General features: G+C 59.1%; 54 protein-coding genes, 4 tRNA genes and 2 pseudogenes (2 of these 60 running past the window's edge). 42 read left to right on the forward strand and 18 right to left on the reverse strand.

Going from position 1 to position 57,311, the window contains the following annotated elements; all coding sequences use genetic code 11:
- Positions 1-50, reverse strand: partial view of a DUF3579 domain-containing protein gene (locus tag ACNAZS_RS05000; RefSeq protein ID WP_415786740.1) — the 5' end (the start) only. Its footprint begins 241 nt before the window's first position; 50 of the gene's 291 nt are visible here — the first part of the coding sequence; the start codon lies at positions 48-50; the stop codon falls past the left edge of the window.
- A 113-nt stretch (positions 51-163) separates the two neighbouring features.
- Here ACNAZS_RS05000 and argF point away from each other — a divergent pair, with 113 nt between their 5' ends.
- Both argF and argG read left to right on the forward strand, forming a co-directional pair.
- Positions 164-1,105 carry an ornithine carbamoyltransferase gene (gene argF / locus ACNAZS_RS05005; protein ID WP_415787079.1) on the forward strand — a complete coding sequence of 314 codons (942 nt, stop codon included), beginning with the start codon at positions 164-166 and terminating at the stop codon, positions 1,103-1,105.
- A gap of 223 nt (positions 1,106-1,328) precedes the next feature.
- A complete protein-coding gene (gene argG / locus ACNAZS_RS05010) occupies positions 1,329-2,669 on the forward strand; it encodes an argininosuccinate synthase (protein WP_415786742.1) in 1,341 nt (446 codons plus the stop codon).
- A 441-nt stretch (positions 2,670-3,110) separates the two neighbouring features.
- On the opposite strand, the gene ACNAZS_RS05015 is transcribed toward argG, so the two are convergent.
- From ACNAZS_RS05015 to ACNAZS_RS05045, 7 genes are all read right to left on the reverse strand, one after another.
- Entirely contained in the window at positions 3,111-5,012 is a 1,902-nt protein-coding gene (locus ACNAZS_RS05015; protein ID WP_415786744.1) for a potassium transporter Kup, read from the reverse strand.
- Positions 5,009-6,133 (reverse strand): ATP-binding protein, encoded by a 1,125-nt coding sequence (locus ACNAZS_RS05020; RefSeq protein ID WP_415787081.1) that lies wholly within the window; start codon positions 6,131-6,133, stop codon positions 5,009-5,011. The genes ACNAZS_RS05015 and ACNAZS_RS05020 overlap by 4 nt, the downstream gene beginning before the upstream one ends.
- A 50-nt stretch (positions 6,134-6,183) precedes the next feature.
- Entirely contained in the window at positions 6,184-6,855 is a 672-nt protein-coding gene (locus tag ACNAZS_RS05025) for a response regulator (protein ID WP_415786746.1), read from the reverse strand.
- 39 nt (positions 6,856-6,894) lie between these two features.
- Positions 6,895-7,494 (reverse strand): ExbD/TolR family protein, encoded by a 600-nt coding sequence (locus tag ACNAZS_RS05030; RefSeq protein ID WP_415786748.1) that lies wholly within the window; start codon positions 7,492-7,494, stop codon positions 6,895-6,897.
- Positions 7,494-8,492 carry a MotA/TolQ/ExbB proton channel family protein gene (locus ACNAZS_RS05035; RefSeq protein ID WP_415786750.1) on the reverse strand — a complete coding sequence of 333 codons (999 nt, stop codon included), beginning with the start codon at positions 8,490-8,492 and terminating at the stop codon, positions 7,494-7,496. Before ACNAZS_RS05035 ends, ACNAZS_RS05030 begins: the two co-directional genes overlap by 1 nt.
- A 1-nt stretch (position 8,493) precedes the next feature.
- Complete coding sequence (locus tag ACNAZS_RS05040) at positions 8,494-9,327, reverse strand: energy transducer TonB (RefSeq protein WP_415786753.1); 834 nt, start codon at positions 9,325-9,327, stop codon at positions 8,494-8,496.
- A gap of 254 nt (positions 9,328-9,581) precedes the next feature.
- Positions 9,582-9,980, reverse strand: a complete 399-nt coding sequence (locus tag ACNAZS_RS05045) for an Rdx family protein (protein ID WP_415786755.1) — start codon at positions 9,978-9,980, stop codon at positions 9,582-9,584.
- A gap of 214 nt (positions 9,981-10,194) precedes the next feature.
- On the opposite strand from ACNAZS_RS05045, the gene ACNAZS_RS05050 reads away from it, so the two are divergent.
- The 7 genes from ACNAZS_RS05050 to ACNAZS_RS05080 all read left to right on the forward strand — a co-directional run bounded on the left by ACNAZS_RS05050 (position 10,195) and on the right by ACNAZS_RS05080 (position 16,287).
- Positions 10,195-11,421 (forward strand): ATP-binding protein, encoded by a 1,227-nt coding sequence (locus tag ACNAZS_RS05050; protein ID WP_415786757.1) that lies wholly within the window; start codon positions 10,195-10,197, stop codon positions 11,419-11,421.
- Positions 11,418-11,969, forward strand: coding sequence for a response regulator transcription factor (locus ACNAZS_RS05055; protein ID WP_415786759.1), 552 nt, complete (start codon positions 11,418-11,420; stop codon positions 11,967-11,969). Before ACNAZS_RS05050 ends, ACNAZS_RS05055 begins: the two co-directional genes overlap by 4 nt.
- A gap of 232 nt (positions 11,970-12,201) precedes the next feature.
- Entirely contained in the window at positions 12,202-13,110 is a 909-nt protein-coding gene (cyoA, locus tag ACNAZS_RS05060) for a ubiquinol oxidase subunit II (protein WP_415786761.1), read from the forward strand.
- Positions 13,110-15,086: a cytochrome o ubiquinol oxidase subunit I gene (cyoB, locus tag ACNAZS_RS05065; protein WP_415786764.1), complete on the forward strand. Its 1,977-nt coding sequence runs from the start codon at positions 13,110-13,112 to the stop codon at positions 15,084-15,086. Before cyoA ends, cyoB begins: the two co-directional genes overlap by 1 nt.
- A 3-nt stretch (positions 15,087-15,089) precedes the next feature.
- Positions 15,090-15,716, forward strand: a complete 627-nt coding sequence (gene cyoC, locus ACNAZS_RS05070; RefSeq protein ID WP_415786766.1) for a cytochrome o ubiquinol oxidase subunit III — start codon at positions 15,090-15,092, stop codon at positions 15,714-15,716.
- Complete coding sequence (cyoD, locus tag ACNAZS_RS05075; RefSeq protein ID WP_415786768.1) at positions 15,716-16,090, forward strand: cytochrome o ubiquinol oxidase subunit IV; 375 nt, start codon at positions 15,716-15,718, stop codon at positions 16,088-16,090. The genes cyoC and cyoD overlap by 1 nt, the downstream gene beginning before the upstream one ends.
- Positions 16,091-16,211: 121 nt before the next feature.
- Positions 16,212-16,287, forward strand: a tRNA-Val gene (locus ACNAZS_RS05080).
- A gap of 122 nt (positions 16,288-16,409) precedes the next feature.
- On the opposite strand, the gene ACNAZS_RS05085 is transcribed toward ACNAZS_RS05080, so the two are convergent.
- From ACNAZS_RS05085 to rnr, 4 genes are all read right to left on the reverse strand, one after another.
- The gene (locus ACNAZS_RS05085; RefSeq protein WP_003812968.1) at positions 16,410-16,682 is read right to left on the reverse strand and encodes an HU family DNA-binding protein; all 273 of its coding nucleotides are present in this window, start codon (positions 16,680-16,682) and stop codon (positions 16,410-16,412) included.
- A 406-nt stretch (positions 16,683-17,088) separates the two neighbouring features.
- Positions 17,089-18,330, reverse strand: coding sequence for a cystathionine gamma-synthase family protein (locus ACNAZS_RS05090; RefSeq protein WP_415786771.1), 1,242 nt, complete (start codon positions 18,328-18,330; stop codon positions 17,089-17,091).
- A 61-nt stretch (positions 18,331-18,391) separates the two neighbouring features.
- Entirely contained in the window at positions 18,392-19,129 is a 738-nt protein-coding gene (rlmB, locus tag ACNAZS_RS05095) for a 23S rRNA (guanosine(2251)-2'-O)-methyltransferase RlmB (protein WP_415786773.1), read from the reverse strand.
- A gap of 133 nt (positions 19,130-19,262) precedes the next feature.
- On the reverse strand, positions 19,263-21,740 hold the full coding sequence (gene rnr, locus ACNAZS_RS05100; protein WP_415786775.1) for a ribonuclease R: 2,478 nt from the start codon (positions 21,738-21,740) through the stop codon (positions 19,263-19,265).
- A gap of 196 nt (positions 21,741-21,936) precedes the next feature.
- Between rnr and ACNAZS_RS05105 the strand changes: the two genes are divergently transcribed.
- Positions 21,937-22,021: transfer RNA gene (locus ACNAZS_RS05105), tRNA-Leu, on the forward strand.
- Between the two features lie 178 nt (positions 22,022-22,199).
- Here the strand turns inward: ACNAZS_RS05105 and ACNAZS_RS05110 are convergent.
- Positions 22,200-22,922 (reverse strand): tRNA-uridine aminocarboxypropyltransferase, encoded by a 723-nt coding sequence (locus ACNAZS_RS05110; RefSeq protein WP_415786777.1) that lies wholly within the window; start codon positions 22,920-22,922, stop codon positions 22,200-22,202.
- Positions 22,923-23,038: 116 nt separating this feature from the next.
- Between ACNAZS_RS05110 and ACNAZS_RS05115 the strand changes: the two genes are divergently transcribed.
- The 3 genes from ACNAZS_RS05115 to egtB all read left to right on the forward strand — a co-directional run bounded on the left by ACNAZS_RS05115 (position 23,039) and on the right by egtB (position 25,662).
- Positions 23,039-23,123: transfer RNA gene (locus ACNAZS_RS05115), tRNA-Leu, on the forward strand.
- A 209-nt stretch (positions 23,124-23,332) separates the two neighbouring features.
- Positions 23,333-24,310, forward strand: coding sequence for an L-histidine N(alpha)-methyltransferase (gene egtD, locus ACNAZS_RS05120; RefSeq protein WP_415786779.1), 978 nt, complete (start codon positions 23,333-23,335; stop codon positions 24,308-24,310).
- A gap of 38 nt (positions 24,311-24,348) precedes the next feature.
- Positions 24,349-25,662 (forward strand): ergothioneine biosynthesis protein EgtB, encoded by a 1,314-nt coding sequence (egtB, locus tag ACNAZS_RS05125; protein WP_415786781.1) that lies wholly within the window; start codon positions 24,349-24,351, stop codon positions 25,660-25,662.
- 5 nt (positions 25,663-25,667) lie between these two features.
- Here egtB and ACNAZS_RS05130 read toward each other — a convergent pair whose 3' ends face one another.
- Entirely contained in the window at positions 25,668-26,111 is a 444-nt protein-coding gene (locus ACNAZS_RS05130) for a GNAT family N-acetyltransferase (protein ID WP_415786783.1), read from the reverse strand.
- Positions 26,112-26,303: 192 nt separating this feature from the next.
- On the opposite strand from ACNAZS_RS05130, the gene ACNAZS_RS05135 reads away from it, so the two are divergent.
- Positions 26,304-27,242 (forward strand): AEC family transporter, encoded by a 939-nt coding sequence (locus tag ACNAZS_RS05135; protein WP_415786785.1) that lies wholly within the window; start codon positions 26,304-26,306, stop codon positions 27,240-27,242.
- Here ACNAZS_RS05135 and ACNAZS_RS05140 read toward each other — a convergent pair.
- The 4 genes from ACNAZS_RS05140 to ACNAZS_RS05155 all read right to left on the reverse strand — a co-directional run bounded on the left by ACNAZS_RS05140 (position 27,233) and on the right by ACNAZS_RS05155 (position 32,511).
- Positions 27,233-28,111 (reverse strand): ABC transporter permease, encoded by an 879-nt coding sequence (locus ACNAZS_RS05140; RefSeq protein WP_415786787.1) that lies wholly within the window; start codon positions 28,109-28,111, stop codon positions 27,233-27,235. The genes ACNAZS_RS05135 and ACNAZS_RS05140 overlap by 10 nt on opposite strands.
- 24 nt (positions 28,112-28,135) lie before the next feature.
- Positions 28,136-29,086 carry an ABC transporter permease gene (locus ACNAZS_RS05145; RefSeq protein ID WP_415786789.1) on the reverse strand — a complete coding sequence of 317 codons (951 nt, stop codon included), beginning with the start codon at positions 29,084-29,086 and terminating at the stop codon, positions 28,136-28,138.
- A gap of 109 nt (positions 29,087-29,195) precedes the next feature.
- Complete coding sequence (locus tag ACNAZS_RS05150) at positions 29,196-30,857, reverse strand: peptide ABC transporter substrate-binding protein (RefSeq protein ID WP_415786791.1); 1,662 nt, start codon at positions 30,855-30,857, stop codon at positions 29,196-29,198.
- A gap of 58 nt (positions 30,858-30,915) precedes the next feature.
- On the reverse strand, positions 30,916-32,511 hold the full coding sequence (locus tag ACNAZS_RS05155) for an ABC transporter ATP-binding protein (protein WP_415787083.1): 1,596 nt from the start codon (positions 32,509-32,511) through the stop codon (positions 30,916-30,918).
- Between the two features lie 165 nt (positions 32,512-32,676).
- Between ACNAZS_RS05155 and ACNAZS_RS05160 the strand changes: the two genes are divergently transcribed.
- From ACNAZS_RS05160 to ACNAZS_RS05295, 28 genes and pseudogenes are all read left to right on the forward strand, one after another.
- A complete protein-coding gene (locus ACNAZS_RS05160; protein WP_415786793.1) occupies positions 32,677-33,309 on the forward strand; it encodes a cupin domain-containing protein in 633 nt (210 codons plus the stop codon).
- A 28-nt stretch (positions 33,310-33,337) separates the two neighbouring features.
- Positions 33,338-34,645: an NAD(P)/FAD-dependent oxidoreductase gene (locus ACNAZS_RS05165; protein ID WP_415786795.1), complete on the forward strand. Its 1,308-nt coding sequence runs from the start codon at positions 33,338-33,340 to the stop codon at positions 34,643-34,645.
- 60 nt (positions 34,646-34,705) lie between these two features.
- Complete coding sequence (locus ACNAZS_RS05170) at positions 34,706-35,632, forward strand: 2-hydroxyacid dehydrogenase (protein ID WP_415786797.1); 927 nt, start codon at positions 34,706-34,708, stop codon at positions 35,630-35,632.
- A 26-nt stretch (positions 35,633-35,658) separates the two neighbouring features.
- Positions 35,659-36,939 carry an arsenic transporter gene (locus ACNAZS_RS05175; protein WP_415786799.1) on the forward strand — a complete coding sequence of 427 codons (1,281 nt, stop codon included), beginning with the start codon at positions 35,659-35,661 and terminating at the stop codon, positions 36,937-36,939.
- 76 nt (positions 36,940-37,015) lie between these two features.
- Complete coding sequence (locus ACNAZS_RS05180; protein ID WP_415786801.1) at positions 37,016-38,743, forward strand: FMN-binding glutamate synthase family protein; 1,728 nt, start codon at positions 37,016-37,018, stop codon at positions 38,741-38,743.
- A gap of 126 nt (positions 38,744-38,869) precedes the next feature.
- Positions 38,870-38,946: transfer RNA gene (locus tag ACNAZS_RS05185), tRNA-Met, on the forward strand.
- 189 nt (positions 38,947-39,135) lie between these two features.
- On the forward strand, positions 39,136-39,666 hold the full coding sequence (locus tag ACNAZS_RS05190; RefSeq protein ID WP_415786803.1) for an alpha/beta hydrolase: 531 nt from the start codon (positions 39,136-39,138) through the stop codon (positions 39,664-39,666).
- 498 nt (positions 39,667-40,164) lie between these two features.
- Positions 40,165-40,542 (forward strand): hypothetical protein, encoded by a 378-nt coding sequence (locus tag ACNAZS_RS05195; protein ID WP_415786805.1) that lies wholly within the window; start codon positions 40,165-40,167, stop codon positions 40,540-40,542.
- 153 nt (positions 40,543-40,695) lie between these two features.
- On the forward strand, positions 40,696-42,042 hold the full coding sequence (gabT, locus tag ACNAZS_RS05200) for a 4-aminobutyrate--2-oxoglutarate transaminase (protein ID WP_415786807.1): 1,347 nt from the start codon (positions 40,696-40,698) through the stop codon (positions 42,040-42,042).
- A 7-nt stretch (positions 42,043-42,049) separates the two neighbouring features.
- Positions 42,050-43,024, forward strand: a complete 975-nt coding sequence (locus ACNAZS_RS05205; protein WP_415786809.1) for an aminopeptidase — start codon at positions 42,050-42,052, stop codon at positions 43,022-43,024.
- Between the two features lie 2 nt (positions 43,025-43,026).
- Positions 43,027-43,797 carry an enoyl-CoA hydratase/isomerase family protein gene (locus ACNAZS_RS05210; protein ID WP_415786811.1) on the forward strand — a complete coding sequence of 257 codons (771 nt, stop codon included), beginning with the start codon at positions 43,027-43,029 and terminating at the stop codon, positions 43,795-43,797.
- 18 nt (positions 43,798-43,815) lie between these two features.
- A complete protein-coding gene (locus tag ACNAZS_RS05215; RefSeq protein ID WP_415786813.1) occupies positions 43,816-45,015 on the forward strand; it encodes a CaiB/BaiF CoA transferase family protein in 1,200 nt (399 codons plus the stop codon).
- 59 nt (positions 45,016-45,074) lie between these two features.
- A complete protein-coding gene (locus tag ACNAZS_RS05220; protein ID WP_415786815.1) occupies positions 45,075-46,319 on the forward strand; it encodes an ABC transporter substrate-binding protein in 1,245 nt (414 codons plus the stop codon).
- A gap of 19 nt (positions 46,320-46,338) precedes the next feature.
- Positions 46,339-47,214: a branched-chain amino acid ABC transporter permease gene (locus tag ACNAZS_RS05225; protein ID WP_415786817.1), complete on the forward strand. Its 876-nt coding sequence runs from the start codon at positions 46,339-46,341 to the stop codon at positions 47,212-47,214.
- A gap of 2 nt (positions 47,215-47,216) precedes the next feature.
- A complete protein-coding gene (locus ACNAZS_RS05230; RefSeq protein ID WP_415787085.1) occupies positions 47,217-48,104 on the forward strand; it encodes a branched-chain amino acid ABC transporter permease in 888 nt (295 codons plus the stop codon).
- Positions 48,101-48,865: an ABC transporter ATP-binding protein gene (locus tag ACNAZS_RS05235; RefSeq protein WP_415786819.1), complete on the forward strand. Its 765-nt coding sequence runs from the start codon at positions 48,101-48,103 to the stop codon at positions 48,863-48,865. The genes ACNAZS_RS05230 and ACNAZS_RS05235 overlap by 4 nt, the downstream gene beginning before the upstream one ends.
- Entirely contained in the window at positions 48,862-49,599 is a 738-nt protein-coding gene (locus ACNAZS_RS05240) for an ABC transporter ATP-binding protein (protein ID WP_415786821.1), read from the forward strand. Before ACNAZS_RS05235 ends, ACNAZS_RS05240 begins: the two co-directional genes overlap by 4 nt.
- Entirely contained in the window at positions 49,596-50,939 is a 1,344-nt protein-coding gene (locus ACNAZS_RS05245; RefSeq protein ID WP_415786823.1) for an amidase, read from the forward strand. Before ACNAZS_RS05240 ends, ACNAZS_RS05245 begins: the two co-directional genes overlap by 4 nt.
- 86 nt (positions 50,940-51,025) lie before the next feature.
- Entirely contained in the window at positions 51,026-51,706 is a 681-nt protein-coding gene (locus ACNAZS_RS05250) for a GntR family transcriptional regulator (RefSeq protein ID WP_415786825.1), read from the forward strand.
- 48 nt (positions 51,707-51,754) lie between these two features.
- Positions 51,755-52,144, forward strand: a complete 390-nt coding sequence (locus tag ACNAZS_RS05255) for a YkvA family protein (RefSeq protein WP_415787087.1) — start codon at positions 51,755-51,757, stop codon at positions 52,142-52,144.
- A gap of 413 nt (positions 52,145-52,557) precedes the next feature.
- Positions 52,558-52,668, forward strand: a pseudogene (locus tag ACNAZS_RS05260) (MGMT family protein); the annotation flags it as partial.
- Positions 52,665-53,390: a 2OG-Fe(II) oxygenase gene (locus tag ACNAZS_RS05265; protein ID WP_415786827.1), complete on the forward strand. Its 726-nt coding sequence runs from the start codon at positions 52,665-52,667 to the stop codon at positions 53,388-53,390. The pseudogene ACNAZS_RS05260 and the gene ACNAZS_RS05265, both read left to right, overlap by 4 nt.
- A gap of 49 nt (positions 53,391-53,439) precedes the next feature.
- Positions 53,440-53,541, forward strand: a pseudogene (locus tag ACNAZS_RS05270) (alpha-ketoglutarate-dependent dioxygenase AlkB); the annotation flags it as partial.
- Between the two features lie 62 nt (positions 53,542-53,603).
- Positions 53,604-54,314, forward strand: coding sequence for a 2OG-Fe(II) oxygenase (locus tag ACNAZS_RS05275; RefSeq protein ID WP_415786829.1), 711 nt, complete (start codon positions 53,604-53,606; stop codon positions 54,312-54,314).
- A gap of 122 nt (positions 54,315-54,436) precedes the next feature.
- Positions 54,437-55,093, forward strand: a complete 657-nt coding sequence (locus ACNAZS_RS05280; RefSeq protein WP_415786831.1) for a GntR family transcriptional regulator — start codon at positions 54,437-54,439, stop codon at positions 55,091-55,093.
- Positions 55,090-55,596 (forward strand): ureidoglycolate lyase, encoded by a 507-nt coding sequence (locus ACNAZS_RS05285; protein ID WP_415786833.1) that lies wholly within the window; start codon positions 55,090-55,092, stop codon positions 55,594-55,596. The genes ACNAZS_RS05280 and ACNAZS_RS05285 overlap by 4 nt, the downstream gene beginning before the upstream one ends.
- A gap of 21 nt (positions 55,597-55,617) precedes the next feature.
- The gene (locus ACNAZS_RS05290; RefSeq protein WP_415786835.1) at positions 55,618-56,538 is read left to right on the forward strand and encodes an allantoinase PuuE; all 921 of its coding nucleotides are present in this window, start codon (positions 55,618-55,620) and stop codon (positions 56,536-56,538) included.
- Between the two features lie 26 nt (positions 56,539-56,564).
- Positions 56,565-57,311, forward strand: partial view of a Bug family tripartite tricarboxylate transporter substrate binding protein gene (locus ACNAZS_RS05295; RefSeq protein ID WP_415786837.1) — the 5' portion only. Its footprint extends 240 nt past the window's final position; 747 of the gene's 987 nt are visible here — the first part of the coding sequence; it begins with the start codon at positions 56,565-56,567; its stop codon lies off the right edge, out of view.

Genomic DNA, 57,311 nt, shown 5'->3' on the forward strand with positions numbered 1-57,311 from the left:
CCACTCTCGGTGACACCGTGAATAACGAATTGTTTAACGTGATCTACCATGAATTTTTCACCGCGAGCGACGTGCGGTCTGTCCGGATCAGACAAACGACAAAGATGCGACCCGCGCCGCGAATTGTATATGATTGATGTTTTATGGCTTCGCCCTCTTCATCATGACACCTCCTGCGCAACAGACCGGCCCCTTGCGGCACTTCCTGCAGTTTCGGGATTTTTCCTCTAGCGAAATCGCCTATGTCCTCGACCGCGCCCGCTTGATCAAAGACAAGTTCAAGCGCTACGAGCCCCATATGCCATTGCATGACCGCACCCTGGCCATGGTGTTCGAAAAAGCCAGCACCCGTACCCGCGTCTCGTTCGAGGCGGGCATGTACCAAATGGGCGGCTCCGTCATCAACCTGACCTCCAACGACTCCCAATTGGGCCGTTCCGAGCCCATCGAAGACACCGCCCGGGTGATTTCGCGCATGGTCGACATCGTGATGATCCGTACGTTCGAGCAAACCCGCATCGAGCGTTTTGCCTCGCATTCGCGCGTGCCCGTCATCAACGGACTGACCAACGAATACCACCCTTGCCAGATTCTCGCCGATATTTTTACGTATATCGAACATCGCGGCCCCATCGCCGGTAAAACCGTTGCCTGGATCGGTGACGCCAACAACATGTCCTACACCTGGCTACAGGCGGCCGAGATGCTGGACTTTACGCTGCACGTCTCCACGCCTGCAGGCTACGAACTCGATCCTGCCCGCATTGGCGCGCCGCCCGAGGGCGTGCTGCGCCAGTTTACCGATCCCATCGAAGCCTGCCGCGGGGCCCACCTCGTCACGACGGACGTCTGGACCAGCATGGGCTACGAAGCCGAAAACGACGCGCGCCGCGCCGCTTTCGCCGACTGGTGCGTCGATGCGGAAATGATGGCAGCCGCCGACCCCCAAGCGGTGTTCATGCACTGCCTGCCCGCCCACCGCGGTGAAGAAGTCACCGGCGACGTCATCGATGGCCCGCAAAGCGTCGTCTGGGACGAGGCCGAGAACCGCCTGCACCTCCAGAAAGCGCTGATGGAATTCCTGCTGCTGGGCAAAATCGACTGAGTCACCCGCCGGGCCACGGGCCCGGCTTTGGCCACCCAATTCGGTCGGCACCCGGCATCATTCAAACACCACACGCAAACGCGTTAAAATGGCGGATTGCGCATACCCGCAGCCAGATGCACGAGGGCCACCTGGCCTCGCCTAAGCACGCTGCCGCCATGACGCAATCCTTTTTCTCCGTTTCGTCCGTCCCGTCCGTCGCGTAGGCGCTTTAGATCACACCATGACCACTATTCTTCCCAATCTGCCCATCGGCCAGAAAGTCGGCATCGCCTTTTCGGGCGGCCTGGATACCAGCGCGGCCCTGCTGTGGATGCGCAATAACGGCGTTATTCCCTACGCCTACACGGCCAACCTCGGCCAACCCGACGAATCCGACTACGACGAAATTCCGCGCAAGGCGCTCGCCTACGGCGCCGAAAATGCCCGCCTGATCGACTGCCGCCCCCAACTGGTTGCCGAAGGCATCGCCGCCCTACAAGCCGGCGCCTTTCACATCTCGACCGGCGGCATCACCTACTTCAACACCACGCCCATCGGCCGCGCCGTCACCGGCACCATGCTCGTGGCTGCCATGAAAGAAGACAACGTCAACATCTGGGGCGACGGCAGCACCTTCAAGGGCAACGACATTGAGCGTTTTTATCGCTATGGCCTGCTGACCAATCCGGATCTCAAGATCTACAAGCCCTGGCTCGACCAGCGCTTCATCGACGAGTTGGGTGGCCGCTCGGAGATGTCCGAGTACATGCGCCAAGCCGGCTTCGACTACAAAATGTCCTCCGAAAAGGCCTATTCGACCGACTCCAACCTGCTGGGCGCCACGCACGAAGCCAAAGACCTCGAAAACCTGAATTCCGGCATCCGCATCGTCCAACCCATCATGGGTGTGGCGTTCTGGCGCGATGACGTCGCCGTCAAGGCCGAAGAAGTCACTGTGCGCTTCGACGAAGGCCAACCGGTCGCGCTCAACGGCGTCGAGTACGCTGACCCGGTCGAGCTGATGCTCGAGGCCAACCGTATTGGCGGCCGCCATGGCCTGGGCATGAGCGACCAGATCGAAAACCGCATCATCGAAGCCAAGAGCCGCGGCATCTACGAAGCCCCGGGCATGGCGCTCTTGTTCATCGCCTACGAGCGTCTGGTCACGAGCATTCATAACGAAGACACTATCGAGCAGTACCGCGAAAGCGGCCGCAAGCTCGGCCGTCTGCTGTATCAGGGCCGCTGGTTCGACCCCCAAGCGATCATGCTGCGCGAAGCCGCCCAACGCTGGGTCGCCCGCGCCGTCACGGGCGAAGTCACGCTGGAACTGCGTCGTGGCAATGACTACTCGCTGCTGAACACTGAATCACCCAACCTGACTTACGCACCCGAGCGCCTGTCGATGGAAAAGGTGGAAAACGCCCCGTTCTCGCCGGCAGATCGCATTGGCCAACTGACCATGCGCAACCTGGACATCACCGACACGCGCGACAAGCTCTTCACCTACGTGCAGGCCGGCTTGCTGGCCGCGTCGGGCACAGCGCTGCCTCAATTGAAAGACGACGGCAAGAAGAAGTAATCCTGCTGCGTAGGCTGTCTTGACTGGGATACGGCTGCACTTCGGTGTGGCCGTGTTTTTTTGCTTGCCGGGGGTTGGGTTCTTTTGGCGCAGGGGTCAGGCTTGCGTGGGTGGCGCCGGCCCCTCACCTCGGCTCGGACGCATCCAGGCGTCCTCGGACCCGCTGCGCGGGTCTGCCCTCGGATCGAAGGGCCGGCGTCACCCACGCAAGCCTGACCCCTGCTCGCAATGTCTCCAATTTCCGGATGCTGTGCATCGTTGCGCTCACCGGTGCATAACAGCGAGCGTGGCATCCTATTGACGTCAGTTCCTGGCGCGTGCCTGGGGGCCGAGCCGAAGCGAAGGGCCGGCGCGGCGCCCAGCCACGCGCCAGGAACGCCTCAATAGAACCACTCACCGCCAGCAAACACCCACAACGCAACTCAAGAACCCCACGGGGATCTACAACTCGACCTGCATTCCCATTTCCACGACGCGATTCGGCGGGATCTTGAAGAATTTGGTACTGCGCGTTGCATTGCGCGCCATAAAGGCAAACAGTGCCCGACGCCCTCTCCACATCGCTGGCTTGCGTGCCGCGACGACCGTTTGACGTGACAGGTAATACGACGTGCGCATCGGCTCGAGATCAATTTCGGGGTAAGCCTCTGCAATATGCTTCAGTACATCGGGCACATTGGGGTCTTCTTTGAAACCGTAGTGCACGACGATTTGCCAGCATGATGCAGTGACTTGTTCGACGGTAAAGCGCTCTTGGAGCGCCACATGCGGTACGTCGGCGACCTGTATGGTCAGAAACAGCACGTGATCATGAAGCACCTTGTTGTGCTTCAAGTTATGTAGCAACGAGGCGGGAACGATACCTGGATTCATGGTCATGAAAATGGCGGTGCCCGGTACCCGCGCAGGAGGAAACGCCTCCAGTTGCGTCATGAATTCCTTTAGTGGCTGATGATCGGCCTGCTGTCTTTGTGCCAGCAGATAGCGGCCACGACGCCATGTCATCATCAAGCTGAATACCGTCACGCCCACCAGCAGGGGCAGCCAGCCGCCTTCGTGGATTTTGAAAATATTGGCGCCGAACAACAGGATATCCACCACTAGCAGGACGCTCAATATGCCCAGCCAAACGACGCGCCTGCCGCCCGTTGTGCCACGAGGCAGTACGGCAAACGCCAATATCGTTGTCGTCAACATCGTGCCGGTCACAGCAAAGCCGTAAGCGGCGGCCAGGTTTTCGGAGCTTTGGAATGCCACCACGAGTATCAGGACCGACACCAGCAACCATGCATTGATCTGGGGCAGATAAATCTGCCCTTTCTCGGCGGCTGAAGTATGCAGAATCTGCATCCGCGGCCAAAAACCTAATTGCACAGCCTGACGTGTTACCGAATACGCGCCCGAGATGACGGCCTGCGCCGCGACGACGGTCGCGATGGTGGCCAATACGACCAGTGGGACCAGTCCCCAGTCAGGGGCCATCAAGAAAAAGGGATTACGAATCGCCTCGGGATCACGCAAGAGCAAGGCGCCTTGGCCAAAATAGCATAGCGTCAAGGCCGGCAGCACCATCGAAAACCAGGCACGCCGGATCGCCGGGCGACCGAAATGCCCCATATCGGCGTACAGCGCCTCTGCGCCCGTCAACGCCAATACCACGGCCCCCAGCAACAGAAAGCTGCCCGTCGGAAAATCCACAACAAAGCGCAGCCCCCATATGGGGTTCAGGGCTTGCAATATCTGCGGAGTCTGCCAGATCTGCCACCCGCCCAATATTGCCAGAGTGGTAAACCACACCGCCATCACCGGTCCGAACAGTTTGCCCACCACACTGGTGCCTTGGGACTGGATCAGGAACAACAACACGAGCACGACAATCGATATCGGCACGATCCAGTCGTCAAAAGTATGGGACACCACGCCAATACCTTCCAGTGCTGATAACACCGAAATGGCAGGCGTAATCATGCTATCGCCGTAGAACAGCGAAGCTCCGAAAATGCCCAGCACGATCAATAGCCAGCGCGATTTCCCGGCTCGTCCACGAATGGCCAACTCAAGCAGTGCCAGCGTCCCCCCCTCGCCCCGGTTGTCGGCACGCAGTATCAACAACACATACTTGAACGACACCACCAGCATCAACAGCCAGAACAAGATCGACAGCACGCCCAGGATATGAGCAGGATCCATATCCGCAAATCCGACCAGACAGGCGCGCAGCGTATACAAGGGGCTGGTCCCGATATCCCCGTAGACGACGCCCAATGCGCCCAACATCAGTGCGGCTTTCGGTGACGAGGCGTGCTCGTTGACTTGCACGCCATTCTGGGCAGAGGATGTCATAGAGTCCGATCTTGACGCGTCAGTTGCGCGCCTTTGCGAGGGCCGGGAAAAACGACCGATAAACGTGTTCCGGGATATTCGGGCCGGCTGGTAAGTTTCCACCAGGCGCCATGGGCATGCGCGATTTCACGAACGATGGCCAAGCCCAGGCCGGAGCCACCTGCGCTGGTGCCCGGGGCACGATAGAAGGCCTCGAATACGCGTTCACGCTCTTCCTCTTCGCCCGAGATACCGGGGCCGTCATCTTCGATGATCAAGGACGGCGGGTTTTCGCCGATAGTCAGCGTAATCCGTCCGCTGTCGTTGCCGTAGCGCACGGCATTATCGATCAAATTGCCCAGTAGCTCATCAAGCAGCAGCGGGTCGCCATCAATCCAGACGGGGTGATCGGGCGCCACCAGGTCGATTTCAAATTGCTCGGCGTGAGCATGGGGAATCCACTCGGCGCCACTGACTCGCACCCATTCGCATAAATCGATACGCACAAAACTATCTTGTGGACGTGCGTTGGGATCCGAGCGCGCCAGCACGAGTAGCTGTTGTCCCAGGCGGATCATTCGATCGCTAACGGCCTTGATGCGCTCGGCACGGGCCCGCACATCATCAGGCAAGGGGCGCGCCAGCATGAGTTCGGATTCCATGCGCAAGCCGCTTAGGGGGGTCCGCAGTTGGTGCGCCGCATGGCCGATAAAACGCCGTTGCGCGGCGAGCGAGGCGTTCAGGCGCAGCAGGAGATCGTTCGTGTGCGTCACCAGGGGTTCGATTTCGGCGGGGACGCCGGCGACCTCCAGAGGCTGCATGTCGTCGATGGAGCGCTGGCGAATCTCATCAGACAGATGATTGACGGAGCGCAAACCCGATTGCACGCCTTGGACGATCACCACGGCAAACACGCCGATCAACACGGCTTGCCCCAGGACCATGAGCCAGAAGAAATCTTCCAGCATCCAACCCGCCATATCCAGCTTGTGGCTGATAACCCAGGTCGCCAACAAATCCAGCACCACCAACACCAGAATGGGGGGCAGCAACCGTTTAATCAGGTAGCGTGCTAGCGAGCCACGCGGAAAAGACCAACGCGACGGCGGCGTGTCAGAGGAAAAGGAGGTGGCGTCCCACATGGTCGAAGGCGCCGGCCCGGCATCAATGCGCGAGGACCGGCGATGCGTATTCACGCCGGCTGCGTTTCCAGCATGTAACCAAAACCTCGAACGGTTTGAATGCTTGCGCCGGTGCCTTCCAGGCGCTTGCGCAGACGATACACATAGACCTCGACGGCATTCTCGCTAAAATCGGCATCCCAAGCTGACAGGGAGTTGACAATCTGTCGCTTGGTCACGACGCGACCCACGCGCGCCATCAACATTTCCAGCACGGAAAGTTCGCGTACCGACAGGGACAAGCGCTGCCCATTGGCGCGTACTTCGCGACCCACGGTATCAAACGTGAGTGCGCCGGCTTCGATCAGCGGCTGCGCCTGACCCGTGCGCCGGCGTCCAAATACCCGGACACGAGCAGCCAGCTCGGGCAAATCAAAGGGTTTGGTGACGTAATCGTCAGCGCCGGCATCCAGGCCGGCGACGCGGTCTTCCAAGCCATCTCGCGCAGTGACGATCAAGACCGGAACCTGATTGCCGTCTTGGCGCAGTTGTCGCAGCACATCCAATCCGCCGCGACCGGGCAGGTTCAGATCCAGCAGGAGCAGATCGTACGTCTGCCCTGCCAGTGCGCCCAGCACCCTGTCGCCATCAGTCAGCCAGTCGACGGCATAACCCTGATCGGCTAAAAATTCCTGGAGCGCGTGGCCCAAGGTCGTATCGTCTTCGATTACAAGTACTCGCATGGGTGGATTCTAGCGCGAACGTAATCGTGACGAAACTGACTATTGTGCGGAAGCGGGTGCAGCCCGCGCCGGCGCCGCAGCTGCGGCAGGTGCGCTGGAAGTCGTTGCACTGGAAGTGGCCGCCCCAGGAGTGGATGCCCCGATAGCGGGTGAGCCAGTCGCGGACGCCTCGTTAGCCGGCGTGCCACCGGCCGCTGCGGCCGGCGCGGTTGCCGCATCGTTCGGGGCGGGCGTCGTGATGAAACCGATACGCGACAGACCCGAGCGACGCGCAGCGGCCATGACTTTTGCCAGGGTTTCATAGCGCGTATTCAAATCGGCACGAATACGCAGCTCGGGCTGCGGCTTGGCCTGCGCCATCGTGAAGAAACGATTGGGCAAATCATCTATCGCCACGGGTTTGTCGTCCCAGAACAGCGCTCCGGCGGCATCAATCGCCAAATCGACTGTCTTGGGTTCTTGATCGATGGGTTCGGAGCTCACCTGCGGCATATTGATGCGTACCGAATGCGCCATCAAGGGTGCCGTGATGATGAAAATCACCAACAGCACCAGCATCACGTCGATCAGCGGCACCATATTGATTTCCGACACCGCGTGGCTGCCCGAACTTTTGTTGTCGAAGCTGCCAAAGGCCATTATTGTGCTCCTCGTCCATTCCCGGCCGCGTTATGACGACGCAATGCGCGCACTTTGCCGTCAGACAATTCGACCTGCTGGCCGGTGCTCAGGAACGCAAACAAATCATGCGCAAAGGCATCCAGGCGCGACAGGAATACGCGGTTGTTACGCACAAAGGTGTTGTACGCCAGCACCGCCGGAATCGCCACAGCCAAGCCCAGGCCCGTCATGATCAGCGCTTCGCCCACCGGGCCGGCAATTCGATTGATGGTCACGCCATCCGCCAGGCCGATACCAACCAGCGCGTGGTACACACCCCAGACCGTACCGAACAAGCCGACAAACGGCGCGGTAGAGCCTACCGATGCCAACACCGTCAAGCCATTCTCGAGTTTGGCGGTTTCTTCGTCAATGACCTTGCGCATGGTGCGTGTCACAAACTCACCGTTCGCGCCGGACTCTTCGAGCTTGGTCACGCCGAACTTACTGTGATGCGATTGCGCGTGCATGGCGTGGCTGGCCAAGTGCGAGAACGGGTCCCGCGCGCCGTGGGTCACGATCTCGTTTTCGACCTGCTCCAGCGAGCTGGAATTCCAGAACTTGTTCAAGAAATCCGCCGACCGACGACGCATGGTCAGATTGCTAAAGCACTTCACCACGATCAGATACCACGTCACCAGCGACATGATGATCAGGATGGCGAACAAGGTCTTGCCGACGAAATCACTCTGCGCCACAAAGTGCAGGAACCCCATGTCGGGCACCGGCAGAGGTGCCGGCGGTACGGCGGCAACCGCCTGTTGGGCCGTATCTGCAGCCTGCGACAAGGCAGGCGCTGCCTGTTGGATCGTATCGGCGGCCTGCGACAAAGCGGGCGCTACCGATTGAGCCGTATCGGCGGCTTGTTGCGCGACGGGCGCTACCCCACTGGCCGCGGACGCAGCGTCGGCGCCCGGCACGGTCGGCGTGGTGCTCGCCTGCGCCACTAGCGTGACGTTATGCATAGCGTTGGACATCTCAGTTCCTCATTACGAAATCGAATGGTAATTTGGCCTTGGCGGGGTACGCCACGCCGTTGCGAGTCAGGGGTTTAAAGCGCGCCTTACGGGCCGCCGTCAGCGCGGACTCATCCAACCGGGGAAAGCCCGAACTCTTGTCAACAGTTGCCTTCTCAACCACCCCAATTTTGTTGATTTCGACCAGGATAACGACCCGGCCTTCCTCACGGAAACGCTTGGACATCGTCGGGTAGGTGGGCAATGGCCGGCGCCCCACATACTCCACGCTGGACACCATGATGGGTTGATCCGGCGGCGGACCCTGTACAGGCGCCTGCGTCGTCTTCTCCCCTTCGAGGGCACCGGTCGGCGTAGCCGCGGGCGGTGGCGTAGGCTTGGGCCGCTCGACGGGCTTCTCAACCTTGGGTTTGGGCTTTGGTTTAGGTTTCGGCTTGGGTTTCGGCTTGGGTTTTGGTTTTGGCTCTGGCGGCTTCTCGATCACCGGCTCCGGCTCAGGCTCGGGGATGGGTTCAATAATCGGCTCCGGTTCCGGCTCAACAACCGGTTCCGGCTCAGGTTCAGGCTCGACCACTGGCTCTGGCTCTGGCTCAGGCGGAGGTTCCGGTTGCGGCTCAACCTCAGGCTCTGCCTTGGCAATCTGGGGAACAGGTGCTTCGATAACACTCACCATCACTGCTTCGGGCTCCAGCAATTGCGGTGGGGTTTCATTGGGCATCCAGTAAATCGCGCCAATCACCGCCAAGTGAGCTGCCAGCACCGTAAGACCGGCACCCACGCGCAAAGCAAGTAAAGGTTGCGAACTCGAAGACGAACCGTGTTGAAGACGAGGCATGAATCAGCCGAAAACTTCCAAGTGTCGACCGACCACGCAACCGGCACCACGCCGGAAACGCCGGGGCCGGCCCATTCCAAGCCCGACATCTTATCTTAAATGCGAATGATTCGCACAATCTTCTCGATCATGAACCACGAAATACTGTGCGTATTGATGTAAGAAAAAATTTCACCACAACCAGGAAAAGCCGCGTAAATCGTCCTATCTTCCGCACGTGTTCATGTTGTCCCGCCTCCGGCTACATCGTCCCCTCACTGGATGTCCTTACTCGATGCCCCCTCACTCGATGTCCCTGACCCGACGTCCCCCTGGGACGATGCTTGCGCGCCCGCTGTGTCCGCTGTGCCCGCCGCCCGATCGATATGCCCCAGATTTCGCTGCGGATCCAGTCGGTCGCGCACTCGCTGCTTCAATATCTTGGCGTCAGGGAACCCACCGTCCACCATCCGGTCCCATATCAGGTTGTCGTCGTAATGAATCCGGAAAACGCCCCCGGTCCCCGGCACCAGTGTCACCGCTCCCAGATCGGTACTAAAGGTCGACAGCAGTTCTTGTGCCATCCACGCGGTCCGCAGCAACCACTGGCACTGCGTGCAATACGTAAACGTTATGCAAGGACGATTTGATTCAGAATTCGAAGCCACACTCATGACAGACTCCAGGCTAGGCTTTTCAGCCCCTCTTTTCGAGGCAGTAACCGCCAGTATGCTTGTGCCCGCCGCCGCCCGGCAACCGCATTTCGCTGCGGTGCAGCAGTTGAAATGGAATCGCAATACAATAGCCTCATCTTGCCCGCTCCTGGGCGTCTCTCCCGCGCTATTGCGCCCGGCCCCCCGGCCATCATCGCCGGCCCGGATATTTGTTATGCCTGGTAGTTCCGCTAATTCGTTCCTGCGCTCTCTATGTATGCTTCGTTGGCTGGCCATCGCTGGCCAGGCCGCAACGGTGCTCGTCGCCAGTGAGCTCCTGGATCTCGACCTTCCGCTAGGACCGCTCTGGAGCGGCATAGGCGTACTGGTCACCTTTAATTTATATGCCAGTGTGCAGGTGCATCGCCGTCGCAGCGAGGCCTCCAACGGTACCGCCTTTGCGCACTTGCTGGTCGACATCGTCGTGCTGACATGGATGCTCGGCTGGAGTGGTGGCATCCACAATCCCTTCGGCCTGATGTTCCTGATTCTGATCGCGCTGGCTGCCCTGGCGCTACCGCGTGGCTGGGCACTCGCCGCCGCGATGGCCTGCCTGATCGGGTATCTACTCTCCGGCCTGATCGGCCGTCCGCTCGAAGGGCATCACAACCCTTACGCGCTCATTGTGTCGGGTATTGCCGCCAGCTTCCTGATTTCGGCCATGGTCGTCCTGTATTTTTCCACCCGCCTGGCCGCCGATCTGCGCAGCCGTGAGCGCGAGCTGGCTGCCCTGCGTGAGCGCTTTACCCGTAACGAAGGAATCGTCGCCCTGGCCACCCACGCTGCGGCGATGGCGCACGAACTCAATACCCCGCTCGCCACCATGACGCTACTGGCCGACGAAATCGCGGCCGAGGTCAAGACCGACGACCTGCGCGCCGACGTGGCCTTGCTGGGCCAGTTGCTGGCCTTGTGCCGGGAACGCATCCGTAATCTGGCCGTCCCGACCGAGGTAGACCTGGTACGCGAGGTCAGCCAGTGGCGCCTGGTGCGCCCCACGATTGATTTGCATCGCACAGGCGAACTACCCACGGCATTGCGGGTCGAGCCCGCCATCTCGCACCTGATCCAGGCCCTGCTCAATAATGCAGCCGATGCCGGCGAAGCCGCGGGCCATCCGCGTGTCGACCTGCACCTGGAATATTGCGACGGCGCGCTCGATGGCGAAGTCCGTGATCATGGCGGCGGTTTCGATCCCGATCATTCCCTGTTGCCCACGACCAGCCTGTTCAATAGCGACAAACCCAGCGGGCTCGGTGTCGGGCTCGCGCTATCCCATGCCACCGTCGAACAACTCGGTGGCAAGATGACGATGGCCCCCGCCGATGGCGGCGGCACTCGCATCCGCTTTCACCTGCCCTTGGCGTATCTTGCGACACGCGGCACCGGAACTACCCTATGAATGCCTCTGATGTCGGCCTCTTGATCGACGACGACGAACTTTATCTGCGCACTTTGCAGCGCAGCCTGACTCGCCACCACCTGGAAACGCGCACGGCCGCCAGTATCGCCGAAGCCTTGCGCGTAGCCGAAGAGACTCAACCCGCTTTTGCCCTGGTCGATTTGAAACTGGGCGAAGACTCCGGACTCACGTTGATTCGGCCACTGCGCGCGTTGCGGCCCGACATGCGCATCTTGCTGGTCACCGGCTACGCCAGCGTGGCCACCGCCGTCGAGGCTATCAAACGCGGCGCGGACGATTACCTGCCCAAGCCCGCTACTGCGCCGATGATTCTGCGCGCCCTGGGGTTGGTCAAGGCCGAATCGACCGCCATCGAGTCCACCATGACGCCGTTGCACCGTCTGGAATGGGAACACATTCAGCAAGCCCTGCACGAATGCGGCGGCAACGTCTCCGCGGCGGCCCGGCTGCTGGGCATGCACCGACGCTCCCTGCAACGCAAACTGGCCAAAAAGCCCGGTCCCGAGCGCGACCTCACGCTGGAATAGTTCCACACAGTAACGCGACATATTGTCGCACCCTATTGCTCTGCACAAAGACCACGTACCGACGGTGCAACAAGTAATTACGGGGCTCGCGCGCCTTCCGCGATGCGACTTTTCGTCGCAGGGTTGCGGCGCAACAAAGCGCTAGCATTGCGGCTTCACCGCAGCGGTGCGTCCAAACAAGACGCATCGCGTAATTCTTGCCTGCTTAGGCAGTTAACCCTCAAGGTTGTACGTGAAACACCCCCACTTTGCCACCTTCGGGCGTACGCTCGGTATTGGTGCGCTCATGCTGCTCAGCGGCTGCACAATGGAAGTGCTCTCTCCCAAGGGAGATATCGGCGCCCAGGAAAAAACCCTGATTCTCACTGCGCTGGGGCTCATGCTCCTGATCGTAGTGCCCGTCATTGTCATGATCCTGTATTTCGCCTGGAAATACCGGGCGAGCAATACGAAAGCGGTGTACATGCCGCGCTGGGCGCACTCCACGCGCATCGAAGTGGTGGTCTGGACCATCCCTTGCATCATCGTGGCCATCCTGGCCGTAATGACCTACAAATCATCCCACGCGCTGGACCCCTACAAACCCATCGAGTCCTCGGTTAAACCGGTGAACATCGACGTGGTGTCGCTGGACTGGAAGTGGCTGTTCATTTACCCGGACTACGACATCGCTACCGTGAACCAGATCGCATTCCCGGTGGACGCGCCCATCCAATTCCGCATCACCTCGTCGGCGATGATGAACTCGTTCTTCATTCCGCAGTTGGGTAGCCAGATTTACTCCATGGCGGGCATGGAAACCAAGTTGCACCTGATCGCCCGCGAGGCCGGCACCTATGCCGGTATTTCGGCCAACTACAGCGGCGCCGGTTTCTCGGGCATGCGTTTCGATGCCATCGCAACGACCCAACAAGGGTTCGAAGACTGGATCAGCAAGGCCAAGGCGTCCAGCGACGCACTGACCCCGCAGGCCTACCAAGCCCTGCTGACCCCCAGCGAGCATGACCCGGTCAAGCTGTACTCCAGCGTCCCCACGGGCATGTTCGACAACATCATGCATAACACGATGAGCAAGATTGCCGGCCTCGATCCGGCAAGCTGCACGCCCACGTCGCAGAATTTGATCGCAGGAACTAACTGATGTTCGGCAAACTCACTCTAGAGGCCATTCCGTATCACGAGCCCATCGTCATGGTGACGATGGGCGCCGTGATCCTCGGTTGCGTTGCGCTGTTGGGCGCGATTACCTATTTAGGCAAATGGAAGTACCTGTGGACCGAATGGTTCACCAGCGTCGACCACAAGCGCATCGGTGTCATGTACATCGTCGTTGCACTGGTCATGCTGCTGCGCGGCTTCGCCGACGCCATCATGATGCGCGGCCAACAAGCCGTTGCCGCCGCTGACGCAGTGGGTTATCTCCCACCCCATCACTACGACCAGATTTTCACCGCCCACGGCGTCATCATGATTTTCTTCATGGCGATGCCTTTCATTACGGGCCTGATGAACGTCATCGTGCCGCTGCAAATCGGTGCGCGCGACGTGGCCTATCCGTTCCTGAACTCGCTGAGCTTCTGGCTGTTCTGCGTCGGTGTCGTACTGATGATGCTGTCGCTGTTCGTCGGCGAATTTGCCGCCACCGGCTGGCTCGCTTACCCGCCCCTCTCGGGACTGGAGGGCAGCCCAGGCGTCGGGGTCGACTACTACATCTGGGCGCTGCAGATATCAGGGATAGGTACGACCCTGAGCGGGATCAACTTCGTCGTCACCATCCTGCGCATGCGCACGCCTGGTATGAACTTGATGAAGATGCCAGTGTTCACCTGGACCGCCCTGGTGACCAACGTCCTCATCATTGCCGCCTTCCCCGTATTGGCCGGCACGCTGGCCCTGCTGACCGCGGACCGCTATCTGGACATGCACTTCTTCACGAATGATCTTGGCGGCAACGTCATGATGTACGTGAACCTGATCTGGATCTGGGGTCACCCCGAGGTCTACATCCTGATTCTGCCCTGCTTTGGTGCATTTTCGGAAATCATCGCCACCTACTCGAAGAAGCCCCTGTTCGGCTACAACTCGATGGTCTACGCCACGGCGGCGATCGGCGTATTGTCGTTCTTTGTATGGCTGCACCACTTCTTCACCATGGGTGCTGGCGCGAACGTCAATGCGTTCTTCGGCATCGCCACGATGATCATCTCGATTCCGACCGGGGCAAAGATCTTCAACTGGCTGTTCACCATGTATCGTGGCCGTGTCGAAATGAGCACCCCGGTACTGTGGACGATCGGCTTCATGGTCACCTTCGTGATCGGTGGCATGACCGGCGTGCTGATGGCCATCCCGGGCGTATCGTTCGTGCTGCACAACAGCTTGTTCCTGATCGCCCACTTCCATAACGTCATTATTGGCGGCGTGGTGTTCGGTTGTATTGCCGCGATGACGTACTGGTTCCCCAAGGCATTCGGCTTCAAGTTGAACGAGCGCCTGGGCAAGTACTCATTCTGGTGCTGGCTCATCGGCTTCTATCTGGCCTTTATGCCCCTGTACATCCTGGGCTTCAAGGGCATGACACGCCGTATTAACCACTACGACGACCCCACCTGGCAGCCTTACCTGATCGTGGCCTTCATCGGCGCGTGCTTCGTGGCCGCTGGCATTGGCTTTATCTTGCTGCAGATCTTTGTCAGCATCCGCGACCGCAAGAAAAACATGGATCTCACCGGCGATCCCTGGGGTGGCCGCACATTGGAATGGTCGATCGCATCGCCCGCCCCGTTCTACAACTTCGCCCACCTCCCCAAAGTCGACCACCTGGATCAACACTGGGAAAACAAGGAAAACGGCACGGCCTATGCCCGCCCGACCCACTACGAAGACATCCACATGCCTCGCAACACCGGCGCGGGTGTCATCATCGGCGCCTTTGGCCTGGTCATGACCTTCGCGCTGGTCTGGCACATCTGGTGGCTGGCGATCGTCGGCTTCGTAGGCATGATTGGCTCGTTCATCGTGCGCGCCTATGACCGCGACGTCGACTACTACGTGCCCGCAAAAGAAGTCGAGCGCATCGAATCCGCCCACCTTGCCAATGTTCAAAAGGCCGTCTGAGCCATGAGTCACACTGCAACTACCCTTGCCCACGGGTCCGGCGCACACGCCGGCCACCATGACGAGCATCACGACGATGGATCCAAAACCGTAGTCGGGTTCTGGATTTACCTGATGAGCGATTTGCTCATTTTCGCTGTGCTGTTCGCCACCTTCGCCGTGCTGTCCAACGCCACCGCCGGCGGCCCGACCGGTAAAGAGCTGTTCGAACTGCCGTTCGTGCTGGTCGAGACCATGCTGCTGCTCGTCAGTAGCTTCACTTTCGGCATGGCCATGCTGAACTTGCATGCCAACAACAAGGGCCGGGTCATCGGCTGGTTGCTGGTCACCTTCCTGTTCGGCGCCGGCTTTATCGGGATGGAAATCTATGAGTTTCACCACCTGATCACACACGGCGCCGGCCCGGATCGCAGCGCCTTCCTGTCCTCGTTCTTTACATTGATCGGTACGCACGGCCTGCACGTCACGTTTGGCCTGATCTGGATCATCGTCATGATTGACATGGTGCGTCGCCACGGCCTGGACTCGATCAACAAACGACGCCTGGCATGCCTCAGCTTGTTCTGGCACTTCCTGGACATCGTCTGGATCTGCGTCTTTACCTTCATCTATCTCATGGGAGCGATCTAATGTCGCACCACACTACCTCTGCCGCAAACCACGGCCACGGTGATCACGACCACGATAGCAACAGCCACGGCTCGCTGAAGTCCTACATCGTAGGCTTCATCCTGTCCGTCATCCTGACATTGGGCTCGTTCGGCCTGCTCATGGTCGAAGGCGTACCTCGCGGCGTGATCCTGCCAGGCATCATCGTACTTTGTGTGGCGCAGTTGCTGGTGCAATTGGTGTTCTTCCTGCACATGGGTACCTCGAAATCCCAGCGCGACAATCTATCGGCTTTCGTTTTCGCCGTGTTCGTCATCGCGATCATCGTGGTGGGCTCCCTCTGGGTGATGCACAACATGAACGCCAACATGATGCACCCGATGCCGGGCATGTAATACCGCGTATGACGGTCATGTATCGCGATCAACTTTTCACGCCATTTGCCGAAGTCGTTTTGCTCCGGTATACTGCCGACCTCGTTGATCGTGATGCACGCCATCACGCAGTAGCACTCGGGGGTGCTTAGCTCAGTTGGTAGAGCGGCGCCCTTACAAGGCGTAGGTCACAGGTTCGACCCCTGTAGCACCCACCACCCCCCGAATTCGATGCCCTTGACCAACGACGGGTCACAGGCAACAAAAAAGGCACACGGAAATAACCCGGTGCCTTTTTTATTGCGCGGCACATTGTGTGCCGCAGGATCAAAACCGTCGATTAATTGACGGCGTCCTTCAGGGCCTTGCCCGGGCGGAACTTCGGCACTTTGGCCTTTTTGATCTTGATCGTCTCGCCAGTACGAGGATTGCGGCCCGTACGCGCAGCGCGCGCGGACACAGCAAACGTACCAAAGCCCACCAGCGTCACCGTACCGCCCTTTTTGAGCGTAGTTTTAACGGCACCGATCAGAGCATCCAGCGAACGGCCGGCGGCGGCTTTAGAGATATCGGCCTTGCTGGCGATATGATCGATGAGTTCGGTTTTGTTCATTCAGATTTACCCCTCAAGGTATTGGTTCTGTCGGATGCGCGCCAGCACCACAGCTACCCTGGTACCAGCAAACGGAAGAGAACATGCTTCTTTTTTTGGGCACCGCAAAACACCTCGGTGCCTTGCCATGCACAACGGCAAAATTGCTACGTCGCGGATGCCTCACTACTGATGAGAGCAGTGGGATATCAGCGACGCAGGGACATATTAGGCCCCGCTTTATCGTCGCGTCAAGAGGCAGACCTTAGCGGCAAGCCGCATAAATACTGGCCTTGGGGACATTTTGCAATAAGCATAAAATCTGAAACTATTTGCATAATAGCCCGCCCAGCCTCCATGCCCCTGCAAGACTTTCCCCGCAATCATCATAGGGAAGTTTCCTGACCTGCCTCTGACAAACTTCCGATCAGCCCAGGCAGGCCTGCAACGCCTGATCAAAATCATGCAACAAATCCGTCTGATCTTCGATACCAACCGACACGCGTATCAGACTATCAGCGATACCCATTTGGGCACGGCGCTCGGCGCCCATTTCGTAGTAAATGGTGTGGGCAGCCGGCAAGGCCAAGCTACGCGTATCGCCCAGGTGAGTTGCCATAAGCACAATCTGCAAGCGATTCAGAAAGTCGAAGCAATCAATACCCTCGGCCAACTCGATCCCCAACAAGCCACCAAATCGCCCACCAAACAACGCGGCGGCGCGCTCATGCTGCGGATGACCGGGCAGGCCCGGGTAATGCACCTTGGTCACGCCCGAATGCGCCTCGAGCATCTGCGCCAGGGCCAATGCATTGCTGCAGTGTGCGGCCATACGCAGCGCCAGGGTCTCGGCGCCGATCGCAATGCGATGCGCAGAGTCAGCGGACAGGGTACCGCCCATGTCACGCAGGCCTTTTTTCTTGATCTGCAGCAATCCCCAACCTGTAGGCGGCCCCTTGCGATAGCTATCGTAAATGTTCGCGTAGTTCGACCAGTCGTACAAACCCGTATCGGTGATCGCTCCCCCCAACGCATCGCCGTGGCCGCTGATGTACTTGGACAAGGAATTCATCACCAGCGAAGCGCCCACCGAGCGCCCCTGCATCAGCCAGGGTGAGGTCAGCGTATTGTCGACCACATAGACCAGACCATGCTCACGGCACAAATCACCCATGCCGGCCAGATCCGCTAATTGCGTGCCCGGATTGGCAATGGTTTCGGTAAACACCATGCGCGTGTTGGGCCGCAGCGCCGCCCGCACCTGCTCAAGGTCGGTAGGATCGACATAACTGACCTCGATCCCCAGCTCGGCCAGCGTGCCGAGCAAGCTGTTGGTATTGCCAAAGACGTACTGGCTGGACAACAGATGGTCCCCCTTGCGCAGCAAGGTCGTAAACACTGCCGTCAGCGATGCCATCCCTGTGGCAAAGGACACCGTGCCTGTGCCGCCTTCCATCAGGCTGATCTTGGACTCTAGCGCCGTCGTGGTGGGTGTCCCCTGACGACCATACGTAAAGCCCGCCTTGCCCTGAAACACCGCCGCCAGTTCGTGCGCATCGGCGTAGGCGAACTCGGACGAAGTATGGATAGGCTTATGCACGGCGCCATGCTCGACGGACTGGCGACGATCAGAATGAAGTATCGAAGTAGTAAAGCCGTTCTGGTGCATGATGAATAACTGGAAAAAGTGATGACCCCCAACGGGTCAGAAAAAGATCCGCCAGAGGAACTTACGCCTGTCGCTGACGCACGGATTCGTACAGGCACACGGCGCTGGCCACGCTGACATTCAGGCTTTCGACGGAACCCAGCATCGGAATCGTGACGAGTTGGTCGCAGGTCTCGCGCGTCAGGCGACGCATGCCTTCGCCCTCGGCGCCCATGACCCAGGCCATAGGCTGACGCGCGTCAACCGCATGTATGCCATCGCTTGCCTGGTCATCAGTGCCGACCACCCATACCTCGCGCTCTTTCAGGGCGCGCAGTGTGCGGGCCAGGTTGGTCACCATAATGTAGGGAACCGTATCGGCCGCGCCACACGCGACGCGTTGCACCGTGCTGTTAAGCCCCACCGCGCGGTCGCGCGGTGCGATCACAGCGTGTACACCCGCCGCATCGGCGGTACGCAGGCAAGCGCCCAGATTATGGGGGTCCGTCACGCCGTCGAGCACCAATAACAATGCCGGTCCCTCGATGGTATCGAGCACTTCGTCGACATCCACGGCCAGGGAACGCTCTTCGGCCAAGGCCACCACGCCCTGATGCCGTGTGCCGCGAGACAGACCATCGAGGCGCTCCGTGGACACCGGGTGCACGCGCCGCCCAGTACGTTCGGCCTGTTCGATAAACGTCTGCATGCGCTTGTCGCGCCGCGACGCCTCGACATAGATTTCCTTGATGGACTCGGGTGCGTGCCGCAACCGCGCCACCACCGCGTGGAACCCGGCCAGTACTTGGGCTGACGCCATGAAAATTCACCTTATTGTGCGTAAAGAAAAGCCGGCGTCCATGCGCCCGCTCGCCGGGCTGTGCTAACGCACAAACCCGGCATTACCCGTCATGTTACCGCCTGGCCCGCCGATGCGCGAGACGGCTTGCGGACTAGCGCCGCCCGCGTGCGGGCGCTTTCTTGGCCGCGGCACGCTTATTGGGCGATGGCGCGGGCTTGGCCGCCTGTTTGGCTTGCTCGCGGCGTTGCTTGGCCGTCTGCCCTTTCAGCGCGGCCGGCTTGGGCGCCGCCGCTTTTTTGACCCGACGGGGCTCGTCGGGATTGCGCGCGGCCGCCTTGCGCAAGGCGTCAAAACTTGTGCCTTGCACCAAGCGAAACTCAATCCGACGAGCTTCGAGATCGACGCGTGATACCTGCACCTGCACCTTGTCGGTCAGGCGGTATCGTTTGCCCGTGCGTTCGCCGCGTAGCTCATGCAGGGCGTCGTTGAACTGGAAGTACTCGCCGCCGAGCTCCGACACATGCACCAAACCTTCTACGTGCAAGGTATCGAGCGTGACAAACACCCCAAAACTGGCCACACCCGTGACGGTACCGCTGAAATCCTCGCCCACGCGCTCTTTGACGAACCAGCACTTGAGCCAAGCCTCGACATCACGCGATGCCTCATCGGCGCGACGCTCACTGGCCGACAACAGCAAGCCCAGTTTTTCCCAGGTCGCGTGCTCGTGCTCGCGCTGCGTACGGCCAATGACCAAGGGTTGACTTTCCAACCCCGGGACATAGCGATCGCCCGCCAACAAAGCCTTGATGACGCGATGCGTCAACAAATCGGGGTAACGTCGAATAGGCGACGTAAAGTGACTGTAGCCGGGGTATGCCAGGCCAAAATGGCCGACGTTATCCGGGCTATAGATGGCTTGCTGCATAGAGCGCAGACACATCGTCTGCAGCAACTGGAAATCCGGCCGGGCACGGACGCTGTCGAGGAACTCGCCATAGTCTTTGGCGGTCGGTTCGTCGCCGCCCCCCATCGACAACCCCATCGTGCGCAAGAACTCGCGCAGCGACGTCAAGCGCTCGGGCGTCGGGCCCTCGTGAACGCGATACAGACCCGGATGCTTGCTACGGGTCATGAAGTCCGCCGCGCAGGTGTTCGCCGCCAGCATGGATTCTTCGATGAGCTTGTGTGCATCATTGCGCACCACACCCACGATCTGCTCGATCTTGCCCAGCTCGTTGCAGACGATCTTGGTCTCGACCGTATCGAAATCAATCGCGCCACGTTTCTTGCGTTGCTGCACGAGCAATAAATACAGCTCGTGCAAATGACGCACATGCGGCATCACGACGCTCAGGTTGTTGGCCGCCGGCCCGCCGGGCTGCTGCAGCGCTTCCCAGATTTGCGTATAGGTGGTGCGCGCATGCGAATGCATCACCGCGTTGTAAAACTGATAGGCCCTGATCGTACCGGCCTTGGCGCCCGTCGCGGGAATCACCATGTCGCACACCAACACCAGCCGGTCGACATTCGGATTCAACGAACACAAGCCGTTCGACAAGGACTCGGGCAACATGGGGATCACTCGACGCGGGAAATACACGCTAGTGCCCCGCTCGATCGCGTCGTCATCCAGTGCGTCGTTGGGCAGTACGTAGTGGCTCACATCGGCGATCGCCACCAGTAAACGCCAGCCCGGCCGCTTGCGCTGGCCCGTGCCCAGTTCAACGGGCTCACAGTACACCGCATCATCGAAGTCGCGCGCGTCTTCGCCGTCAATCGTGAACAGCGGCACATCGCGCAGATCGACACGCCCTTTGAGATCGGCCTTGCGCACCACATCTGGCAGACGCGCCGCCTGCTTGGCGGCCGCCTCTGAAAAATCGACCGGTACGTCGAACTTGCGAACGGCGATTTCGATTTCCATGCCGGGGTCATCGATCTCGCCCAGCACCTCGTAGACCCGACCCAGCGGTTGTGTATGACGGGTGGGCTGTTCCATGATCTGTACCGACACCACCTGCCCGTGTTGCGCACCATTGGTATCGCCGGGCGGAATCAAGATGTCGTGCTTGATGCGCTGATCTTCGGGCACCACGATAGACAACCCGTGCTCGTGCAAAAAGCGCCCCACCAATTTGTTGGTACGGCGTTCGATCACCTCGACAATCGTGCCCTCGGGCTTGCCCCGGTATTCGCCGGCCGGCTTGACCAGCACCCGATCACCGTGCAAGACCTTGAGCATCTCGCGCGGTGACAAAAACAAGTCCTGCCCGCCATCGTCGCGCAGCAGAAAACCAAAACCGTCGCGATGCCCTTGGACCTTGCCCGCCACAAAATCAAGTTTGGTGGCCAGCAACAACACGCCTTTGCGATTGGGCATCAGTTGGCCGTCGCGCTCCATCGCGTTCAGGCGGCGGTCGAATCCGACCAACGTCGCCGGCCGCTCGACCCCCATGCGCTCGGCCAGCTCGGCCGGCGACAGCGGCGCCCTGGCGGAGCGCAGCGCCTTGAGGATCTCCTCGCGGCTAGGCACATCGGGATCAAAATCGGGGGGTGTTTCGGGCAAGACGGATCCTGATCTGCCGTTGTTATTGTTATTGGAATCTCTGTTCGATCGTTTTGCCAAAGTTAAAAATCCTGTATATAATCTTTTGCTTCTGTGGTCTGCCCGAGGCTGATCACTGTAGCAAAACCAGGCGGCAACTTAAAGTACTAATTGCACTTTTAAAGTGCGCTTTAAAAACCTGACTGGTCTGGGTAGAAAGCGATGCGTCTCTATTTGTTTAAAGCGTATCACACAAACCCGTAAAACTTTGCACAGTGCCCAGGTGGCGGAATTGGTAGACGCGCATGGTTCAGGTCCATGTGCCGCAAGGTGTGGAGGTTCGAGTCCTCTCCTGGGCACCACGGAATTCAGACGATGATTCGTCGACAATCCCCGGCAACCATTTGGTTGCCGGGGATTTGTTTTTGGGTCGCCCAAAATTCCCCGAATATCGGCATTTTCCTTTCCCTGAATACCCGTGTTTCCCGGACAGCGACGCGACACAAGCCACCATCGCATACACGGTACTTACCTACTGACTTACCTCTCGCCTTCATCCTTGCGTTTTGCCGCGCGATTGCCCTCGCGCAGGACATGATGACGTCGATAGCAATCCGGGCCCATCGCCGCGATCTGCCCGGCGATCAAGGCCTCGAATGGTGCCAATAATGCGTCGAACGACCGGGGCGCCTCCAGGGCATTAAGTGCTGCCGCAATCGCCTCGACCGTCGACAACGCGCCCGCGTCGCCGGCATAACGCACCCGATAGCGCGTCGTCACCCCCGCCGGCAAGGTCACCCGCGGCAATGCGGCCAGCTCAGGATGCATCGCCAGCAATTGACGTGCCTGCCGCCAAGTGCCATCCGGTACCACCAACAAGACAGGTATCGCCGGCTGACTATCGGCCTTGCCTGTTGTTTCCCGGGCAGGTCGCGGGTTATCGACCGTGCCTATTGCCTCTGGGGGGATCAAAACCTGCGCGCCCTGCCCGGGAAACAACAGGCACGGCCGATAACCCGCGACCTGCCATAGCGCGGCGTCAAACTGCCGCTCGACATGCAACTCGGCATTGCGCAACCCCAAGACCGCCAACCTCGCGGTATTCAGCGCATGACCCGACTCGTCGGGATGCTGCAACACCAGCACACGCGTACGGCCTTCCAACGACGGGATCCGGGCACACAAACAATGCGTCAGCGGCCGATGGCAACGCCCACATCTGGGGCGCTTGTTCGCCGCGCACTCCAACTTTTCCTCATTCATTTCTCGTGGCCCATTTCACTGATCACCCGCCCTATTTGCGTACGGTAAAGAATACGTGCATAATCCGCGTCCTCTGATATTCAAACGCACTGGCAACAGCGCGCCAGAATAGCAGCGCCCAGGTGGCGGAATTGGTAGACGCGCATGGTTCAGGTCCATGTGCCGCAAGGTGTGGAGGTTCGAGTCCTCTCCTGGGCACCAATTATTACACTGCGAGTTACCTTCGCGGTGCGCCGAAAACCCCGATCGCTTCATTGCTGTCGGGGTTTTTTATTTTTCAGATCATGTCAAAAAGTCGAAAAATGCACACAACAGTCGTGCAGGCAAAACTTGACAATCCAAAGGGGTAGCAGACCACAATAGGCTTGGCACGACGTAAACTCTGTGCAAACTCCGCAAGGAACCACCCTATGGTCCTGTCCCGCAGCATGCTCGCCGCGGCGCCATCCAATGTTCTGGTGCCCTCATCTCACGGCCAATTGCACGCCATCGACGAATTGCAAACGGGGCTGCTCACTCACCCCGCATACATTGATCCAAAGTACCTGTACGACACACTGGGATCCAGTCTGTTTACCGCGATCACTCAGTTGCCCGAGTATTATCCGACCCGATGCGAAGCCGAGATATTGGACGAATATGCCGTCGACATCGCCGAGCACGTGGGAAACGTCAGCGCATTAGTTGACTTGGGCGCGGGTGACTGCGCCAAGGCGGAAAAATTGCTTCCGTCTCTGCTGCCTGAACGCTATATCCCCATCGATATCTCAGTTGAATATCTGCACAATGCAGTACAGCGCATTCAGCACGCTTACAAAGATCTGAAGGTTCTTCCATTGGGTCAGGATTTTCATCACGCGCTGACCCTGCCGGATAGCATCCCATTACCCGGGCGGCTATTTTTCTATCCCGGTTCCAGCATCGGCAACCTGACCCCTGAGCGAGCCCTTGCACTGCTGACACAGATTCGAGACTCCTGCCCGGAAGGCGGCTTACTGATCGGGGTCGATCGCATCAAATCACGCCACACGCTAGAGCAAGCCTACGACGATGCGCTGCATCTGACCGCCGCATTCAATCTGAATTTGCTGCGCCATGTGAATCAGCGACTGGGCAGTGATTTTGAGGTCAGCGACTGGCAACACGTCGCCCACTATGACGAACCCCATGCGCGAGTACAAATGCACTTGCAAGCACAATCCGATATACAAATTCATTGGCCCGGCGCACATAGAGATTTTCGCGAAGGAGAACGTATCCATACCGAGAACTCGTATAAATACACACCGGATGGTTTCCGCAGCCTATTAACCCGCGCGGGCTTTTCGCGCATCGAGCACTGGTCGGATACACGCGGCTGGTTTTCCGTATTCAGTGCACGCGCCTGAGCACCGGCCGTCGCTTGCAACGAGACAGAACCCCCATTATGGATCCCGCCTGCTTGCTCACCCACCCAATGACCCATCCGGACACGACACACACGCTGGCGGCTCGCTATGAACAATTACGCCAGCAGACACGTGCACTGGCCGAGCCCCTCAGTGCAGAGGACTGCCAGATACAGTCGATGCCCGACTGCAGTCCCGTAAAGTGGCACTTGGCGCACACCACCTGGTTTTTCGAAACCTTTATTCTGAGTCGTTTTCAGCCTGATCGCGCGCCCTTTCATCCCGATTACCGGATGCTGTTCAATTCGTACTACAACGCCATCGGCGCCCGGCATCCGCGTCCGCAACGCGGCATGCTGTCCCGCCCGCCGCTGGACGATATCTGGCGTTACCGCGACGCCACCGATGACGCGATGCGCGCGCTGTTCGATCGCATGGCGGGCGTTGACGCTGCCTTTGATCAACTTGTGGAGTTGGGGTTGAATCATGAGCAACAGCATCAAGAATTGATCCTGACGGATATCAAACATGCCCTGTCACTGAATCCGCTACGGCCCGCGTACGCACCGCTGGCACAAGGATCCTCTTCTACCGTTACCCCGCCGGGCTGGATTCAGTACGAGGGTGGCCGGGTACGTATCGGCCATGAACAAACGGGCTTTTCGTTCGACAACGAAAGCCCGGCCCATGACATGCTGTTGCGTCCGTTCCATCTGGCTGACCGCCTGGTCACCCAGGGCGAGTATCTAGCGTTTATCCTTGATGGCGGATACCAACGCGCTGATTTGTGGCTGTCATTAGGTTGGGACCGTGTCTGTGCCGAGCAGTGGCAAGCGCCGTTGTATTGGGAAGAACAGGGAAACGACTGGCAGATCTATACCTTGCGCGGCATGCAGGCTCTGGATCCGCAGGCGCCCGTTGCGCACGTCAGTTATTACGAGGCCGACGCGTACGCGCGCTGGGCGCGCGCGCGACTGCCTCGCGAGGCGGAATGGGAGCATGCGGCACGACAAATGCGTACAGGCAGCGGGCTAACGACGGCCAATCTGCTCGAAAACGGTCAGCTGCATCCCGTCGCCGCCGTCTCTCGGCCCGCTCCTGTCACCGATCCCGCGCAGATGTTTGGCGACACCTGGGAATGGACCTGCAGCGCGTATGACGCCTATCCGGGCTATGCGCCACCCGCCGGCGCCGTCGGGGAATACAACGGCAAATTCATGTGCAACCAGTATGTGCTGCGCGGCGGGTCTTGCGTCACCCCGGCCAGCCATATTCGGGCGACCTACCGCAACTTCTTTCCACCCGAAGCACGGTGGCAGTTTTCGGGGATACGCCTGGCGCGCGACGCGTAGCACACTCAGCGCACCAGCTCCCGAATCATCGCTACGTGGGCGATGCCGGCCTCTATGAATTCTTCGCCTTGTGCCAGGAAGCCGTGCGCTTCATAGAACTGGCGTGCATGGGTCTGTGCATGCAACAGCAGCATCCGATGCCCGTCGCCGTGTCCCTGTTCAATCAAGGCATCCAGCACCTGCCCGCCTATGCCCGTCCCCCGGGCGGGTTTACGCACGGCCATACGTCCGATATGTCCATCGGGCAACAGGCGTCCCGTCGCAATGGGCATGCCATCAGGCCCATAGGCCACCGCGTGCACCGACAGCGCATCATCGTCGTCCAGCTCGATCTCGGGTGGCACGGCTTGCTCCACCACAAACACCTCATGCCGGACCTGATAGGCGTCGTCACGCAGACGGTCCCACGTTCCCAGAACAATACGAACAGGAAGGTTTTTGTTAGGCATGACGTGTCTCCGGCATCAAACAATATGCAAACTGGGTGGCGATGACGGTCATCGCCTTTTTGGTTCCAGGCTCTATCGTACCGCCAGGCGTCGACGCACTTTCGCGAGCATCGCCCTCCCAACAGAAGCCCTGCCCCGGCAGTCGCCATCCGCGCACAGTAAAATGCGCACTCCTTCGTTCTGCTGTACACCATGGATGCCGTCGTCACTGCCGCCCTGCCGGTATTTGCTCTTATCCTGACCGGCTGGCTCGCGGCGCGCTTCAGGGTGCTTGGCCCCGCCGCCACCGACGCCCTTAACCGCTATGTGGCTTATCTGTCTCTGCCGGCCCTGCTGTTTCGGGCCATGGCGCAGGCGGATCTGGCGCAGATGTCCTGGCGATTCATCCTCTCCTTCCTGGGCGGTATCGCAGTTACCTTTGTCGTGACCTGCCTCATATCGCGCGGCCGCGGTGTCCGGCTGACCGATCTCAGCATCCACGGCCTGGCCGCCTCGTATGCGAATGCGGGCTATATGGGCATCCCGCTCTGCTTGGCTCTCTTGGGTCCCGCCAGTCTGGCGCCGGCCATCATCTGCATCCTGATGACTGCATGCGTCCTGTTTGGCGGGGCCATTGCGTTGATCGAACTCGACCAGCATCGCGATCGCGGCCTGGGCTCCACCCTGCTCAAAGTTGCCCGGGCCCTGATACGCAATCCCCTGCTGATCGCTCCGCTGCTGGGCCTCGTCGTGGCGCTATCCGGGCTGACCTTGCCGCTGGGCCTGGATCGCTATGTGGAACTGTTGGGTGCATCCGCCAGCCCTTGCGCACTGGTCACCATCGGTCTGTTCCTGGCGCTGGCCGAGCCGGGCGGCAATCAGGCTGCCGTAGGCAAACTGGTCGCCGGCAAACTGTTGGTGCAACCCACTGTAACGGCTGCACTGGTATTTTGGGTCTTTCCCGCGCCGCCCCTGTGGGCCTGGACCGCCGTGCTCATGGCCGCGCTGCCGATCGGTACCGGTCCTTTCATGCTGGCGCAGCTCTATCGGCGCGATGCGCGCGCCGTATCGCGCGCGATTTTGATTTCCACCGTGCTGTCGGTCATCACGATCTCATTACTGGTGGCTTGGATCAGCCGAGTTCACATGTGATCGTTGCGCACGTCCAGCGCATCGCGCAGCCCGTCTCCGATGAAGTTAAAGCTGGTGACCGCCATCGTAATCATGATGCCCGGCACGATGGCCAGCCATGGCGCGCTGGCCAGATATTGCTGCGCACCGTTGAGCATATTGCCCCAACTTGGCAGCGGTGGCTGAATCCCGTAGCCGAGAAAGCTGACATACGCCTCAAGCAAGATGGCGCGTGCCACGGTGAGCGTCGCCGCCACGATGATGGGCCCCATAACATTGGGCAGAATCTCGCGGAACATGATGTGACCGCCGCTGAGTCCCAGCATCCGCCCCGCCTGCACGAATTCCCGCTCACGCAGAGAACGCACCTCGGCCTCGACGATACGCGCAACTTCCATCCAACTGGTCACGGCGATGATCACCGTAATCATCGTCGGGCTGGGTTTCAATAGCGCAGCGAGCGCCAGCATGAGGAAAATCGAGGGAAACGCCAAAAAGGCATCGACCATCCGCATCAGCGCGGCCCCAAGCCGACCCCCACGATAACCCGCGATCACGCCCACCGCCGTGCCGATAATCGTCGAGAGAACCATCGCCGCAAACCCGACCAGCAGCGAGATTCGTCCGGCCTCCAGCAAGCGCGCGGTCTGATCGCGGCCCAGCGGATCGGTGCCTAGATAATGGTGCCCGGTAAAGGGCGGCGCGAAACGCGCGCGCAGATCAACATAGAGCGAGTCATAAGGCAAAAGCCACGGTCCCACGATGCAGGCCAGTACCAACATCGTGATCATGAAGATGCCCACCAGCGCCAGGCGATGGCGAACGAATCGGCGCACGGTCCGGCTCTGCCACCAGCGACTGCGGTCGGAAGGTGCTGCGATAGTAGTCATGACGGTTTCCTGATCGGGTGGAGGTCAGCCAAGGCGGATACGTGGATCGACCGTCGCCACGATAATGTCGGCAATGAGGTTTCCAAGCAGCGTCAAGATGGCGGAAAGCATCAGGAGCCCCAGGATCACCGGGTAGTCGCTATAACCGAGGCTGTCGAGAAACAACCGCCCCATGCCGGGCCAGGTAAAGACGGTCTCGGTGACCAGCGCTCCCCCGAGAATAGTAGGCAGTTGCATACCTGCCAGTGTGATCATCGGGAGCAAGGCATTACCCACCACATGCTTCATCAGGACACGCCGCTCTGGCACTCCCTTGGCCCGGGCGGTCTTGATGAAATCCTGATTGATCACGTCCAGCGTGGCCGATCGCATGTAGCGGCTCCAGGTCGCGACGTGCACCAGTGACAGCACAAGACTCGGCAAAATCAAGTGATGCAGGTAATTCAGTATCGACTGATCGCCGATCGTGTACATATTGCCTGCGGGCACCCACCCCAGCTTCAACGAAAAGACGTAAATCCCGACCAGACCGAACCAGAACGTCGGAATCGAAAGCGCCACCATGGCACCAATGGTGGCGCCGTAGTCAAAACCCGAGTAGCGGTGCGTCGCGCCGCGGATACCGATCCAGGTACCAATGGCAATGGAAATGGCAGTCGACGTTCCCATCAGCAGCAGCGTCGCAGGCAGATGCCGACCGATGACCTGCAGAACCGGCGTGCCATCGCGATAGGACCGTCCCCAGTCACCCTGCAGCATCTGCCAGGCCCAGTCGAGATATCGCAGGGGCAAGGGTTGGTCCAGGCCCATCTGACGAGTCAGACGTTCTATATCTGCCTGCGTCATACTGGCATCCAGTGCAAATTGCGATAGCGGACCGCCGGGGATCATATTCAATATCGCAAAGCCGATGATCGATACGATCAGCAGCAAAATGATGCTTTGCCACAAACGATTTAGCAGAAATCCGGCCATTCAGCCCCCACGATACATAAGAAATTCCCCCCACGCCGCGCCTGCGGCTTCGCTGCCAAAAAGGGGCAGCGATGCCCTGCCTGAACGCTGTCGAGCTCGGGTAATACCATCACGCTTCGCGGAACCAACCCGCCGCATGCCAGGATTCGGTACGCGTATTGCTATTGCTAGCCGTGCCCTTGATGTCCGACTTCCAGCCACGGACGACGTTCTCCGAAAAGAGCGGCAGAAAGGGCAGATCGGCACGCACCTGCGCCTGGATTTCCTTATAGATTTCGATTCGACGCCTTTGATCGAAAGTGCGCGCCCCCTCTTCCAGCAATTTGTCCACCTGCGGATTGCTGTATTGCGAGGTGTTCGAGCCACGTCCGCCCTTGGCGCGAATCGCGCCGGTATGGAATCGATTGAACACATCGGGATCGGAGCCCACCAAATAATTGATTCCCACCACCACCGAGTCATATTTCGACAGGGTCCAGAAATCGCCCCAGATAACGGCCGCGGGCAAATTCGAGATGGTCATCTCGATGCCAATCTCTTTTAGCGTCTGCTGGACGAACTGCTGCAGTTGCTCGCGCAGATGATTGCCCGCAGTGGTCGAGTTGGTGAATGCAAGCCGCACACCATTCTTGGCGCGGATCCCATCCGAGCCTTTTACCCAGCCCGCATCATCGAGTAGTTTGCGCGCTTTATCGAGACTGAACTCATGCTTGGGCAGATCATGGTTGTAGTAGACCGAGCCGCGCGGCATATAGGATTCGACCGGCTCGGGTAGCCCGTAGTAGAGCGCGTCGATGATTGCTTGCTTGTCAATGGCGGCATAGATGGCCTCGCGTACCGCCAACTCCTTGAATACCGGCCGCTCCAGATTGAGATAGATCTGTTCGACGGTCGGTGCCGGCTGCAGCTCAACCACCCGGTTCTTCAGCGTCTTCGCCTCGGCATAGTTGTCGGGAGTAATGTATTGGCGCCCCACCAGGTCGATGTCACCGCTCTTGAACTGGGTATACAGCACGGTCAGGTCGGGGATGTACTTGAATATCAACTGCTCGATATAAGGGCCTTCGCCATGGTAGTTGGTATTGGCGACCAGCTCGATGTGATCGCCCGCGACGCGGCGGCCCCATTTGAACGCACCGGTACCGATGGGCGCCTGATTAAAGGCAGCGGTGTTCTTGTCAGCCTCGGGCTCCAGAATATGCTTGGGAACGATGAAAGTCTCTGTCAGGAAGGACATGTACGGCGCAAAGGGCTCTTTCATCTTCCAGGTCAGCTCGGTCGGCGAGACGACGGTAATGTCGTGCACGAGATTGTGTCCCGCGGTGCGCCAACTGCGAAACTTCGGATCGACGATGAGCTCAAGCGTGAACTTCACATCCTCGGCCGTCATCGGCTTGCCATCATGCCATTTCACGTCGTCACGCAGCTTCACACGCCATTCCAGGCCATCGGCGGACAGCCCGCCATTTTCCTGGCTGGGAACTTCCGTGGCGAGATTGGGCACGACCGAGCCATCCGGCATCGTTCGAAACAGTGCGTCAAAAACCGAGAAATGCAGACCGTCATCGACTTCGATTTTCAGCATCAACGGGTTGAACACGGTCGGCTCCTGCGACAGGCCGACAATGACCCGCCCCGCGGGCGCGGCTGGCGGCGTCTGGGCAAAAGCAGGTTTACCCAGCAGATGAAAACCGAACATGCCCGTCGCACCAGCAAGACCCATCAGCTTCAATGCGGAACGGCGGCTTTTCGAGGTGATTGTGTCAGTCATTGGATGATCTCCGTGATACGACATTGTTAGAACTGCGGTCTCCAGGGCCCGGGCTCTGCTAGCCTGGTTCCTGGCCCGGAATGGCGGCAACCAACTCGCGGGTATAGGCGGACTGCGGATCGAGGAAGATCTGCGACGGTGGCCCCACCTCGACGACTCTGCCCTTTTGCATCACGACGATCTCGTCGCAAATCTGGCTGGCGACCCGTAGATCGTGGGTAATGAAGACCATCGATACACCCGTCTCGCGCTGCACTTGGTCCAGCAGCATCAGTATTTGCGCCTGAATCGACACATCGAGCGCCGAGACGGACTCATCAGCGACCAATAGCTTGGGCTTGAACATCAGCGCGCGAGCGATACCAATACGTTGACGCTGCCCGCCCGAGAACTCATGCGGATAACGTCCGAAAGCCCCGGCATCGAGGCCCACGTGCGACAGGAGCGCCTTCGCTTGTTCGCGTGCCTGAGAGGCAGGTATGCCATGCGCAATCGGACCAACGGTCAAGATATGCGCGATTGTCGAACGCGGATTGAGCGAAGCAAACGGATCCTGGAAGATCATCTGGATCTTTGGACGCAGGGCTCGGAACGCGTTCTCTTTCATCGTGGCGATATCCGTGCCCTCAAAGAGGATGCGGCCGCTGTCGCTGTCCATCAACTTGATCAGCAGTCGCCCGAGCGAGGACTTTCCCGAACCGCTCTCCCCCACGACGCCAAGCGTACGGCCAGGTTTCAGTTCAAAGGAAACATCATCGACCGCCTTGACGGTTCGCGCACTACGCAACAGACGGCTGCCGCTGCGATAAGTCTTGACCAGATTCTCGACCTGCAGGATCGGTGTCGCAGACGTCTCGGGCAGAACGCGGTTGGTGCTGGTCAGACGAGGTACGGCCGCGATCAGGCGCTTGGTATAGGGGTGTGCCGGGGTCGTCAGCACCCTGCCGGCGGGTCCCTGCTCGACGATCTTGCCCTTTTCCATCACCACCACACTGTCGGCGATCTCCGCGACCACGCCAAAGTCATGGGTGATGAACATAACGCTCATCCCCTTGCGACGTTGGATATCGCGAATCAGATTGAGGATCTGTGCCTGCGTCGTTACGTCGAGCGCCGTCGTCGGCTCGTCCGCGATCAGGATAGTGGGCTCCAATGCCAGCGCAATCGCGATCATCACCCGTTGTCGTTGGCCCCCCGACAGGCGAAACGGATATTGGTGATACAGCAGCGCAGGATCCGGTAGACCGACCTCGGTCAAAAGCTGGAGGGCGCGGTCTTTACGGCTATCCGCCGTGCCGACATTGTGGGCCAGCAACGCTTCGGTGATTTGGTCTCCCACCGTCATCAAGGGATTCAGGGCCGAAAGCGGATCCTGAAAGATCATGGAAACCACCCGGCCACGCAAATCGCGCAGCTGTTCGGGTCCGGCGCCGATGATCTCAGTATCGTCCAGCCGGATCGAGCCTTCCGTGACACGGATCACTTTGGGCAGCAGACCCATGATCGCATTGGCCGTCACCGATTTTCCGGAGCCCGACTCCCCGATGATGCAGAGAATCTGCCCCTTCAACAAATCGAATGAAATTCCGTTGACGGCATGGGCGCGCTCCATGCCAACCGGCAGACTGACTGTCAGATTGCGCACCGAGAGCATCGCCGCGGCGGCTACCGTATTGCTTGCCGGTATAGAAGCCACAAATCCCCCTGCCGTGTAGTAATAGTGATGGCGTTCGACTGAAAATTTAGTATATATTGAAAATTATTGAAGATATCTTCACTATTTTGCTTGATACGCTTTTCCTGTCAATAGGGGATTTCGATGCCAGCACACGGGGAAAATAAGGATCGGCGTGTCGCCGACTCTCCCTCGGAAACCGCCGAATTTCACGTGGGCGCCACGCTTCGGACGTTGCGCAAGCAAAAGGGACTGTCACTCGAGAGGCTTGCGCAAGCCTCGGGCGTTTCAATGGGAATGATCAGTCAGGTAGAACGCGGTATCGCTAATCCCTCAATGCGGCTTCTGACCTCGCTGCGGCGAGCGCTGAACATCTCGATGCAGGAATTATTCGGTGAAGCCAGAGGCGAGATACCCGAGACCGGCGAGCCCTCTTTTGTACGCCGTCGTGCGCAGCGCCCGGTCATCGACCTAGGGATGCTGCACAAAGAGCTTCTAACACCGCCGGACCGGCACCAGCACCTGCAGATCATGATCCTGAGATTGGAGCCCGGCGGCACATCCGGCGGCCACGCCCTCAGTTATCCGGCAGAGAAAGGCGGGCTCGTCCTGTCCGGCAAGGTGACTCTGAGTGTCGATGATGAGGCCTCCGAACTGGAGACCGGCGACAGCTTCGTTTTTGACAGTAACCGACCGCATTCCCTGCGCAATATCGGCGACGTCCCGACCGAGATCCTGTGGATCATTGGCGCGGTGCAGTTCGACCGCTACCTCTAGCCCCTATCCCCACATAAGGAGATTCTCCATGCAACAGCCCCCCATTGCCGAAAAGAGTACCCCCTACTGGTGGGAAGCCGCGCCGGTGCGACCACTGCCGACACAGCCGCTCGCGAAACAAGCGGATGTCGTCATCGTCGGCGCGGGCTACGCCGGACTGACGGCCGGGTTGACCCTTGCGCGAGCGGGCCGTGCCGTTGTGGTGCTGGATAAGATGAATCCTGGCGAGGGCGCTTCGTCGCGTAATGGCGGCATCACCAGCGGCAATATCCGGCTGGGCTATGCCGAGTTAGTACGAAAGTACGGCGAAGCACGTGCCGTCGCTATTGAAGCCGAAGGCAAGGCGGCACGCGAATTCATTTATGACTTTATCCGTACCGAAGGCCTGGACTGCGATTTCAACCTGACCGGCCGCTTCTATGGCGCCATCGGCAAAGCGCAATACGAGACAATGGCCCGCGGCGCCGAAAAACTGCAAAAAACACTTGGAATCGAGTCCTATGCAGTCCCACATGCCGAACAACGCCAGCACGTCGGCACCGACTACTATCGCGGTGGCTCGGTCCGCATGGATATCGGTGGATTGCATCCTGGGAAATACCATGCCGAGATCCTGCGCATTACGCTGGCCGCAGGCGTCACCGTGCATTCCGATACGGCGGTCAAGTCCATCACCAACGAAGGCGAGGGCTTTCGAGTCGAGACCTCGGCAGGCACGATCATGGGCCGTCAAGTGCTGATCTGCACCAATGGCTATACCGATGGCGCCAATCCTTGGCTGCGCCGCCGACTGGTGCCGATACGCAGCCGCATCATCGCAACCGAGGAATTGCCCTCCGAACTGATGGCCAAGCTGATGCCGCGCAGGATGATGTGCGGCGAAGGCAAGGTTCTCGGCTATTATTACCGCCCTTCACCGGACGGCAAGCGTATCCTGCTGGGCGGGCGCGACGCCTCGCAAAGCGGTGATCCGGCGGCGCCGACTGTCATGCTCCGGGACGGACTGATCAACCTTTTTCCTGAACTCGCGGACGTGAAAATCAGCCATAGTTGGTTCGGCAATGTGGCCATGCATCGCGACATGCTGCCTCGAATCTTCGAGCACAATGGCCTGACCTACGCGACGGGTTTTTGCGGCTCGGGCGTCGTCTGGGCGCCCTGGATTGGCAGTCGTGCAGCGCACAAGCTACTAGGCGACGACCAGCGCAAGTCAGCGTTCGATTTCCGTCCGATGCCCTTCATCCCGCTCTATGCAGGTAAGCCGTACTTTATGCCCGCGCTCATCCAGCTCTATCGCCTGCAGGACCGCATCGCGCTCGCCCGCGCCAACCGCTGACCCCTTTCTGTCCCCCGGGCCTCGCACACGTTCGGCGGCGTCGTTTTTACAAGGTGTTCGATGACTTTTCTCATGCTGTCCTACCCCGAACGCGTCGAGGTCTTTCGCCGCGCTTTTGCCCATGATCTGCCCGACGTCCCCTTCGCCAGCGATGCGACGCAGGTCGACCCACAGTCGGTCCGCTATCTGATGACCTGGGCCTTCCCTGACAATCTGGCTGAGCGCTACCCGAACCTCGAAATTATTTTTTCAGTCGGGGCGGGCATCGATCAGGTCGATCGAACGTCGATCCCGCCGCAGGCAAAACTAGTCCGCATGATCGAAAGCGGCCTGACCAGCCTGATGCGGGACTATGTCGTGATGAGCGTCCTGGCGCTACATCGGCGCCTGCCGGCCTATCTCGAACTGCAGCGGCGCCACGAATGGGTCAATCTTGAATTCACGTGGGCAGATCAACGCCGTGTCTCGGTTCTGGGTCTGGGTGAACTCGGGCGGGCCTCGCTCGACGCGCTCAAACCTTTCGGCTTCCAGTTGGCGGGCTGGAGCCGTAGCCCAAAAAATGTCGAGGGCATCCGTTCATACCACGGTCCCGAAGGACTGAGAACGATGCTCGCCGAGACCGATATCCTGATCTGCTTGCTGCCGCTGACCCAGGAAACTCGCCACATCCTGAATGCCGAGCTCTTTTCGCAATTGCCGCGAGGCGCCTCACTCGTCCAGGTCGGCCGCGGAGGACACATGGATCAGGAGGCACTACTGGCCGCACTGGATACGGGGCATTTGGAAGCTGCCTTCGTCGACGTCACCGATCCCGAGCCGCTACCCGCCGATCACCCGCTCTGGTCGCATCCGAAAGTCATCCTGACGCCGCATGTGGCCGCCCACACTCGCCCCGACACCGCAGCCGAAGCAACCATCGCCAACATGCGTCTCATCCTTGCAGGCAAGGAACCGAACGGGCTCGTCGATCCTCAACGCGGGTACTGAGCTGCTAACCGCCTAACACCTGCATCATGTTGCTGCCCGCCGCCATTTTCATCGCCACACTGATCCTGGTCATTTGGCAACCTCGAGGCCTGAACATCGGCTGGAGTGCGTTGGCTGGCGCTATCGTGGCGCTGCTAACAGGTGTCGTCCAACTCAACGACGTCGTCGCAGTCTGGCACATCGTATGGAACGCCACCGCCACCTTTATCGCCATCATCATCACCAGCATCATTCTCGACGCCGCGGGCTTCTTTAAATGGGCCGCCCTGCACGTGGCTCGCTGGGGCGGCGGACGCGGCCACTGGCTCTTTGCGCTGATTGTGTTGCTGGGTGCCGCGGTGTCCGCCCTGTTTGCCAACGACGGCGCCGCGCTGATTCTGACACCTATCGTGATGGAAATGCTGTTGGCGCTGGGCTTTGGCCTGAGCGCCACCCTCGCCTTTGTCATGGCCGCCGGCTTTATTGCTGACACCGCTAGCACACCGCTCATCGTTTCCAATCTGGTCAACATCGTATCGGCCGATTTTTTTGACATCGGCTTTGGCCGCTACGCGTCGGTGATGATGCCTGTCAATATTGTCGCCGTCGTCGCATCGCTGGGGGTGCTGCTGGCGGTCTTTCATAAGCAGATCCCCTCGCGTTACAACGTCGCACAACTACAGCCCCCACGCTCGGCGATACGGGACCACACCACCTTCCAGGTCGGCATGGCGATATTGATACTGCTGCTGGCGGGATTTTTCATTCTGGAACCCCTGGGCATACCGATCAGCGCCATTGCGGCGACGGGTGCATTGGTATTACTGCTCGTCGCGGGCCAACAGCACATCGTCGGCACGCGCCGCATTATGCGCGAGGCTCCCTGGCACATCGTCGTATTTTCGCTCGGCATGTACCTCGTCGTGTACGGTCTGCGCAATGCCGGCCTGACGGCTTATCTGACCCGGCTGCTGGACTACTTTGGCGACCAGGGCCTCTGGACCGCTACGCTTGGCACCGGTGTGGTGACGGCCTTCTTGGCGTCCGTACTGAATAACCTGCCCGCCGTGCTCGTCGGCGCACTCGCCATCGCCGATACCAGCACCACCGGTGTCATCCGGGACGCCATGATCTATGCCAACGTCATCGGGACCGACCTGGGACCCAAGATCACTCCCATCGGCAGCCTGGCTACCTTATTGTGGCTGCACGTGCTGGCCCGCAAGGGGCTGCGTATCACCTGGGGCTATTATTTCAAGATAGGCATCGTGCTGACCTTGCCGGTGCTGCTGGTCACATTAGCGGCACTGGCGATACGTTTGCAGTAATAACCAAGATAACAACTAGCGTATCTGACATCATCCCTGCTATGGTTGCCTACATTTGATAGCCCGGGAGCCCGAAATGTACTGGTTAGTAGGCCGATACTCCACATTACTGCTGGTGTTGCTCGGCGCTGTTGTCACCCTGACGCTGGCCTTGTCCAGCTCTATTGGCTGGTATTGGGCGGCCGTGCCGCTGACCTTGCTGACGCTGCTGGGGATCTATGACCTGATTCAGCCGCGCCACGCCATCCGGCGCAACTATCCCGTCCTGGGTAATTTGCGCTTTCTGTTTGAATTCATCCGTCCAGAAATTCGCCAGTACTTTCTCGAGGACGACACGCATGCGGCGCCATTCTCCCGCGCACAGCGATCCATCGTGTATCAGCGCGCCAAACAGGACATCGACAAACGCCCCTTTGGCACTCAGGAGGATGTTTACGGTGACCGCTACGAGTGGATCAACCACTCCATGGCGCCCAGCCAGATTGCCGAGCCCAACTTTCGCGTCAGCGTGGGCGGCCCGGACTGCCTGCAACCCTATGCGATGTCGGCCTTCAATATCTCGGCCATGAGCTTTGGCGCACTCTCGGCCAATGCCATCCTCGCGCTGAACGAAGGTGCGCGCCAGGGTAATTTTGCTCACGACACTGGCGAAGGCGGCATCAGCCGCTATCACCGGCAACCCGGTGGCGCACTCGTATGGAATATCGGCTCGGGCTATTTCGGATGTCGTGACGAAAGCGGCGCCTTTTCCGAAGAAGCCTTTGTCCGTAACGCCTGTACTCCACAGGTGAAAATGATCGAAATCAAGTTGTCGCAAGGCGCCAAGCCCGGTCATGGCGGAATCTTGCCCGGCGCGAAAGTCACGCACGAGATCGCCGAGGCGCGCGGGGTTGCCGCCTGGCAAGACTGCAACTCACCCTCCAGTCACAGCGCCTTTGACTCGCCTATCGGCCTCATGCATTTCGTAGCGCGACTGCGCAGGCTATCCGAAGGCAAGCCCGTCGGGTTCAAGCTGTGCGTGGGACACCCCTGGGAATGGTTTGCCATCGTCAAAGCCATGCTAGAGACCGGCATCACGCCCGATTTCGTCGTGGTCGATGGCGCCGAAGGCGGCACCGGCGCCGCGCCTATCGAATTCGTCGACCACGTCGGCACCCCGCTGCGCGAAGCCCTGCGCCTCGTGCATAACACCCTGGTCGGCGTGAACCTGCGCGATCGCATCCGCATCGGTGCCTCGGGGAAAATCATCACGGCCTTTGATATGGCCCGAGTGATGGCCATGGGAGCCGACTGGTGCAACGCCGCTCGCGGCTTCATGTTTGCCGTCGGCTGCATCCAGGCGCAAGCCTGCCACACGGGCAAATGCCCCACAGGCGTCACCACCCAGGATCCCGTACGACAGCGTGCCCTCGTCGTCCCGGACAAAGCCCAGCGCGTCGCAAACTTTCATCGCAACAGCCTGCACGCTCTGGCCGAACTGCTGCAAGCAGCCGGGTTGACCCACCCCAACCAATTGCGGCCGCATCACATCGCACGCCGCGTCTCGTCCAGCGAAGTCCGGCTGCTCTCCGCCCTCTTTCCCGAGCTCGAGCCCGGCGAGCTGTTGCGCGGCGAATTCCGGCACACCCTGTTCCGGGTAGGCTGGCCCATGGCGCGTGCGGACTCGTTCCAGCCGGTACAGGACCTCACGACGGCGCTGGCCGCCGTTCACCTGGCCCAGACACACGCGACGACCGCACCGACGCCAGCCGAGGAATTAGCGGGCAACACAAACGGCGCTACCGCACCCGTGCCCGGCCAATAAACCGCACCTATAGGTGTTTGCATCCAAATAAAAGATCATGCTAGAATTTCGTTCTTGCCCGGGCACGCCTAGGCATACCGCCAAAAAGGCGATTTCGTAGGAATACGTAGTCATCATTTTGTGCGAGGCGCATTAGCTCAGCCGGTTAGAGCGACGGAATCATAATCCGCAGGTCCCCTGTTCGAATCAGGGATGCGCCACCAGAGAATTCAAGGGCCTCCACGTAAGTGGGGGCTTTTTTCATTGGGGCGTTTTAGACGTTTTATTAGACAGTGTCTAATATCCAGTAGGCCATACAGTACTCAAAGACTTATCAATCAATAAGGGCCATGGCCCCGATTTCCGGTCCGTATATACTGTTTATTCATACAGTTAATTGAACCACTCCTCGCATGACCGGATACCAGTTTGACCTCCTCGCCCGCCTGCTGGGCGTCCCCTCGCCCGCCCGCGCAGCCGCCCGCGCCGTACTGATCGACGGCATGGAAGCAGCCGCCGCCACTCAGTTGCAAGGCTGCGCGACCAGTGAGCTTGACCAGGCTATGGCTGAAATACTGGCCGCTGAGGTCGAAATCCGCAGTGCCTTTGTGCTGCATGGCCCCAACGAGTTCCGCGTCACCGTCGGGCATCACGACACCCACCGGATGCCCGGTGCAATGTCTTTGGCCATGGATCAGGTCGTGCGCTTAGTCGCCCACTCGACCGAACGATGGATTCCCGTTCAAATCATGACGGTGCCAGACCAGGTGGGAGGCTACTACGAGGGCATCATCGTCGAACAGCTCGTGAAGGCCAGTCGTTTCCAGGTGGGTGACCGCGTGCGTTTCGGCGAAGACCAGGTACTTACGACGGACACAGAGAATCGGCCTGGCATTCCTGGACGGCCTCACCGACGTTTTCAGGGACGCCGCACGGCCCGATAGCGAGGTGGTGAGACATGCCAAATTGCACCGCCTGCCGGACTCACCGTTATGGCCGCCCGCTCGAAATCTCGGAATGGAGGTACGTCGCGCCACCGGAATGCCCAGACGTCGTGCCGCCTCATGACTGCCTACCGACCCCGCGAGCCTGACCGCTTCAGCCTTGAATTTCTCTGTGTACTACCTCTTGGGCACACTACTGTCTTTCATTTCGATTCTCCGTACTTTCAAAGTTAACAACTTTTTGATGTACGTGAAATCTAGGCAGGGTCACGTTGATTGGAGGTTGGGGATAAGCGGCGCGATTAAGCGTTGCCTACTTGGTGACTCGATCTTCAGCTGAACGGCCAGAGTAAACGCAGATCGCCGAATCAAATCCGTTGAATGCGACTGCGTATCTGAAGTCACAAAATAAAGCCGGATTCTTCGTCCCTATGGTGTCGCCCTTTTGACACTGAGTTCCCAGGCTTTCGACTAGTGTGTCCTGATTCTTCCCAAGGCATGCCTTACCCGTCTGAATATCTGAGTCTGAAGACTCGCAGCCTGCCAAAGCCAAAGGGACTAACGCGAGAGCAATCAGTTTACTCAACATCAATTCACCTGAAATCGAAAACCGACATTCTAACCAGCAAAGACTATCTGGCTGGCCCGCATGATTTGAGCACGCTGAGCAACGTCCAGAGTGACCTGCTGCCGCGTGCGTTTGAAGCGTTGGATGCAAGCTGGCGTTCCTATTCCTTACCGCCAAATGGAACTGCATTTGAGAATAGTGCTGCCCGATTACGTAGTGCCGCGGCACTACGCGACAGCAGCATCGCAGAAAGCGTCTGCATCGCGCGGCAAAACATCAGGACAAACCCTGATATTTCCGATCATTGAAAAATAGAAAAAAGGCTAAGAGCCGCATAAACTCTGTCCATAATTGTACACAATCAATATTTCAATCTAACGTGCTATTAACAATACAACCATTGACACAACGAAAAATGACGCTTAACGTGCATCACATCGCGATCTATGTGGAGTCCTCAAATGTCTGAACAGATACTTGCTGTCCCCGGCCCCTTGTGCCGAGATTTGAAGCAACGCCGCGATGCGGTTGTCGCGCGCGGCGTGGCTAATGGCGCACCGATATTTGCGGCGCACGCCAGCGGCTGCGAGGTGGTGGATGTCGACGGCAATCGATTCATCGATTTTGCTGGGGGCATCGGCACCTTGAATGTAGGGCATGCCCATCCTGAAGTCGTGCAGGCCGTTAAACAGCAGGCTGATCGCTTTCTGCACACGTGCTTCAACATCGTTATGTATCCCGAATACATCGAGCTGTGCGAACGCCTGGTCGACATCGTTCCTGGTGCTTGGCCCAAAAAAGCAATGCTGCAAAGCACGGGCTCCGAAGCCGTGGAAAATGCAATCAAGATTGCGCGTAAAGCGACCGGTCGACCTGCCGTCGTGGCGTTCGAGCATGCGTTTCATGGCCGCACCTTGATGGCGCTCTCACTCACGGCCAAAGGGCCGGCATACAAAGCCGGTTTCGGCCCGTTTGCACCCGAGGTCTATCGGGTCCCTTTCCCGACGACCTACCGCAGCCCCTTTGCCAGTGAGGCCGAGTGCGTGGAGGCTGCTTTCGCCGCTTTCAAACATACCTTGGATACCGAAGTCACGCCTGGTCAAGTCGCTGCCGTGATCATTGAACCAGTGCAAGGCGAGGGAGGCTTCAACGTAGTACCGAAGGTGTTCTTTGCCCGCTTGCGCGACTATTGCACACAGCACGGCATCGTCCTCATCGCCGACGAAATCCAATCAGGCTTTTGCCGCACTGGAAAATGGTTTGCGACAGAGCACTATGGCATCGAGGCTGATATCTACACCCTGGCAAAATCCATGGGTGGCGGTATGCCGATCGCCGCAGTGGTGGGGCGTGCCGACTTGATCGACGCCCCGATTGTTGGCGGACTAGGCGGCACCTATGGTGGGAACCCGTTGGCATGCGCTGCGGCGTTGGCCACCATCAATATCATGCAGCGTGAAGATTACGCGACGCGCGGTGCACGCATCGGCGATCAGGTCCGTCAGCGGTTCCTGCAGTGGCAATCGCGCTTTGACATAGTGGGCGACGTGCGTGGCCTGGGCGCTATGGTGGCGATGGATATCGTCAGTGATCGCGACTCCAAGGCTGCTGACGGTGCAACGACAGCAAAAATCGTGGACGCAGCGTATCGCCGCGGGCTTCTGCTCGTCAAAGCCGGATACAGCGGCAACATCATCCGCTTCCTCGGGCCGTTGTCCTCGGGTGCCGATGACATTGATCGCGGTCTAGACATTCTGGGCGACGCTATCGCCGAGGTGGTCGGCCACCCTGAACATCTCACCGCCTGAGCCCACGATGCACACCTTATTGAAACTCCCGAACGCGCGCAAAGTCGTCACGCAACTCGGCCAAGTCAAGCCCGGCATGGAAGTGCTGGTGCTATATGACTACTACACGACGCACAACGTCGAGCCCCTTGCGATCGCTTTGCAGGAGGCGGGCGCGCGGGCGCATCTGCTTCAGATCGCCGGCAGCACGCATCACGGCACACAGTTCTCCGAGACCGTGGCCCAGGCCATGCGCGCATCGAATCTCGTCATTGCACTGACCCGAGCCAATGCCGCACACACCGAGGCGCGCCAGCAGGCAACGCGCAACGGAGTGGGCGTGATTGTGTTGCCCGAGTCCGACGCGGCCGATTTCTTCGTCGCAGCAGGCTGGAACGCGGATTTCGACGCTTTGCGTATCGAAATCGAAGGTCTGGCCGATGCCTTCACTCAAGCCAGCCAGGCACGAGTGACGTCTGCCGCTGGCACTGATGTCACCATGAGCGTGCTCGGGCGACGTGGTCGCGCACTGCATGGCTTTGCCAACACCATCGATATTTCGGCAGGCTATTGCCTGGAGTCCAGCTTGGCCCCGGTGGAGGGAACGGCCAACGGCATCATCGTAGTCAATGCCAGTATTCCAGGCGTGGGGGTCGTGCGCGACGAGCCTGTACGCATCGAAATGAAAGACGGCATGGCGGTGTCTATCACCGGCGGCGATTTGGCCGAAAAATTCAGTCGCCTCCTGGCGAGCTTTAACGATCCCAACGTCTACAACCTCGGCGAACTAGGCGTGGGCATGAACCCATGCTGCAGCATTGATGGCACGATGCTCTCAGACGAAAGCGTCTACGGCGCGATTCAGCTCGCTTTGGGAACAAGCGTCTACATCGGCGGTACCGTCAAAGCAGCCGCGCACTACGACACCATAGTGACCGACGCCACGCTCGAGCTCGACGGACGGGCTGTGCTGGTGGGCACCAAGCTCACGCTGGGAGATTGAGCATGAGTATCCGCGTCACCCACGAAAACGGCGTGCATACCGTCATCATGGATCGGCCTGCCAAGCGCAACGCCTTCACCATGGAGATGTACCGCAACTTCGGTGCTGCCGTGGCATTGCTGGACGCCGACGATGACGTTCGTTGCATCGTAGTGCGAGGGGAAGGCGGTGCATTCTGCGCGGGGAGCGACATAGGGGGCTTCGATACCAGTCGCTCGAATATCGAGCAGGCCCGCGAGTACGCGCGTTTCACATTAGATATGACCAACACCCTGAAAAACACGCGGCATCCCACTGTGGCTTGCATTGAGGGTCCATGCGTGGGTGGAGGACTGGAAATTGCATTGAATTGCGACGTGCGCATTGCCGCTCGAAGTGCGCGATTCGGCCTGCCCATCAATCGAATCGGTTTGTGTGTCGATCACGAGGAGCTGGCCGACTTGATTGGCGTGGTCGGTCACACCGTCGCGCTGGAAGCACTCTTGCAGGGTCATATCTTTGGTGCGGACGAGGCACTGCAAAAGGGATTTGTCACGCGCCTGGCCGACGATGCCCGTGTCCTTGATGACGCCTACGAGGTGGCCACGCGCATCGCAGAAGGTGCGCCGCTGGTCAATCGCTGGCACAAAAAGTTCGTGCGGCGTCTGCGCTCCGGTCTGCCTCTTACATCAGCCGAGCGTGATGAAGCCTACGCGTGCTTTGACACTCAGGACTATCGCAACGGCACTCTGGCGTTCGCCAACAAACAACGTCCCGTTTTCGAAGGCCGCTAGGCTCATAAGGATAAAAGCATGGACACCCAAAAAACACCTCTACATGGTTTGAAAATTCTGGATGTCTCGCAAATCATGGCGGGGCCGTACTGCACCATGGTGCTTGCCGACCTGGGCGCCGACGTCATCAAGGTCGAGAAAGCAGGCACCGGAGACGACTCGCGCGAGATGGGGCCTTACATCAATGGTGAGTCGACCTGCTTTGCGCAGATCAACCGCAACAAGCGGGGCATCGCGCTCAATCTGAAAGATCCGGAGGCACGCGAGGTGTTCTACGAGCTGGCCAAATGGGCAGACGTGTTCGTCGAGAACTACCGCGTTGGCGTGACCAAGTCACTGGGTATCGATTACGAGACCCTCAGTGCTTTGAATCCCCGTCTGGTGTATTGCTCTATATCCGGCTTCGGACAGACCGGGCCTTACTACAAGAAAGGTGGCTTCGATCTGGTGGCGCAAGGCATGAGCGGCATTATGTCGATGACAGGCGAGAAAGACGGGCGGCCGCTAAAGTCGGGCATTGCGATCTACGATGTGGGCGCTGGCCTGACGGCGACCTACGCCATTCTCGCCGCCTGCATGCATCAGCAACGTACTGGCGAGGGCCAGTTCCTGGATATTTCCCTGGCCGAATGCGGGCTGCCTTGGTTCGTGTGGGAAGCGGCGGCGTATTTCGCAGACGGTACGGTGGCTCAAGCTACGGGCAGTCGCCATCGCGTTTCAGCCCCCTACCAGGCGGTCAACACCGCAGATGGCTACATCATGATTGGCGCAGCCAATCAGCGCACGTGGGAGAAGCTCTGCGTCACCGTGCTTGATCGCCCCGATCTGATCACCGACCCACGTTTCGTGACCAACTCCGATCGGCTCACGAACGTCGACGCGCTCGAAGCGATTCTGGAGGCAGCTTTTTCATCGGCCAATGCCACAACGTGGATCGATCGCTGCGAGGCTGCCGGTGTGCCCTGCGGCCCGGTCAACGATTTCGGGCAGGCAATGAAAGACCCGCATTACCTCGCGCGAGACATGATCGTTTCGGTCGACCATCCTACGATCGGCCCCATGAATACGATTGGTATTCCGACGAAATTCTCGGCCACCCCGGGGCAGATTCGCAAGGCGGCACCCACTTTTGGGCAAGACACCGACGCCGTGCTGCAGGCGTTCGGGGTAGATTCGGAACGGATTGCAGCGATGCGCGCTCGAGGTGTCGTGCAGTAAATCTGAACGACCTGGGCGATATCAACGACGTCACATGACGAAAACAAGGGGAAGTCACCATGAGCCAGATCATTAATACCGGACGCAGGCAATTCACATTGGCCAGTGTCGCCGCAGGTGCTGCAAGCGTGTTGCCCTTTTGGGCCCGCGCGCAGGCTGGTACGCCCAAGGGCGAACCCATCAGAATCGGCGCCTTAACGTCCATGACGGGCACCGGGGGGGTGTATGGCCCGGGAATGCTTCAGGCAATGCGCCTAGCCGTGGACGAAGTGAACGCTGCCGGCGGCGCAGGCGGGCGCCCACTGCAACTATTCAACGAAGACGATCAGACGCGTCCCGATGCTGCCGTACTAGCGGCTCGTAAACTCGTCGACATCTCAAAAGTTGATCTGATTGCGGGCGTTTGGTCCTCATCGGTGGCGCTCGCGATTCTGCCGATTACCAATGGCGCTGGCATCATGATGCTCAACACCTGCGGATCGCCCGATCTGAAAACCGAAGACAAGCTTGATCTGGTATGGCAGTACCAGGCGGCCAATGATGTGTTCGGCAAGGCGTTTGCCCAGATTGCCCGGCAGCGCGGGTTCAAGAACCCGGCTGTGATGGCGTTTAACAACTCGACCTTCGTGGGACAGGCCAATTATTTTCGCAAGTCCTGGGAAGAAGGCGGCGGCAAAGTGGTGGCCCACGTCGTCTACGAGCCTAACCAAACCACGTACCGGACGGAGCTTGGCCGGGTCCTCGCGTCCAAACCTGACGTCATCGCACTGAGCTCGTATACGCCAGACGCCACCATCATCCTCAAGGAGTGGTATCAGAACGGCCAGCCCTGCAAATTCATCATGCCAGGGTGGTCTGCCAACGAGAATCTGATCAAGGCGCTTGGCGCCGAGGCGACCGAAGGAATCATTGCTGTGTCCAACGTGGCTGCCACTAATCACCCAACGTTCCAGCACTTTGATGCCGCATTCCGGAAATTGACCGGACGCGAGTCCGACGTGTTTGCTGCCGAGTGTTACGACATGATCATCAGCTATGCGCTAGCAGTCGAAGCAGCGGGCCCCAACGCTGATCTGAAAAAAATCAACACCAAGATGCGCACGGTCAGCAATGCGCCGGGGACGAAGGTCACCAGCTTCTCGCAAGGGCGTGACCTGCTACGCAAGGGCGAGAAGGTCGATTATGACGGCGCGTCGTCAACGCTGGAGTTTGGTCCCGCGGGAGATGCAGTGCCCGACTTTGGTGTGTTCGAGATTCTGGGCGGCAAGCTGGTCGCCAAGGAAGTCATTTCCGGCACGATCTGAGCCGAATCAGGAGACCGCCATGGATTGGCTTTCGATAGTAAATGCGGGAATCAACGGCACCGTGCTCGGCCTGCTGTTGGCCCTGCCGGCACTGGCGGTGACGCTGGTGTTCGGCATAGCTCGATTCCCGAACGTGGCAACCGGCGACTATATGACGTTGGGTGCCTACGCCGCAGTGGCAGCACAGACCTTTGGCGGTCTGTCGCTGGCGGCCAGCGGCGTGTTCGCGTCGCTAACCGTCGGCGTCGTGTCGTTGTTCTTTTATTTCTGGGTGTTTCGTGTTTTGGCCAAGCGACCACTCGTCAGTCGATTGATTGCGTCGATTGGGGTGGCGTTTGCCGTGCGCAGCACCATCACATTCTTTGCGGGACATTATCAGTACAACATCGAGGCGCCACTGGTCCGGGCATGGAACTTCAACGGCATCCGCATCCTGCCTACCGATGCCTATATCGCAGTGACTGCAATCGCGGCGCTAGCGCTGGTGTTCATGCTGATGCGCTTCACGCCCATGGGTCGTCGCATGCGTGCCGTCGCAGACAATCCCGAGCTGGCAAGTGCAAGCGGCATCAACGCGAGGCGGGTGATGGTGCTGCTGTGGGCCATCGTCGGCATTTTTTGCGGGTTGGGCGGGTTTTTGCTGGGCGTCAAGGCGGTAGTAATCCCTGAGCTCGGTTTCGAACTGCTGTTGACGATCTTCGCTGCGGTCATTCTGGGGGGTATCGGCACGCCCGTCGGTGCGGTGGTCGGCATCCTCGTGTTCGGTATTTCTCAGGAAATCGGATCACTGTATGTCGGGCCCGCCTACAAAATCGTGATGGCGTTTCTAGTTCTGCTGTGCGTGCTGTTGCTGCGTCCTCAGGGCATCTTTGGTCGAATTCAGGCTGCGAGGTAAGCATCATGGAAGGCTATATCGTCACGATTTCAATCACCATCCTGATCTATATGCTGCTGGCGGGCGGGTTATCGCTACAGTATGGGTTTACGGGTCTGATCAACTTTGGACACGTCGGGTTTTTCGCTATCGGCGCTTATACGTCGGCGTTGCTGGCCATGCAAGGTGTGCCGATTCTGATCTGCATGGTGGCGGCTACTGCTTTCGCAGCGGTGTTCGCGTTTCCACTGGGAATGATCGCACTGCGGCTTCGGGGAGACTATCTGGCAATCGTTACGTTGGGGTTCTCTGAATCCGTTCGAATGATGCTACAGAAGGAGGAATGGCTCACGCATGGCGTGCATGGCATACCAGGCATTCCGCGTTTGTTCGGTAATGGCCCGTCGGCAGACCTCTGGATTCTGGCGACGTTGGTCATCGTCAACATCATCGTGTTCGCAGGCATCAAGGGCATCATCAAAAGCCCCTTTGGCCGGGTGATCGGCGCCATACGCGATAACGAGGTAGCCGTGCGCGCACTGGGCAAAGATCCCGCGCGATTCAAGACCCGATCACTTGCGATTGGCGCGGCACTGGCGGGGCTTGCGGGTGCGTTCCAGGCGCACTACCTAACCTTCATCAGTCCCGAGCAGTTCGTACCACTGATTACGTTCTATGTCTGGATGGCCATCATCATGGGAGGCGTAAACCGCCTGAGCGGTGTCGTCGTGGGGACGGTCATGCTGGTCGGCTTTCTGGAAGGCTCGCGCTTTCTGCGAGAAATCTTTCCAGGCGTCTCAGAAGTGCAACTGTCTAGCGTTCGCTTCTGGATCATTGGCATGGCGTTGATCTGCACCATGCTGTATCGCCCCGAAGGGCTGTTCGGCGAACGTAAAACGGTGAAGAAATGACAGCGCTACTTTCTGTGTCGAATATCGGAGCAGGCTTTGGCAATTTCAAAGTGCTTGAAGGCGTATCGTTGACCTTGCCGCAGGGCGGACTGGTGGGCTTGATCGGCACGAATGGTGCAGGAAAAAGCACGCTGTTCTCGACTATCTCAGGCTATATCGCCCCCCTGAAAGGCAGCGTCACCTTCGCGGGTGAAGACATTACCCAGCTGGCGGTGGAGAAGCGCGTGCAACGTGGCCTGGCCCGTACATTCCAAGTGCCGCGCGAATTCTCTCAACTAACTGTCTTTGACAACTTGATGGCGGCCGCACCTGCACAAGCGGGCGAAAAGCTCAGCGCGCTGGTATTCGCACGTGGCCGCGTAGCACGTCAAGAGAAAGAGACAGGTGAGAAGGCGCGTCAGTTGCTCTCCTTTCTGAATCTGGAGCGTGTGGCCGACGAGCGTGCCGGGCGCCTGTCGGGTGGACAGAAAAAGCTGTTGGAATTGGGGCGGCTTTTGATGCTTGATCCTAAGGCCATCATGCTCGACGAGCCCTTCGCAGGTGTCAACCCTGTACTGATCGGCGAGTTATCTGAACGCATCGTCGCCCTAAATGCACGTGGTATGTCGATTCTGATTATCGAACACAACCTGGACGAACTCTCGCGTATCGTGCCCAAGATGTATGCGATGGATCGTGGTCGAGTGATTGCAGAAGGCACACCCAACGAAGTCTTGGCTAACGCCGGGGTACGTGAAGCTTACATGGGAGGCGTGGTATGACAGTGCTGACGTTGCAGGGCGTCTCAGGCGGATACGGCGAAGTCGACATCGTGACGGAAATCGATATGCACGTGCAGACGCGCGAGATCGTCACCATCGCCGGGACCAATGGCGCAGGCAAGTCGACCTTGATAAAGGCGATCATGGGTTTGTTGCCTCGCGTGTCGGGAAAAATCCTGTTCGAGGGTCAGGATCTGCTGCGATTGCCCATCGAGGCGCGGGTCAAACATGGCGTAGCGTATGTGCCGCAGGTGCATAACGTATTTGGTGCGTTGACCGTTCTGGAAAATCTCCAGGTGGTCGAGCATGTCAAAAAGCCCGCTCAGCGCATCCGCGATATGTTCGAGATCTTTCCTGCGCTCGCAGAGCGCCGCCGTACGGCGGCTGAGAACCTGTCGGGCGGAGAACGGCAACAGCTTGCTTTCGCGCGAGCGTTGATGGGATCGCCACGTTTGATGCTGCTTGACGAGCCATCGGCAGCGCTGTCGCCGGCGCTGACCGACCAGGTGTTTGCCGCCACACGTCGCCTGCCCGAGCTGGGCGTGGCGGTACTGATGGTCGAACAGCGGGCACGCCAGGCGCTCGCGTTCAGCGATCGAGGTTACATCCTGGACACCGGGCGAATCATGCTGACCGATACCGGTGCAAATCTTTTAGCCAACGAGAAAATGGCCGACCTTTATCTCGGGCGTGCCAAGCACGATGCCCGCAACGACACCGGAGCACCGCAATGATTGCAATCACACAACCGCCGGCCGCCGTGAGGCGCCCCGCGCCAGATGCCATTGCTCGGCTGACGATGGCGCAGGGCCTGCGCAAACTAGACTCTGGCGAGCTGTCTGCGCTCGCCTGGACCGAGGCTTGCCTGGCACGCATCGATGCGCGCAACGATGCCGTTCACGCATGGGTTCACGTCGCAGCAAACCAGGCGCTGGCTCGCGCGAGAAACGTGGACCGTGAGGGGCGGCGCAATATGTTCGATGGCGTACCGCTTGGCATCAAAGACACAATCGATACCGCTGATATGCCGACAGAGTGGGGAGAGCCTGAAATTTTTCATGGTCACAAACCTGAGCTCGATGCACCCGTCGTGACCATGGCCCGTGCATTGGGCTTTAACCTGCTAGGCAAAAACACCGTGTCGCGCCACGCGATCATGCTGCCGGGGCCATGCCGCAACCCGCATGACCTGACGCGCTCGCCGGCGGCATCATCTGCCGGTTCAGCGGCTGCCGTCGCCGACTTCATGACGCCGATCTCGATTGGTACCCAGACCGCGGGATCCATTTTGCGGCCATCGACGTTTTGCGGCGCCGTAGGTTTCAAACCGACGCTGGATGCCATTCCTTATCACGGCATACGGCGATATTCGCGCCCGTTGGACGTGATCGGACCGATTTGCCGCTCGGTCGAGGACGCAACGATGTTCATGCGTGGATTTATGTCCGATCCGCGATTCGATTCGGATGCGCCACTGCGTCGGGATTTCACTGTCGGCGTATGGCGCACCCGTCATTGGGACGAGGCACAACCTTGCGTGCAGACATTGTTCGATTCGAATCTGAGCGCGCTCGGACAGGCCGGTGCACGCATCGTCGAGTTGAATCCGCCAGCGCTATTCGAAACCATGGGTGACGCGCAGGACGTCATCATGGCCTACGACCTGGCACGTGAGTACGCAGCCATCAAACGCGATTACGCCGCGCTTTGCGACCCGGAATTGTTGGCCTATCTGGCATTGGGGGAAACCTATTGCGCTCAGGACTATGCCGCAGCCCTGGACGCAGCAGACACGTGTCGCCTTGCCTTCCACGATCTGATGCGAGGTGTAGACGTGCTCGCTATGCCCGCAACGCTGGACGAAGCGCCGGATGCGAGCTCGACCGGCAGTTCGGCATTCATCCGCATCTGGTCGCTCCTTCACAATCCTGCGGTGACGTTGCCCGTCGCTCGTGGACCGAATGGCTTGCCCTTGGGATTGCAATTGGTAGGCAACCTGAAGGAAGACGCACGGCTGCTTTATTTCGCGCGCTGCGTGGAAGACATTCTGGGCAACCAGGCGCACAGCGACTGATTTCAGACGCAGGCTTGATGACATGCAGTATTGCATACAATACAGTGTGCAATACTGCTTCATCTGATTCAAAAAGATCTTAATTCATGACCGCTAAATCCGCCAAAAAAACGACGTCGGCTAAGAAGTTAACTACCGCAGATATCGTTGCAGAGTTACGCCAAAAGATCGCCACCCAGATCTTGCTACCGGGAGCGCACATCCCGGAAGAAGAAATCGCGCTGACCTATGACATCCCGCGCGCCAAAGCCCGAGAAGCCCTGGCCACGCTAGAAGATCGGGGTTTGATTGTGCGCATTCCCAACAAGGGTGCGGTGATTGCGGCAGTCGATATGGCGTCCACCTATCATTTGTACGAGATTCGCGAAGTGCTCGATGGGTTGGCCGTTCGACTGGCTACACAAAACACGACGGCCGATCAATGGCGCGACATCGAGGCCCAGTTTGGCGAACCTTTCGAGGCCAGCCTGAAGAATGGCGACATCGACAGTCACATCGCGACGATCGAAGCATTTCGACGCCGCATCAAGGAGGCGGCCAATAATCCGGTATTAAGCGACATGATCGATCGCCTGCACGACCGAACGGCGGTGACCATCCGGCGCGTCGCGCTTTTGCCTGGGCGTGCCCAGGAAGGCGTCAAGCAATACCGGGCCATCGTGTCGGCCATTGTGCAGGGTGACGCAGACAAAGCCGAAGCATGCGCACGGATACTCAATCGCAGTGCGCGTGAATACATCGAACGCTACAAGAATTTTGTGTTTTAAAAGCGCAGCATGCGCTTTGCCGGATTCGAAAAAGCATTGATGAAAATCATGAAAGCTGGGGCCACGCTGAAAGCCTGGGCCAAGCGCATCAAGCGAGATGGGGTGACGCTATGGTTCGCAGTAAAGAGCCCGCGAACACCTTGGTACGCGAAAGCGCTTGGGCTGTTCGTGGTGGGCTACGCCCTTAGCCCCATTGATCTCATTCCCGATTTCATCCCGGTTTTAGGCTATGTTGATGACGTGCTCTTACTGCCTGTCCTAATCTGGCTAGCGATCTGGCTATTACCCTCAGATGTCCTTGCGGAATCTAGAAAATTGGCAGACCGGTGGATACACGACAAGGGTTCCAAGCCGCGTAGCATAGTAGGCGGCGCAGTGATCATCGCACTATGGCTGGCCATCGGTGCCGCACTATGGTTCTGGCTTGGAGAAAATTGACGGTGTGCGCTCCTCCGGGATGAGCGATGAAGAGGCATTGATCTGCCCATCGCGGCTTTGACGGCGTGGTATGTGCTTTGACGTGACGATTGACGTTGTAGGTGTCAATCCCGGCTGCGTACAACGAACGTATCGGCGAACACTATTCAGAGGAAACGGCCCAGTGAAGGGCTAAGTTTCGGGCAATGACGTCCGAACGCCAAATGATGATTGCGATCATCATCCGGCTCTACCAGATAGGCAGGTTTGACCGGAATTCAAGCGCAAAGATCGGAGTTTCAATAAGCCGTGGGATACCTACACTGGCCAAATCCTCCGATTTCGTTGAGTGATGCGCCATGAACACGTCCATTTCTGCATTCAAGTACAACTTTCGCGCCTCTGGAAGCAAAGTTCAAAGGCCCATTCGTTACGCCATCGCCATCCCCAGCCACCGTGTGGTGCTAAGCGGCAGCACACTATGGGGCTATCGCTGGGGTGCGGAGCGCAAGAGAGCCTTGCTGGCTGAGGAATCCGAACAATGAAAGCACAGGCAAAGCGTACGGAGCCTTCGCTGCCCGATTCCTTTGACTGGAGCGCCATCGAGCAATCACTCGATGGCCACGGCAACGCGGTGCTGCCCGGTCTGCTGTCGGTGACGCAATGCAAGGAGTTTACGGCCCTTTACTCCCGGGAAGAAGGCTACCGCAGCCGCATCGTGATGGCTCGTCATGGATTTGGCCGTGGTGAATACAAGTATTTCGCCTACCCGTTGCCGCCGCTGCTCGATCAACTGCGTCATGCGTTGTTTTCACGATTGGCGCCGATTGCGAATCGCTGGAACCGCCAACTGGACATCAGCGTGCACTATCCGGATACGCTAGACGCGTTCCTGGGGCGATGCCACGCAGCAGGCCAGATACGCCCAACGCCGCTCATTCTTCAGTACGGTCCAGGCGACTACAACTGCCTTCACCAGGATTTGTACGGAGAACATGTATTCCCATTGCAGGTCGCTATCCTGCTCTCGGAGCCCGGCAAGGACTTCACCGGTGGCGAATTCGTCATGACAGAGACCGCAACAAAAAGCCAGCGTGCTTATGTCGTGGCGCTGCGGCAAGGCGATGCGGTGGTTTTCACGGTTAATCATCGGCCCGCCGCCGGAAAGCGCGCAGGCATGCGCAAAGTCTCCATACGCCATGGCGTCAGCCGCTTGCACAGTGGCAAGCGACACACAGTGGGATTGATATTCCACGACGCGCGCTAGGGAACAGAAAGACATGAATCCTGATCTTTTCTTCGATGCCCGTTCAGATCCATTTCGCCACATGGTGACCCCGGGCGGCTTCACCGTGCCCGTAGCCCTGACCAATTGCGGCGCATTGGGCGGGACAACCGAGCGGCACGGCTCCCGCTGGGGCGTGAATCGCAAGCATGGATTGCTCCGGCGTGAGATCCAGGCTTGAACAGGTCCTAACTCATGACTTCCTCACCCCAATTAATTAACCACCTGAACTGGACAGACACCGCCAGGCAACTCGATATCGTAGGCTACGCCTTGCTGCCAGGGATACTGCCTGGCGAGCAGGCGAAATTGCTGGCCAGGCAAGTTAGCGCGGATGTAGACGCAATACGTCGCGTATCGCTCGCTTCGAGCGATCTGGGGCGCGGCGATCTATTCTATTTGGGTGATCAACTGCCGGCACCGCTGCAGGGCTGGCGTACCGATTTCTATCGCCACCTGGCGCCCATCGCGAATCGTTGGAACGAAATGCTGGATGTCGTGTACCGCTATCCGACTGAGCTCGACACCTTTCTTCAACGTAATCGCGAGGCAGGTCAAGCTCGGATGCTCTCGCACCTGAATCGACTGGGCGTAGCGGACTATTTGGCCTTGCATCAACGCAGCGAAGGCGAATACGTCTTCCCACTACAGATCGTGGCCCTGCTGACCGAGCCGGGACAAGATTTCGAGGGCGGTGAGTTCGTCATGATCGAGCAACGCCCACGTATGCAGTCGCGCCCCATGGTGCTCCCGCTCAAGCGGGGAGATGCCGCCATCATCAGCACTGCACAACGTCCTTTCAAGGGTAGCAAAGGCTATTACCGAGTCAATCTGAAGCACGCCGTCAGTCGCGTGCACCGTGGCCAACGTGTTGGACTGGAATTGTCCTTCCACAATGCACCGTGACGACGCCAGAAGACAAACCGATGACTGAATTCAGAACCTAGGCCAGCATCACGTCAGGCGGAAACACCAGGATTTTGACGCCATATTGGTGTACGATTGGGATCCCAATGGGATACAACAGTATGGATTCAGTGGAACTCACATCTGACAGCGCTCACGAGCGCAGTTACAAGCACCTACTCGCCAAGATCGTTTCGCGGGAAATCGGCCCGGGCGAAGTGCTCGAAGAACGGCGGCTAGCGGCAGACCTGGGCGTGTCGCGCACGCCGCTGCGCGCAGCGTTCAATCGCTTGCTGGGCGAAGGCATCGTGGCTCGCCTGTCGAATGGATCGATCATCGTGAAGGCCTTCGGCACCGCCGAACTGCTGGAACTGCTGCACGTGCGCCTCGTGCTGGAATCCGAGGCGGCGGCATTGGCGGCCGGCCGCATCCCGTCCTCAAAGCTGGTGGCGCTGCGCCAGGAACTCGAAACCATTCTGCATAGCGCGGCGGTTACGCGGCAGCAGGATTGGTCAGCAGACAACATGTTGCACGAACTGATTGCCGAACACTGCGGCAACCGGACGATGGCGGCGCTTATTTCCGACGCCAGGCTGCGCGTGCGCCTGTGCAACGTTGAACGCCTAGAACAACGCCAGATCAAGGCGCGCGAAGAACACATGACCATACTCGATGCGCTGGAAGCGGGCAACGCAGAGGCCGCGCGCGCGGCAATGCACGCGCACCTGACCAATGTCCGCCAGGCTTATCTGGGCTCACTAGGCTATCTGCATCAATGAACTCACCCGCACACACTGGCGCCCGGTCTATTCCCGCGCGCCCATTAACGTCAGAGAGCTTTGCCCCCTATGGAGAAGTCATCGAGCACGCCGGTTCGGAACGCCGCCATTTTGTGGCATCGGCATTCGATCATTCCCGCCAGGTCAGTGCGAACAGATTCTGGGTCTCGCAAGTTGATGCACAGGGGCAGTCCCCTCTGCTGATCAGCGCGCTGGAGCGCCATCCCTATTCCGCGCAGACGTTTATTCCGCTGACCCATACCTCTTATCTAGTGGTGGTCGCACCCTCCCTGGTTGACGGCCAACCGGATGCGCACGCGTTGGAAGCATTTATCGCTTCGCCAGCACAAGGTGTGTGCTATGGGCGCGGCGTGTGGCACCACGGGCTGACCGTGCTGCAGGCACCCGCGCAGTTTGCCGTGTTCATGGGCATGGCCGAACACGGTAACGACCAATTCCTGGATTTGCCGGCATCCAGCCGGGTGCTAGTCCACTATGCATAGAAACCGAGAAGGGGCGCTCTCATGATCGATCAGCATCCTCGTGATTTTGTGGGCTATGGCCCCATGTTGCCCAACCCACACTGGCCAGGTGGAGCTCGCCTGGCGTTGAACTTTTGCATCAACTACGAAGAAGGATCGGAGCCTTCGATTCTGGATGGCGACCCGGCATCGGAGACAGGCTTGACCGAAGGCGGCGCCGGCGAGTTTACCGGCCGCGATCTGGCGGCGGAATCGATGTTCGAATACGGTAGCCGCATTGGCTTCTGGCGTATCGCCCGCCTGTTGGAAGAGCATGGGTTTACCGCCACGCTGTTCGCTTGCGGCTTGGCCCTGGAGCGTAACCCCGCGGTATGCGAAGCCGTAAAGAATAAAGATTGGGATGTGTGCGCACACGGCTGGCGGTGGGAACGCCACCAGAACCTCAGCGAAGAAGAAGAGCGCCAACGCATCGGCCTCGCGTTCGAGTCCATATCACGCACCACTGGCAAACGCCCCGCCGGCTGGTATTGCCGCTACGGCCCCAGCCTGAACACGCGCAGGTTGGTCGCCGAACATGGCGGTTTCCTGTACGACTCGGACGCCTACAACGATGAGCTGCCCTATTACGTCCAGGTCAATGGCGCCTCTCGCTTGGTCATTCCGTACGGGCTTGTGAATAACGACGCGAAGTTCATCCGGGGCGGCATGGCCACGGGTGACGACTTTTTCAATTATCTGCGTGACGCGTTCGACATGTTGTACGCCGAAGGCGAAACGCAGCCTCGGATGATGTCCGTGGGCCTGCATCTCAGGCTAGCGGGACATCCGGGCCGCGCAGCCGGCCTCAAGCGCTTCCTGGCGCACGTCGCGAAGCATTCGCAAGTTTGGGTATGCAGACGCGAAGACATCGCCCGGCACTGGCTCGCCACGCATCCCTCAACTAACGACAGGCCTGCTAAATAACCACCACTAGAAAAGAGAAAGACACCATGATCAAAAATCTGAAGCGCGCTGGCGGACTCATCGCGTCCGCCATCCTCGCGTCCGCGGCATTGGCCGCGCCCGGCTCTGCCCAATCCAACTTTCCGAGCCAGCCGATTCGCCTGGTAGTCCCATTCGCACCGGGAGGCGCGGCCGACACACTGGCCCGGGCGCTTGCCAATACGCTGGGCGAACAAACGGCGCAGACCGTCGTCGTCGAAAACCGCGCCGGCGCCGGCGGTACGATCGGCACGGCAAGCGTGGCGCGGTCGGCTCCCGATGGCTATACGCTGTTGCTCGGCAATGTCTCGACGCTGGCTACCGCCCCCAGCCTATACACGAAGCTGACATATGATCCGCTCAAAGACTTCACACCATTGACGCTGGTAGGCCGCAGCCCATTGGTGTTCGCGGCATCGCCCAAGCTTGAAGCCAACACGTTGCGCGATCTGGTCAACAACACCAAGAACCTGAAAGACTTGAACTACGGCTCGTCGGGCGCGGGCAGCATCACGCACTTGACGGGCGAACTGCTAAACAAGCAGGTCGACAACGCCATTGTGCACGTGCCGTACAAGGGCAGCGCCCCGGTTCTGGTCGCTGTCATGGCTGACGAACTGCAGCTGGGCGTAACCCAAGTTTCCGAAATTCTGCAGCAGTTGCGCGCCGGACAGGTAAAGGCGTTGGGCATTACGGGCAGCCAGCGGCTCGAGGTAATTCCGGACGTCTCGACCGCTGCCGAACAGGGCATCCCT

It is taken from the genome of Bordetella tumulicola, from assembly GCF_965138755.1.
In the GTDB taxonomy this organism is placed as follows: domain Bacteria; phylum Pseudomonadota; class Gammaproteobacteria; order Burkholderiales; family Burkholderiaceae_B; genus Bordetella_A; species Bordetella_A tumulicola.

Bases quoted from the DNA above. Each gene is read 5' to 3' on its own strand.
- argF (WP_415787079.1), top strand. From the start codon at position 164: ATGACACCTCCTGCGCAACAGACCGGCCCCTTGCGGCACTTCCTGCAG.
- argG (WP_415786742.1), top strand. From the start codon at position 1,329: ATGACCACTATTCTTCCCAATCTGCCCATCGGCCAGAAAGTCGGCATC.
- ACNAZS_RS05015 (WP_415786744.1), bottom strand. From the start codon at position 5,012: ATGACATCCTCTGCCCAGAATGGCGTGCAAGTCAACGAGCACGCCTCG.
- ACNAZS_RS05020 (WP_415787081.1), bottom strand. From the start codon at position 6,133: ATGTGGGACGCCACCTCCTTTTCCTCTGACACGCCGCCGTCGCGTTGG.
- ACNAZS_RS05025 (WP_415786746.1), bottom strand. From the start codon at position 6,855: ATGCGAGTACTTGTAATCGAAGACGATACGACCTTGGGCCACGCGCTC.
- ACNAZS_RS05030 (WP_415786748.1), bottom strand. From the start codon at position 7,494: ATGGCCTTTGGCAGCTTCGACAACAAAAGTTCGGGCAGCCACGCGGTG.
- ACNAZS_RS05035 (WP_415786750.1), bottom strand. From the start codon at position 8,492: ATGTCCAACGCTATGCATAACGTCACGCTAGTGGCGCAGGCGAGCACC.
- ACNAZS_RS05040 (WP_415786753.1), bottom strand. From the start codon at position 9,327: ATGCCTCGTCTTCAACACGGTTCGTCTTCGAGTTCGCAACCTTTACTT.
- ACNAZS_RS05045 (WP_415786755.1), bottom strand. From the start codon at position 9,980: ATGAGTGTGGCTTCGAATTCTGAATCAAATCGTCCTTGCATAACGTTT.
- ACNAZS_RS05050 (WP_415786757.1), top strand. From the start codon at position 10,195: ATGCCTGGTAGTTCCGCTAATTCGTTCCTGCGCTCTCTATGTATGCTT.
- ACNAZS_RS05055 (WP_415786759.1), top strand. From the start codon at position 11,418: ATGAATGCCTCTGATGTCGGCCTCTTGATCGACGACGACGAACTTTAT.
- cyoB (WP_415786764.1), top strand. From the start codon at position 13,110: ATGTTCGGCAAACTCACTCTAGAGGCCATTCCGTATCACGAGCCCATC.
- cyoC (WP_415786766.1), top strand. From the start codon at position 15,090: ATGAGTCACACTGCAACTACCCTTGCCCACGGGTCCGGCGCACACGCC.
- cyoD (WP_415786768.1), top strand. From the start codon at position 15,716: ATGTCGCACCACACTACCTCTGCCGCAAACCACGGCCACGGTGATCAC.
- ACNAZS_RS05085 (WP_003812968.1), bottom strand. From the start codon at position 16,682: ATGAACAAAACCGAACTCATCGATCATATCGCCAGCAAGGCCGATATC.
- ACNAZS_RS05090 (WP_415786771.1), bottom strand. From the start codon at position 18,330: ATGCACCAGAACGGCTTTACTACTTCGATACTTCATTCTGATCGTCGC.
- rlmB (WP_415786773.1), bottom strand. From the start codon at position 19,129: ATGGCGTCAGCCCAAGTACTGGCCGGGTTCCACGCGGTGGTGGCGCGG.
- ACNAZS_RS05110 (WP_415786777.1), bottom strand. From the start codon at position 22,922: ATGAATGAGGAAAAGTTGGAGTGCGCGGCGAACAAGCGCCCCAGATGT.
- egtD (WP_415786779.1), top strand. From the start codon at position 23,333: ATGGTCCTGTCCCGCAGCATGCTCGCCGCGGCGCCATCCAATGTTCTG.
- egtB (WP_415786781.1), top strand. From the start codon at position 24,349: ATGGATCCCGCCTGCTTGCTCACCCACCCAATGACCCATCCGGACACG.
- ACNAZS_RS05130 (WP_415786783.1), bottom strand. From the start codon at position 26,111: ATGCCTAACAAAAACCTTCCTGTTCGTATTGTTCTGGGAACGTGGGAC.
- ACNAZS_RS05135 (WP_415786785.1), top strand. From the start codon at position 26,304: ATGGATGCCGTCGTCACTGCCGCCCTGCCGGTATTTGCTCTTATCCTG.
- ACNAZS_RS05140 (WP_415786787.1), bottom strand. From the start codon at position 28,111: ATGACTACTATCGCAGCACCTTCCGACCGCAGTCGCTGGTGGCAGAGC.
- ACNAZS_RS05145 (WP_415786789.1), bottom strand. From the start codon at position 29,086: ATGGCCGGATTTCTGCTAAATCGTTTGTGGCAAAGCATCATTTTGCTG.
- ACNAZS_RS05150 (WP_415786791.1), bottom strand. From the start codon at position 30,857: ATGACTGACACAATCACCTCGAAAAGCCGCCGTTCCGCATTGAAGCTG.
- ACNAZS_RS05155 (WP_415787083.1), bottom strand. From the start codon at position 32,511: ATGCTCTCGGTGCGCAATCTGACAGTCAGTCTGCCGGTTGGCATGGAG.
- ACNAZS_RS05160 (WP_415786793.1), top strand. From the start codon at position 32,677: ATGCCAGCACACGGGGAAAATAAGGATCGGCGTGTCGCCGACTCTCCC.
- ACNAZS_RS05165 (WP_415786795.1), top strand. From the start codon at position 33,338: ATGCAACAGCCCCCCATTGCCGAAAAGAGTACCCCCTACTGGTGGGAA.
- ACNAZS_RS05170 (WP_415786797.1), top strand. From the start codon at position 34,706: ATGACTTTTCTCATGCTGTCCTACCCCGAACGCGTCGAGGTCTTTCGC.
- ACNAZS_RS05175 (WP_415786799.1), top strand. From the start codon at position 35,659: ATGTTGCTGCCCGCCGCCATTTTCATCGCCACACTGATCCTGGTCATT.
- ACNAZS_RS05180 (WP_415786801.1), top strand. From the start codon at position 37,016: ATGTACTGGTTAGTAGGCCGATACTCCACATTACTGCTGGTGTTGCTC.
- ACNAZS_RS05190 (WP_415786803.1), top strand. From the start codon at position 39,136: ATGACCGGATACCAGTTTGACCTCCTCGCCCGCCTGCTGGGCGTCCCC.
- ACNAZS_RS05195 (WP_415786805.1), top strand. From the start codon at position 40,165: ATGCCTTACCCGTCTGAATATCTGAGTCTGAAGACTCGCAGCCTGCCA.
- gabT (WP_415786807.1), top strand. From the start codon at position 40,696: ATGTCTGAACAGATACTTGCTGTCCCCGGCCCCTTGTGCCGAGATTTG.
- ACNAZS_RS05205 (WP_415786809.1), top strand. From the start codon at position 42,050: ATGCACACCTTATTGAAACTCCCGAACGCGCGCAAAGTCGTCACGCAA.
- ACNAZS_RS05210 (WP_415786811.1), top strand. From the start codon at position 43,027: ATGAGTATCCGCGTCACCCACGAAAACGGCGTGCATACCGTCATCATG.
- ACNAZS_RS05215 (WP_415786813.1), top strand. From the start codon at position 43,816: ATGGACACCCAAAAAACACCTCTACATGGTTTGAAAATTCTGGATGTC.
- ACNAZS_RS05220 (WP_415786815.1), top strand. From the start codon at position 45,075: ATGAGCCAGATCATTAATACCGGACGCAGGCAATTCACATTGGCCAGT.
- ACNAZS_RS05225 (WP_415786817.1), top strand. From the start codon at position 46,339: ATGGATTGGCTTTCGATAGTAAATGCGGGAATCAACGGCACCGTGCTC.
- ACNAZS_RS05235 (WP_415786819.1), top strand. From the start codon at position 48,101: ATGACAGCGCTACTTTCTGTGTCGAATATCGGAGCAGGCTTTGGCAAT.
- ACNAZS_RS05240 (WP_415786821.1), top strand. From the start codon at position 48,862: ATGACAGTGCTGACGTTGCAGGGCGTCTCAGGCGGATACGGCGAAGTC.
- ACNAZS_RS05245 (WP_415786823.1), top strand. From the start codon at position 49,596: ATGATTGCAATCACACAACCGCCGGCCGCCGTGAGGCGCCCCGCGCCA.
- ACNAZS_RS05250 (WP_415786825.1), top strand. From the start codon at position 51,026: ATGACCGCTAAATCCGCCAAAAAAACGACGTCGGCTAAGAAGTTAACT.
- ACNAZS_RS05255 (WP_415787087.1), top strand. From the start codon at position 51,755: ATGAAAGCTGGGGCCACGCTGAAAGCCTGGGCCAAGCGCATCAAGCGA.
- ACNAZS_RS05265 (WP_415786827.1), top strand. From the start codon at position 52,665: ATGAAAGCACAGGCAAAGCGTACGGAGCCTTCGCTGCCCGATTCCTTT.
- ACNAZS_RS05275 (WP_415786829.1), top strand. From the start codon at position 53,604: ATGACTTCCTCACCCCAATTAATTAACCACCTGAACTGGACAGACACC.
- ACNAZS_RS05280 (WP_415786831.1), top strand. From the start codon at position 54,437: ATGGATTCAGTGGAACTCACATCTGACAGCGCTCACGAGCGCAGTTAC.
- ACNAZS_RS05285 (WP_415786833.1), top strand. From the start codon at position 55,090: ATGAACTCACCCGCACACACTGGCGCCCGGTCTATTCCCGCGCGCCCA.
- ACNAZS_RS05290 (WP_415786835.1), top strand. From the start codon at position 55,618: ATGATCGATCAGCATCCTCGTGATTTTGTGGGCTATGGCCCCATGTTG.